This is a genomic window from Methylobacterium sp. 092160098-2 (assembly GCF_028920805.1).
GTDB classification, from domain to species: Bacteria; Pseudomonadota; Alphaproteobacteria; order Rhizobiales; family Beijerinckiaceae; genus Methylobacterium; species Methylobacterium fujisawaense.
The window spans coordinates 2,791,101-2,846,724 of the sequence record NZ_JAQPZJ010000001.1; the positions used below are offsets into that span (position 1 = coordinate 2,791,101).

General features: G+C 70.6%; 52 protein-coding genes and 3 pseudogenes (2 of these 55 only partly in view). 29 read left to right on the forward strand and 26 right to left on the reverse strand.

The annotated features are described in order from the left end of the window. Positions 1-36: the start of a 3-mercaptopyruvate sulfurtransferase gene (gene sseA, locus PQI07_RS13165; protein WP_111473628.1), read on the reverse strand. The gene continues 810 nt to the left of window position 1, outside the view; 36 of the gene's 846 nt are visible here — the first part of the coding sequence; its start codon is at positions 34-36; the stop codon falls past the left edge of the window. 403 nt (positions 37-439) lie between these two features. Between sseA and PQI07_RS13170 the strand changes: the two genes are divergently transcribed. Continuing rightward, a complete protein-coding gene (locus tag PQI07_RS13170; protein ID WP_020095642.1) occupies positions 440-673 on the forward strand; it encodes a GcrA family cell cycle regulator in 234 nt (77 codons plus the stop codon). Between the two features lie 25 nt (positions 674-698). Here the strand turns inward: PQI07_RS13170 and PQI07_RS13175 are convergent, their stop codons facing one another. The 7 genes from PQI07_RS13175 to cpaB form a co-directional block, all read right to left on the reverse strand. Further along, positions 699-1,676 (reverse strand): type II secretion system F family protein, encoded by a 978-nt coding sequence (locus PQI07_RS13175; RefSeq protein WP_274926760.1) that lies wholly within the window; start codon positions 1,674-1,676, stop codon positions 699-701. Between the two features lie 31 nt (positions 1,677-1,707). Further along, complete coding sequence (locus PQI07_RS13180) at positions 1,708-2,706, reverse strand: type II secretion system F family protein (protein ID WP_043385699.1); 999 nt, start codon at positions 2,704-2,706, stop codon at positions 1,708-1,710. A gap of 4 nt (positions 2,707-2,710) precedes the next feature. Beyond that, positions 2,711-4,153 (reverse strand): TadA family conjugal transfer-associated ATPase, encoded by a 1,443-nt coding sequence (locus PQI07_RS13185; RefSeq protein WP_274926761.1) that lies wholly within the window; start codon positions 4,151-4,153, stop codon positions 2,711-2,713. A gap of 57 nt (positions 4,154-4,210) precedes the next feature. Beyond that, positions 4,211-5,455 carry a CpaE/TadZ family protein gene (locus PQI07_RS13190; RefSeq protein ID WP_043349286.1) on the reverse strand — a complete coding sequence of 415 codons (1,245 nt, stop codon included), beginning with the start codon at positions 5,453-5,455 and terminating at the stop codon, positions 4,211-4,213. A 75-nt stretch (positions 5,456-5,530) separates the two neighbouring features. Beyond that, entirely contained in the window at positions 5,531-6,274 is a 744-nt protein-coding gene (locus tag PQI07_RS13195; protein ID WP_051044735.1) for a CpaD family pilus assembly protein, read from the reverse strand. A 36-nt stretch (positions 6,275-6,310) separates the two neighbouring features. Beyond that, complete coding sequence (locus tag PQI07_RS13200) at positions 6,311-7,873, reverse strand: type II and III secretion system protein family protein (protein ID WP_391526965.1); 1,563 nt, start codon at positions 7,871-7,873, stop codon at positions 6,311-6,313. A 5-nt stretch (positions 7,874-7,878) separates the two neighbouring features. Then, positions 7,879-8,694, reverse strand: coding sequence for a Flp pilus assembly protein CpaB (gene cpaB, locus PQI07_RS13205; protein WP_043349290.1), 816 nt, complete (start codon positions 8,692-8,694; stop codon positions 7,879-7,881). Positions 8,695-8,952: 258 nt separating this feature from the next. Here cpaB and PQI07_RS13210 point away from each other — a divergent pair, with 258 nt between their 5' ends. Beyond that, complete coding sequence (locus PQI07_RS13210) at positions 8,953-10,182, forward strand: ABC transporter substrate-binding protein (RefSeq protein ID WP_043385708.1); 1,230 nt, start codon at positions 8,953-8,955, stop codon at positions 10,180-10,182. A gap of 104 nt (positions 10,183-10,286) precedes the next feature. On the opposite strand, the gene PQI07_RS13215 is transcribed toward PQI07_RS13210, so the two are convergent. Both PQI07_RS13215 and PQI07_RS13220 read right to left on the reverse strand, forming a co-directional pair. Continuing rightward, positions 10,287-11,450 (reverse strand): iron-containing alcohol dehydrogenase, encoded by a 1,164-nt coding sequence (locus tag PQI07_RS13215; protein WP_179697174.1) that lies wholly within the window; start codon positions 11,448-11,450, stop codon positions 10,287-10,289. 88 nt (positions 11,451-11,538) lie between these two features. Then, positions 11,539-12,447, reverse strand: coding sequence for a LysR family transcriptional regulator (locus tag PQI07_RS13220; RefSeq protein WP_274926762.1), 909 nt, complete (start codon positions 12,445-12,447; stop codon positions 11,539-11,541). Between the two features lie 116 nt (positions 12,448-12,563). On the opposite strand from PQI07_RS13220, the gene PQI07_RS13225 reads away from it, so the two are divergent. The 7 genes from PQI07_RS13225 (at position 12,564) to PQI07_RS13255 (ending at position 21,064) form a co-directional block, all read left to right on the forward strand. Further along, positions 12,564-14,060: a CoA-acylating methylmalonate-semialdehyde dehydrogenase gene (locus PQI07_RS13225; protein WP_274926763.1), complete on the forward strand. Its 1,497-nt coding sequence runs from the start codon at positions 12,564-12,566 to the stop codon at positions 14,058-14,060. Between the two features lie 196 nt (positions 14,061-14,256). Further along, a complete protein-coding gene (locus PQI07_RS13230; RefSeq protein WP_274926764.1) occupies positions 14,257-15,402 on the forward strand; it encodes an isobutyryl-CoA dehydrogenase in 1,146 nt (381 codons plus the stop codon). After that, complete coding sequence (locus PQI07_RS13235; protein WP_053609918.1) at positions 15,399-16,460, forward strand: enoyl-CoA hydratase/isomerase family protein; 1,062 nt, start codon at positions 15,399-15,401, stop codon at positions 16,458-16,460. Before PQI07_RS13230 ends, PQI07_RS13235 begins: the two co-directional genes overlap by 4 nt. Before the next feature lie 182 nt (positions 16,461-16,642). Then, positions 16,643-17,536, forward strand: coding sequence for a 3-hydroxyisobutyrate dehydrogenase (gene mmsB, locus PQI07_RS13240; RefSeq protein ID WP_043347509.1), 894 nt, complete (start codon positions 16,643-16,645; stop codon positions 17,534-17,536). Continuing rightward, positions 17,533-18,312, forward strand: a complete 780-nt coding sequence (locus tag PQI07_RS13245) for an enoyl-CoA hydratase (protein ID WP_043385729.1) — start codon at positions 17,533-17,535, stop codon at positions 18,310-18,312. The genes mmsB and PQI07_RS13245 overlap by 4 nt, the downstream gene beginning before the upstream one ends. A gap of 64 nt (positions 18,313-18,376) precedes the next feature. Continuing rightward, positions 18,377-20,110: an AMP-binding protein gene (locus PQI07_RS13250; protein WP_182592807.1), complete on the forward strand. Its 1,734-nt coding sequence runs from the start codon at positions 18,377-18,379 to the stop codon at positions 20,108-20,110. 321 nt (positions 20,111-20,431) lie between these two features. After that, positions 20,432-21,064, forward strand: coding sequence for a transglutaminase-like cysteine peptidase (locus PQI07_RS13255; protein WP_274926765.1), 633 nt, complete (start codon positions 20,432-20,434; stop codon positions 21,062-21,064). A 6-nt stretch (positions 21,065-21,070) separates the two neighbouring features. On the opposite strand, the gene PQI07_RS13260 is transcribed toward PQI07_RS13255, so the two are convergent. Then, positions 21,071-21,328 carry a hypothetical protein gene (locus PQI07_RS13260; RefSeq protein WP_043358027.1) on the reverse strand — a complete coding sequence of 86 codons (258 nt, stop codon included), beginning with the start codon at positions 21,326-21,328 and terminating at the stop codon, positions 21,071-21,073. A gap of 319 nt (positions 21,329-21,647) precedes the next feature. On the opposite strand from PQI07_RS13260, the gene PQI07_RS13265 reads away from it, so the two are divergent. Beyond that, positions 21,648-22,355, forward strand: coding sequence for a transglutaminase-like cysteine peptidase (locus PQI07_RS13265; protein ID WP_051976324.1), 708 nt, complete (start codon positions 21,648-21,650; stop codon positions 22,353-22,355). 6 nt (positions 22,356-22,361) lie between these two features. Here the strand turns inward: PQI07_RS13265 and PQI07_RS13270 are convergent, their stop codons facing one another. The 7 genes from PQI07_RS13270 to PQI07_RS13300 form a co-directional block, all read right to left on the reverse strand. Then, positions 22,362-22,691: a DUF6949 family protein gene (locus PQI07_RS13270; RefSeq protein ID WP_043358025.1), complete on the reverse strand. Its 330-nt coding sequence runs from the start codon at positions 22,689-22,691 to the stop codon at positions 22,362-22,364. 144 nt (positions 22,692-22,835) lie between these two features. After that, positions 22,836-23,051, reverse strand: coding sequence for a DUF3126 family protein (locus PQI07_RS13275; protein WP_007565940.1), 216 nt, complete (start codon positions 23,049-23,051; stop codon positions 22,836-22,838). Between the two features lie 93 nt (positions 23,052-23,144). Further along, positions 23,145-23,996 carry a serine O-acetyltransferase gene (gene cysE / locus PQI07_RS13280; protein WP_043388169.1) on the reverse strand — a complete coding sequence of 284 codons (852 nt, stop codon included), beginning with the start codon at positions 23,994-23,996 and terminating at the stop codon, positions 23,145-23,147. 227 nt (positions 23,997-24,223) lie between these two features. Next, entirely contained in the window at positions 24,224-25,210 is a 987-nt protein-coding gene (locus PQI07_RS13285) for a helix-turn-helix transcriptional regulator (RefSeq protein ID WP_391526971.1), read from the reverse strand. Between the two features lie 232 nt (positions 25,211-25,442). Next, a complete protein-coding gene (locus PQI07_RS13290; RefSeq protein WP_274926766.1) occupies positions 25,443-26,438 on the reverse strand; it encodes a lytic transglycosylase domain-containing protein in 996 nt (331 codons plus the stop codon). A gap of 188 nt (positions 26,439-26,626) precedes the next feature. Continuing rightward, on the reverse strand, positions 26,627-27,448 hold the full coding sequence (locus PQI07_RS13295; RefSeq protein WP_274926767.1) for a Cof-type HAD-IIB family hydrolase: 822 nt from the start codon (positions 27,446-27,448) through the stop codon (positions 26,627-26,629). A gap of 4 nt (positions 27,449-27,452) precedes the next feature. Next, the gene (locus PQI07_RS13300; protein WP_051044788.1) at positions 27,453-28,025 is read right to left on the reverse strand and encodes a gluconokinase; all 573 of its coding nucleotides are present in this window, start codon (positions 28,023-28,025) and stop codon (positions 27,453-27,455) included. A gap of 175 nt (positions 28,026-28,200) precedes the next feature. Here PQI07_RS13300 and PQI07_RS13305 point away from each other — a divergent pair, with 175 nt between their 5' ends. From PQI07_RS13305 to PQI07_RS13320, 4 genes are all read left to right on the forward strand, one after another. Further along, positions 28,201-28,485 carry a DUF3072 domain-containing protein gene (locus tag PQI07_RS13305; protein WP_043351124.1) on the forward strand — a complete coding sequence of 95 codons (285 nt, stop codon included), beginning with the start codon at positions 28,201-28,203 and terminating at the stop codon, positions 28,483-28,485. A 328-nt stretch (positions 28,486-28,813) separates the two neighbouring features. Further along, entirely contained in the window at positions 28,814-28,936 is a 123-nt protein-coding gene (locus PQI07_RS13310; RefSeq protein ID WP_274926768.1) for a hypothetical protein, read from the forward strand. 261 nt (positions 28,937-29,197) lie between these two features. Further along, on the forward strand, positions 29,198-30,367 hold the full coding sequence (locus PQI07_RS13315; RefSeq protein WP_043761414.1) for a polysaccharide biosynthesis/export family protein: 1,170 nt from the start codon (positions 29,198-29,200) through the stop codon (positions 30,365-30,367). A gap of 150 nt (positions 30,368-30,517) precedes the next feature. After that, on the forward strand, positions 30,518-31,654 hold the full coding sequence (locus tag PQI07_RS13320; protein ID WP_043387790.1) for a branched-chain amino acid ABC transporter substrate-binding protein: 1,137 nt from the start codon (positions 30,518-30,520) through the stop codon (positions 31,652-31,654). Between the two features lie 12 nt (positions 31,655-31,666). Here the strand turns inward: PQI07_RS13320 and PQI07_RS13325 are convergent, their stop codons facing one another. Next, positions 31,667-32,236: a tyrosine phosphatase family protein gene (locus tag PQI07_RS13325; RefSeq protein ID WP_043387791.1), complete on the reverse strand. Its 570-nt coding sequence runs from the start codon at positions 32,234-32,236 to the stop codon at positions 31,667-31,669. 147 nt (positions 32,237-32,383) lie between these two features. Between PQI07_RS13325 and PQI07_RS13330 the strand changes: the two genes are divergently transcribed. Together PQI07_RS13330 and PQI07_RS13335 are read left to right on the forward strand one after the other, a co-directional pair. Next, on the forward strand, positions 32,384-33,517 hold the full coding sequence (locus tag PQI07_RS13330; RefSeq protein ID WP_236952723.1) for a TRAP transporter substrate-binding protein: 1,134 nt from the start codon (positions 32,384-32,386) through the stop codon (positions 33,515-33,517). Between the two features lie 138 nt (positions 33,518-33,655). Then, complete coding sequence (locus PQI07_RS13335) at positions 33,656-35,068, forward strand: phosphatase PAP2 family protein (protein WP_274926769.1); 1,413 nt, start codon at positions 33,656-33,658, stop codon at positions 35,066-35,068. A 114-nt stretch (positions 35,069-35,182) separates the two neighbouring features. On the opposite strand, the pseudogene PQI07_RS13340 reads toward PQI07_RS13335, so the two are convergent. Beyond that, positions 35,183-36,295, reverse strand: a pseudogene (locus PQI07_RS13340) (NHL repeat-containing protein). A gap of 541 nt (positions 36,296-36,836) precedes the next feature. On the opposite strand from PQI07_RS13340, the gene PQI07_RS13345 reads away from it, so the two are divergent. From PQI07_RS13345 to PQI07_RS13370, 6 genes and pseudogenes are all read left to right on the forward strand, one after another. Continuing rightward, a complete protein-coding gene (locus PQI07_RS13345; protein ID WP_043387797.1) occupies positions 36,837-38,225 on the forward strand; it encodes a deoxyribodipyrimidine photo-lyase in 1,389 nt (462 codons plus the stop codon). A 284-nt stretch (positions 38,226-38,509) separates the two neighbouring features. Further along, on the forward strand, positions 38,510-38,797 hold the full coding sequence (locus PQI07_RS13350) for a GCG_CRPN prefix-to-repeats domain-containing protein (protein ID WP_342462396.1): 288 nt from the start codon (positions 38,510-38,512) through the stop codon (positions 38,795-38,797). 103 nt (positions 38,798-38,900) lie between these two features. Continuing rightward, positions 38,901-40,280, forward strand: coding sequence for a chloride channel protein (locus PQI07_RS13355; protein WP_446720952.1), 1,380 nt, complete (start codon positions 38,901-38,903; stop codon positions 40,278-40,280). A gap of 112 nt (positions 40,281-40,392) precedes the next feature. Next, positions 40,393-40,572 carry a DUF1328 domain-containing protein gene (locus PQI07_RS13360; protein WP_043351142.1) on the forward strand — a complete coding sequence of 60 codons (180 nt, stop codon included), beginning with the start codon at positions 40,393-40,395 and terminating at the stop codon, positions 40,570-40,572. 10 nt (positions 40,573-40,582) lie between these two features. Then, a complete protein-coding gene (locus PQI07_RS13365) occupies positions 40,583-41,437 on the forward strand; it encodes an SDR family oxidoreductase (RefSeq protein ID WP_274926770.1) in 855 nt (284 codons plus the stop codon). After that, a pseudogene (locus PQI07_RS13370) lies at positions 41,437-41,538 on the forward strand (IS1595 family transposase); the annotation flags it as partial. The gene PQI07_RS13365 and the pseudogene PQI07_RS13370, both read left to right, overlap by 1 nt. 68 nt (positions 41,539-41,606) lie before the next feature. Here PQI07_RS13370 and PQI07_RS13375 read toward each other — a convergent pair. Together PQI07_RS13375 and PQI07_RS13380 are read right to left on the reverse strand one after the other, a co-directional pair. After that, a complete protein-coding gene (locus tag PQI07_RS13375; RefSeq protein WP_236952722.1) occupies positions 41,607-41,867 on the reverse strand; it encodes a PepSY domain-containing protein in 261 nt (86 codons plus the stop codon). 548 nt (positions 41,868-42,415) lie between these two features. Then, a complete protein-coding gene (locus PQI07_RS13380) occupies positions 42,416-43,375 on the reverse strand; it encodes a cation diffusion facilitator family transporter (RefSeq protein WP_043351145.1) in 960 nt (319 codons plus the stop codon). 193 nt (positions 43,376-43,568) lie between these two features. Here PQI07_RS13380 and PQI07_RS13385 point away from each other — a divergent pair, with 193 nt between their 5' ends. Beyond that, entirely contained in the window at positions 43,569-44,006 is a 438-nt protein-coding gene (locus tag PQI07_RS13385; protein WP_274926771.1) for an HIT family protein, read from the forward strand. A gap of 3 nt (positions 44,007-44,009) precedes the next feature. On the opposite strand, the gene PQI07_RS13390 is transcribed toward PQI07_RS13385, so the two are convergent. The 3 genes from PQI07_RS13390 to PQI07_RS13400 form a co-directional block, all read right to left on the reverse strand. Next, a complete protein-coding gene (locus PQI07_RS13390) occupies positions 44,010-44,414 on the reverse strand; it encodes a PilZ domain-containing protein (protein ID WP_043351152.1) in 405 nt (134 codons plus the stop codon). Positions 44,415-44,707: 293 nt separating this feature from the next. Continuing rightward, positions 44,708-44,938 carry a hypothetical protein gene (locus PQI07_RS13395; RefSeq protein WP_043351157.1) on the reverse strand — a complete coding sequence of 77 codons (231 nt, stop codon included), beginning with the start codon at positions 44,936-44,938 and terminating at the stop codon, positions 44,708-44,710. Positions 44,939-45,054: 116 nt separating this feature from the next. Then, positions 45,055-47,118 (reverse strand): NAD(+) synthase, encoded by a 2,064-nt coding sequence (locus tag PQI07_RS13400; RefSeq protein WP_274926772.1) that lies wholly within the window; start codon positions 47,116-47,118, stop codon positions 45,055-45,057. 238 nt (positions 47,119-47,356) lie between these two features. On the opposite strand from PQI07_RS13400, the gene PQI07_RS13405 reads away from it, so the two are divergent. The 3 genes and pseudogenes from PQI07_RS13405 to PQI07_RS13415 all read left to right on the forward strand — a co-directional run bounded on the left by PQI07_RS13405 (position 47,357) and on the right by PQI07_RS13415 (position 51,910). After that, positions 47,357-47,896 (forward strand): hypothetical protein, encoded by a 540-nt coding sequence (locus PQI07_RS13405; protein ID WP_274926773.1) that lies wholly within the window; start codon positions 47,357-47,359, stop codon positions 47,894-47,896. A gap of 1,020 nt (positions 47,897-48,916) precedes the next feature. After that, a pseudogene (locus PQI07_RS13410) lies at positions 48,917-50,718 on the forward strand (DNA translocase FtsK); the annotation flags it as partial. Between the two features lie 283 nt (positions 50,719-51,001). Then, the gene (locus tag PQI07_RS13415) at positions 51,002-51,910 is read left to right on the forward strand and encodes a LolA family protein (RefSeq protein ID WP_043759056.1); all 909 of its coding nucleotides are present in this window, start codon (positions 51,002-51,004) and stop codon (positions 51,908-51,910) included. A gap of 9 nt (positions 51,911-51,919) precedes the next feature. On the opposite strand, the gene PQI07_RS13420 is transcribed toward PQI07_RS13415, so the two are convergent. Then, positions 51,920-52,660, reverse strand: coding sequence for a lysophospholipid acyltransferase family protein (locus PQI07_RS13420; RefSeq protein WP_043354521.1), 741 nt, complete (start codon positions 52,658-52,660; stop codon positions 51,920-51,922). A gap of 160 nt (positions 52,661-52,820) precedes the next feature. On the opposite strand from PQI07_RS13420, the gene xth reads away from it, so the two are divergent. The 3 genes from xth to PQI07_RS13435 all read left to right on the forward strand — a co-directional run. Then, the gene (xth, locus tag PQI07_RS13425; RefSeq protein WP_043354519.1) at positions 52,821-53,630 is read left to right on the forward strand and encodes an exodeoxyribonuclease III; all 810 of its coding nucleotides are present in this window, start codon (positions 52,821-52,823) and stop codon (positions 53,628-53,630) included. A 276-nt stretch (positions 53,631-53,906) separates the two neighbouring features. Further along, on the forward strand, positions 53,907-54,785 hold the full coding sequence (locus PQI07_RS13430) for an SDR family oxidoreductase (RefSeq protein ID WP_043759051.1): 879 nt from the start codon (positions 53,907-53,909) through the stop codon (positions 54,783-54,785). Positions 54,786-55,062: 277 nt separating this feature from the next. Continuing rightward, a protein-coding gene (locus PQI07_RS13435; RefSeq protein ID WP_043385070.1) for an SDR family NAD(P)-dependent oxidoreductase crosses the window boundary here: on the forward strand, positions 55,063-55,624 show its 5' portion. Its footprint extends 221 nt past the window's final position; only the first 562 of its 783 coding nucleotides appear in the window; it begins with the start codon at positions 55,063-55,065; its stop codon lies off the right edge, out of view.

Genomic DNA, 55,624 nt, shown 5'->3' on the forward strand with positions numbered 1-55,624 from the left:
CAGCCATTCGGGTGACACGAGGGGCGCGTGGGCCATGGTCAGCGGATCCGGCTCTGTTCGCGTTGCAGGCTCACAGAACCACAGGTCGCACCGCGTTGCACGCCCGGGACAGGCTCGGAGGCGAGCGTCCGGCGGATTCGTCAGGCCCGGCCAATGCCAATCGAAGCGATGCGCGAATGCGCCGAGCTACGCATCCCGCACCGTGGTCCGATGCACCCGACGCAGGCTGGTCTTGTTTTAAAGAGCCGTAACCCCAGTTACGACAACATAATGACGCCAATCGCGTCGGTCGTCCGGCCGGCATCGTGTTGGCCGACCCGGGCGCCCCGCTTGCGGATGCGCGCCGGGTCCGTCGCCTGAACGAGACGCGTTCAAACTTCCCTTGTCTGCCGGGGTGCATGATCCACCGAGCAGGATACTTATTGAGCCGATCAACGCCATGAATCAACTCGTCCGTATGTCCCAGATTGGCGACGCCGAGACCGTCGAGGAGCCGTCGGCCGACCTGCGCGTGCCCTTCGCGCAGTCCGGAGCCTTCGTGTGCAAGTACATTATCGGTGAGCCGAACGACCGAGCCGTCTGTTGCGGGGCACCCGTGTCCGACGGCAAGAGCTGGTGCGCCTATCACCGCCGCATCGTGTTCGAGCCGACCCGGCCCGGCCGCATCCGCTGAGCGAAGCGTCTCTTCGTCCCGGCCGTCACTGTGTCCGCATGACCTGGATGACGGCGGGGGTGATGATGACCACGAACAGCACGGGCAGGAAGAACAAGATCATCGGCACGGTGAGTTTGGGCGGCAAGGCGGCCGCCTTTTTCTCGGCCTCGTTCATGCGCAGGTCGCGACTCTCCTGGCTCAGCACCCGCAGCGCCTGTCCCACCGGCGTGCCGTAGCGCTCCGCCTGGATCAGCGCGGTGGCGACGGATTTCACCGGCTCGAGGCCGGTGCGCAGCACGAGATTCTCGTAGGCCTGCCGCCGGTCGGGCAGAAACGACATCTCGGCGGTCATCAGGGCGAGTTCCTCGGCCAGCACGACCGAGGAGGTGGCGATCTCGGTGCTGACCTTCCGGAAGGCGTTCTCGATCGCCATGCCGGATTCCACGCAGATCAGCGTGAGATCGAGGGCGTCCGGCCACGCCTTTCGGATCTCGGTCTGGCGCTTCTTGGCGGCGTTGACCAGGAACAGCTCCGGCGCCTTGATGCCGGCATAGGCCGCGCCGACCACCAGCCCGAACCGCACGAGGTAGGACGAATCCAGAACCTCGAGCACGAACAGGTAGAACAGGGCCGCGATCACCGAGGCGAGCGGCACGACGAACCGGAAGAACAGGAACGCCGTCTCCGACCCCGGGCCGCGATAGCCTGCCTGCATCAGCATGCGCTTGGCCGTGTCGGTGCCGAGCCAGCGGCGCAGCCGGTACCGCTCGACGATGGACTTCATGTAGGCCTTCGGCTCCACGCGCAGCGTGGCCCGGGTCGCCGGCCCGTCCGCCTTCACCCGCTCGCGCCGCCGGATCTGCTCGCGCTCGTCGCTGACGAGCTTCATCCGCTTGCTGAGCTTGTCGGTTTCCAGGAAGGGCTGCGCCACCGCGTAGGCGGTCGCCGCCGCCGCGACCGCGGTCAGGAGCGTGCCCATGAAGCGGGGATCGAACAGCTTCTCGGCAATGTCTTCGATCATCGGGCGGTATCCGGCAGAGGGCGCACCGCGCCTAGAACTCGAACGCGATCATCTTCTTGATCGTGAAGATGCCGATGGACATCCAGATCGCCGCGCCGACCAGGGCGACCTTACCGGTATCGGTCGTCCAGAGCAGCGAGATGTAGTCGGGGCTCGTCAGGGCGGTGATGCCCGCCACCGCGAAGGGCAGGCAGGCGATGATCGAGGCGGAGGCCTTGGCCTCCATGCTCATCGCCTGGACCTTGCCGCGCATCTTGGCGCGGTCGCGCAGCACCGTGGACAGGTTGTTCAGCGCCTCCGACAGGTTGCCGCCCGACTGCTGCTGGATGTTGATCACGATGGCGAAGAAGTTCACCTCGGCGGTGGGCACCCGCTCGAACAGCCGCGTGCACGCCTCGCCGAGCGACAGGCCCATGGCCTGGGTCTCCACGACGGTCCGGAACTCGCTGCGCACCGGCTCCTCGGCCTCGCGCGAGACCATGCGGAAGCAGTCGCCCACCGGGATGCCGGTTCGGATGCCGCGGACCACCACGTCCACGGCGTTGGGCAGCTCCTTGTTGAACTTCGCGATGCGCTTGAGCCGCAGGTGGCGCAGCAGCCACGCCGGCAGGCCGAAGCCCCCCGCGAAAGCGGCCCCGAGCGCCGCGAGGGCATTGTCGGTGATGACGAAGATCAGCAACCCGAGGACGCCGCCGCTGGCGGCCGAGATCGTATAGAAGGTCCGCTTCGTCCATCCGAGGCCGGCGCGGGCGAGCTTCAGCTCCACGCTGGCCTTCGAGGCGCCCTTGGCCTTCGCCTCGATCTCGCTCAGCGTCTTGGCGACCTGCTCGCGCCGGTTGACCGCGACGCCCCGGGTCGCCGCGCCGGAGGCGGAGACGCTGATCGACTTCAGACGCTTGTTCGCCCGGCGCTCGCCGCCGAGCAGGGGCAGGACAGCCACGTAGGCGACCGCCGCGACCGCGATGCCGATGAGGCCCGCGGCGAGCGGCAGGTTGGAGGCGCCGGCGGCCGCGGCGGGCAGGTCCGGCATGCGCTCAGCTCCTGTCGATGATCTCGGCGGCGTCGAGCGCCTCGCCGAGCCGCTGTTCCAGGCCGTAGTAGCGGGCCCGCTCCCAGAATTTCGGCCGGCCGACGCCGGTGGAGCGGTGGCGCCCGATCAGCTTGCCGTTCGCGTCCTCCCCGACGATGTCGTAGAGGAAGACGTCCTGCGTGGTGATGACGTCGCCCTCCATCCCGAGCACCTCGGTGATGTGGGTGATGCGCCGCGAGCCGTCGCGCAGGCGCATGGCCTGGATCACCACGTCGATCGAGCCGCAGATCATCTCGCGCAGGGTCCGCGACGGCAGGGTGAACCCGCCCATCGAGATCATCGACTCGATACGCGACAGGCATTCGCGCGGGCTGTTGGCGTGGAGCGTGCCCATCGAGCCGTCGTGACCGGTGTTCATCGCCTGGAGCAGGTCGAAGGCTTCCGGTCCGCGCACCTCGCCGACGATGATCCGCTCCGGCCGCATGCGCAGGCAGTTCTTGACGAGATCGCGCATGGTGACCTGGCCCTGGCCCTCCATGTTGGGCGGCCGCGTCTCCAGGCGGACCACATGGGGCTGCTGGAGCTGCAGCTCGGCCGCGTCCTCGCAGGTGATCACCCGCTCGTCGTGCTCGATGAAGGCGGTCAGGCAGTTCAGCAGCGTGGTCTTGCCCGAGCCCGTGCCGCCCGAGATGACCACGTTGCAGCGCGACTGGCCGATGATCTTGAGAACTTCGGCGCCCTCGGGCGAGATCGCCCCGAAGCGGACGAGCTGCTCCAGGGTCAGCTTGTCCTTCTTGAACTTGCGGATGGTGAGCGCCGGGCCGTCGATGGCCAGCGGCGGCGCGATGACGTTGACGCGGGACCCGTCCGGCAGGCGCGCGTCGCAGATCGGCGAGGCGTCGTCGACGCGCCGGCCCACCTGGCTGACGATCCGCTGGCAGATGTTCATCAACTGCTGGTTGTCGCGGAACCGGACGCTGGTCAGCTGGATCTTGCCGCCGACCTCGATGAAGGTCCGGTGGGCGCCGTTGACCATGATGTCGGCGATGTCGTCGCGGGCGAGCAGCGGTTCCAGCGGGCCGTAGCCGAGGACGTCGTTGCAGATGTCGTCGAGCAGCTCCTCCTGCTCGGAGATCGACAGGACGATGTTCTTGAGCCCGATGATCTCCGTGACGATGTCGCGGATCTCCTCGCGCGCCGTCTCGGCATCGAGGCGCGAGAGCTGCGTCAGGTCGATCGCCTCGATCAGGGCGCCGAAGATCAGACTCTTCGTGCGGTAATAATCCTCGGACCGCGCGGTCTCGACGACGACCGGCGCCACCGGTGCCGGACGCGCGACCGGAGCCGCCGCATCGCGCAGGACCGGCGTGGCCGGCGCCGGGGTCCGGGCCTGCGGTATCGGCGGGGGGGCCACCGACGTGCCGCCGGCGTGTCGCCTACCGAACATGGGTCAGCCCTCCGACGCTGACCTGCGGAGCCCGTGGGACGAAGGATCGTATCCGCATCAGGATGCCTTGCGGCCGGCGAGCTTGGCGAGCAGCGGCTCGAGCAGGCTCGGACGTCCCCGCCGGCTCTCCGGACGCCCGAGGGTCATGGCGGCCAGATCGTTGAACAGCTCCGCCACCTTCGATCCGGCCTGGATCTCGGCGATCATCTGGCCGTTATTGGCGGCGGTGCCGAACAGCGTCGGCTCGAACGGGATCGACAGGGCGACCGGGGTCTCCAGGGCCTTGGCGAACTCGGCTGTGCCGATCTCGGGCCGCTTCGGTACGCCGACGCCGTTCAGCAGGACGCGGGGCGGCTGGTCGTTCGGGCGCCCGTGCTTCAGCGCGCCGAGAAGGTTCTTGGCGTTGCGCAGGCAGGCGAGATCGGGACCGGCCACGATCAGGATCTCGTCGGCCGCGGTCAGGATGCGCTTCGACCACGCGTTCCACTGATGCGGGATGTCCAGGACCACGCAGGGTACGCTCGCCCGCATGTGCTCGATCAGCGCGTCGAAGGCCGGCTCGGACAGGTCGATGGTCCGGTCGAGGCTCGCCGGCGCCGAGAGCAGGCTCAGGTTGTCGCTGCACTTGGACAGCAGCCGCTCCACCAGGGCGGAATCCAGCCGCTCGGGGGCGAAGACCGCTTCGGCGATGCCCTGCGGCGGATCTTGGTTGAAGTTCAGCGAGGCGGTGCCGAAGGCGATGTCGAGATCGGCGATCACCGTCTGGACGCCTTGGTTCCGGGCAACCGACCACGCGAAATTGTGCGCCACCGTGGAGGCGCCGATGCCGCCTTTCACGCCGTAGACCGCCACGGTCCGCCCCACCGGCTTGACGCCCGGAGCGGTGAACAGGTCGGAGATCGCCGCGATCAGCGTCAGGGGCTCGACCGGCACCATGAGGTAGTCGGACACCCCGCGCTGGATCAACTGCCGGTAGAGCATCACGTCGTTGAGGTGGCCGATCACCACGACGCGGGTGCCCTCGTCGCAGACCTCGGCGAGGGCATCGAGGCACTCGATCGGCTTGGAGCGCGCGCCTTGGATCTCGATGATGATGACGTTGGGCGTCGGCGCGTGCCGATAGGCCTCGATCGCGGCGGCGCCGCCGCCCATCCGGACCTTGACCTGCGCCTTCTGCATGCGCCGGTCGAGGGCTGCGCCCTCGATCATCGCGGCGGTCTCGCCGGTCTCGCAGAATGCCTGGATGGTGATCCGGGGCACCGGGGCGATCGTGCGCTCGCTCGTCTCGGACAGGTCTGCCATGACGGCGCTTTCGGGTTCGCGTTCGGGGCGCGGCGTCGGGGAGCGGCGGGGCTGCCCGTCCCAACGCCGGCTGTCTCAGTTGGTGACTTGGGACTTCACGGCGGTCTGCCCATCTTGCCGCCATGTGGTTGACGGATCCTTGCCGTCCCGCAATTGCCCGATGTCCCGGACGCGCTTGACCGTATCGATCCGACCCTCGGGGCGGCCGCGCACGAGGTCGACCGGATCTGCGACCTGGGCGGCGACGTTAGACTGCGTGGCGCAGCCCAGGTTCCAGCTCGGCTGGTTGCTGTAATCGTAGGCGAAGCTTCGGGTCCCGAGATCCTGAGGCCAGAGGCCGCAGGCGTCGGATACCTTGGCCTGCATGCGCTGGAAGCTCAGCCGGATCGGCGCGGCGAGGGTCGGGGCGGTGACCACGTAGCCGGTGACGGTGATCTCGCGGACGCCGATGCCGTTCTGCGTCCCGAACCGGCCGAGCACCGAGGCGGTCCGCTGGACGGCGGCCACTTGGTTGGGCGGGACGCCCTGCGGAACCTCCATCAGCAGGGCGCCGCGGCCGTACCGGCGGTATTCGAGCATGAAGGCATCGACATCGGCCGCCTGGCGCGGATCCAGATGCCCCACGCCGGTGGGGAACACGTCGAGGTTGCGGGCCCCGTCCGTCAGGACGATCGGGTGGCGTGCGCGGTAATCCGTCACGTCGATCCCGCCGGTGGTGGCGGGATCGCTCTTGCAGGCCGCCGCGAGGGCGCCCAGCGCGCAGGCGGCGAGCAGGCTCGCGGCGCGGCGCGGCAGGGTGGGCGGGGGACGTCCGGTCATGGTTCCGATCCTGGGGCGCGGCGGTGACGCGGGGCGCTACTCGACGATGAAGCCGACGCGGCCGCGATAGGTGCGTCCGAGCGGCGGCGCGGCGGCCGCCCCGGGGGAGGCGACCTTGCCGTAGAGCCGGTTGATCTGGCCGAGCAGCACCGCCTGGCCGTCGGTGGAATCGACGAAGTTGTCGTCCGGCCGGCTCACCTGCTTCGGTTCCATCGTCCGGGCGATGTAGGGGGTGCACATGATCATCAGCTCCGTCTCCTGGCGCTGGTAGTCGCGGGAGCGGAACAGCGCGCCGAGGATCGGAAGATTGATCAGGCCGGGCAGGCCGGAGATCGCCTGCTTGTTCACCTGCTGGATCAGGCCGGCGGTCATCATCACGCCGCCCGAGGGCAGCTCGACGGTGGTCTCGGAGCGCCGCACCCGGGTGCCCGGCACCGCGACCGAGTTGTTCCCGACGACGTAGGTGAAGTTCTGCTGTGGATCGATCTCGGTCACGTCCGTTGCGACGCGGATCGAGATGCGGTTGTCGGCGAGCACCACCGGCGTGAACGACAGGGCGACGCCGTAGGGCTTGTAGGTGATGCCGGGGGTGCACACGCCGCCCACCGTGCAGGCAGCCGAGGATGGCACCGGGAACTCGCCGCCGGCCAGAAACTTCGCGGCCTCCCCGGAGATGGCGGTGAGCGTCGGCTCGGCCAGGATCCGCGAGACGCCCGCCTGCTCGAAGGCCTTCAGGGTCGCCTGGAGCGAGAAACCGCCCGACTGGATCGAGGCCTGGATCTGGTTGCCGCTCGGAGCCGATGGGTTGATCGGGAACGGCAGGTTGTTGATCAGCGCCGGTGACGTCGCGGAACCGAGCGGGTTCAGCGCCGACCAGTTGCCGGTCATGTTGATCCCGAACTGCTTCAGGACGTTGCGCGACACCTCCACAACGGTGACGCGGAGCATCACCTGGTCCTTGTTGCGGATCGTGAGGTTGTTGATCACGGCGCCGCGCGCGCCCGCGGTGACACCGCCGCTCGGTGCCCCCGCGGCCCCCGCCGCGCCCCCGCCGCCCAGCCCCACGAACGCATTGGCGATGTCGATCGCCTGCTGCGCGTCCGCGGAGGAATTCACCGACCCCGAGAGCAGCACCGAGGCCCCCGAGGAGCGCACGTCGAAGCGCCCGCCCGGGATGCTCTGGCCGAGCAACTCGCGCAGGGTCCCGAGGTTGAGATCCCGCGCCACCGACACGTCGAGGGCGGCGATCTGGCGGCCCTCGGCATCCATGATGAAGATCGAGGTCGCGCCGTCGGCCATGCCGATCACGAAGACCTTGCGGGTCGAGCGAACCACGGCGTTGGCCACGGCGGGGTTGGCCACGAACACCTCCTTGGCGTCCCGCGGCAGGTCGACGATCACGGAGCGGCCGGCGGTCAGCTCGACACGCCGGGTCGAGGCGGATTCCGCGGCGCCGACCGTCAGGATCGGCGCGGGACCGAAGGTCTGGCGGTCCTGCGCGGGGGCCGGTCCGGACAGGACGGTCAGCAGGGCGAGGGCGCCAGCCGCGCGGCCGGCGGGGCGGCCCATCGGGCGCGGGTGGGGGGACGGAGCGGTCATGGCGATCACGGCGTCTGCTGCCGCGCGACGCCGAAGCGCACCACGGTCAAGGCGGGTTCGGGCATCTGCGCCACGGACGCATCGGCCAGCGGCGTGGCTTCGGGCGGCCGCCCGGCATCGGCGAGGCTGCGCAGCGAAAGGGTGAGGGCGCCGACCTTCTGGGCCAGCGCCAGGGTCTCGGCCTGCGCGGGCGTGACGGCCAGCGTCGCGGTCTCGCCGGTCACCACGTTGGTGCCGTTCTTCTCCTGGACCAGCTGCCCGATCGCGAGGACGCGGATGTCGGTCAGGATCGTCTGGGAGAGCTGCACGTCGCTGTTGTTGGCCCGCGAATTGGACTCGTCGCGGAACGTGCGGATCACGTCGACGCGGTCGTTCGGGAGGATGAAGCCGCCGGCCGAGTTGGTGCCGCGGCTGTCGGTGACGATGGCGACGGCGCGCATGCCGGCCGGCAGGATCGCCGCCATGAATCCGCTCTCCGGGCGCACGAGCTTCTGCGCGCGGATCGGCTCGCCCGCCAGGAAGCCTGCGCGCACCGAGGCGCCCACGGTCTCCTCGAGGGCCTTGGGGTTGATCTTGCGGGTCACGTAGCCTGCCGTCACGGCGCTGTCCGGCCAGGGTTGCCAGCGCAGATCCGCCGCCCGGAGAACCTGACCCATGGGCATGTCGATGGCGGCCACGAGCACGTCGGTCATCGGTTGCGGCGGCGCCTCGGCCTTCGGCGGCGGAGGCGGCGGTGGCGGATCGCCGCCGCTCATCAGGAAAGCCGCCCCGGTTCCCGCCGCGAGGGCGATACCGAGGACGGCGAAACGGGCTGGGTTCATCGCATCGCCACGCGCCGGAGACGGCCGAATTGCCGTCCATGACCCGAACCTGCGCGGGGATTCGTGTAATTATGGTTAAGGTATTATAACCTCTGGCGTTGTCGCCGGTCCGGAAACGGGGCGCCCGAGAAGCGCGTCACAATCCGCAGGATCCTTCAGCATCCGCCCGAACTCGGCCGTGGTGCATCACCGCTTCGTGACCTATCGTGCCACCGGAACCGCCTCAGAAGCGGGCGCTCGGGCGAACCGGGGGGAAACATGATCAGGACATTCGGCAGCGCGGTTTTGGCGGCTGCCCTCGCGGGGACCGCACTCGGCTCCGTACCGGCGGCCGCGCAGGGGACCTTCTCGGACAATGCGGTCCGGATCGGCATCCTCAACGATCAATCCGGCCTCTACGCCGAGTATGGCGGTCAGGGCTCGGTCGAGGCCGCCCGCATGGCGGTGGAGGACATGGGCGGCAAGATCGGCAGCGTGCCGATCGAGATCCTCTCGTCCGACCACCAGAACAAGCCCGACATCGCCTCGGCGATCGCCCGGCAATGGTACGACCGCGACAATGTCGACGCGATCATGGAGCTGACCACGTCCTCGGTGGCGCTGGCGGTCCAGGGCCTGTCCAGGGAAAAGAAGAAGATCACCATCACCACCGGAGCGGCCACCAGCGACCTCACCGGCAAGGCCTGCACGCCCTACGGCTATCACTGGGCCTTCGACACGCGGGCGCTGGCGGTGGGCACCGGCGGCGCGCTGACCCGGGCGGGCGGCGACACGTGGTTCTTCCTCACCGCCGACTACGCCTTCGGCTCGGCGCTGGAGGCCGACACCAGCAAGGTGGTGCTCGCCAACGGCGGCAAGGTGCTGGGCAGCGTCCGGCACCCGCTCTCGAACCAGGACTTCTCGTCCTTCCTGCTCCAGGCGCAGGGCTCGAAGGCCAAGGTGATCGGGCTCGCCAATGCGGGGCTCGACACCTCGAACGCGATCAAGCAGGCCGCGGAATACGGCATCGTCGAAGGCGGCCAGAAGCTCGCGGCCCTGCTGTTCACCCTCTCGGAGGTGCACGGGCTCGGCCTGAAGGTCGCGCAGGGCCTGACGCTCACCGAGGGCTGGTACTGGGACGCCAACGACGAGACCCGGGCCTTCGGCCAGCGCTACATGAAGCGCACCGGCCGGATGCCCAACATGATCCAGGCCGGCACCTACTCGGCGGTCCTGTCCTACCTGAAGGCCGTCAAGGCGGCCGGCACCGACGAGACGGATGCGGTCAACGCCAAGCTCAAGGCGCTGCCGGTGGACGACGTCTTCGCCCATGGCGGGATCGTCCAACCGAACGGCCGCATGGTGCACGACATGTACCTGTTCGAGGTCAAGAAGCCGGCCGAGTCGAAGGGCCCGTGGGATCTCTACCGGCAGCTCGCCACGATCCCCGGCAAGGAGGCCTTCGCGTCCCCGGCCGAGAGCGGCTGCCCGCTGACGGCGGCGAAGTAGGGTTTAGGACTCGTCGAACACCGCGCTGTGCGAGCCGATCCGAGCGCCAAGGCGGCGCTCGGATCACCGGCCTCGCGCCGCCTTGGCGCTCGCAACGAACCCTCTCACCCCGCCCAGACGCGCCGGTACAGCGCCACGATCTCGTCGGCGCTGGGCTCCAGCGGGTTGTTGGCCGGGGAGCCGGAGGCCAGCGCCTGGGCCGCCATGGTGGGAAGCAGCGCCTCCCAGCGGGCCGGGTCGATCCCGTATTCCTGCGGCCCCGGCACGTCGAGGTCGTCGTTGAGCGCCTCCAGTTCCGACACCAGGGCCGAGACCGCGGACCGGTCGTCGGTGTCCGGCCCGGCGATCTTCATGGCGCGGGCGCAGGCCGCGTAGCGGTCGATGGCGGCCGGGGCCGAGAAGGCCGTGACCGCCGGCAGCAGCATCGCGTTCGAGAGCCCGTGGGCCACGTGGAAATGTGCCCCGATCGGCCGGCTCATGCCGTGGACCAGCGCCACCGAGGCGTTCGAGAAGGCGATGCCCGCCTGGGTGGCCCCGAGCATCATCGCCTCCCGGGCCGCCCGATCGCCCGGATCGGTCCAGACCCGCCGCAGGTTCGGGGCGATCAGGCCCATCGCCTGAAGTGCCAGCCCGTCCGAGAACATGTTCGCCTTGCGCGAGACGTAGGCCTCGATGGCATGGGTCAGCGCGTCGATGCCGGTATCCGCCGTGAGCCGCTTGGGCTTGGTGAGCGTCAGCTCGTAATCCACCAGCGCCGCCACCGGCAGGTAGGCGAGTCCGATGCACAGCATCTTCTCGTCGGAGGCCTCGTCGGTCACGATGGTGAAGCGGGTGGCCTCCGAGCCGGTGCCCGCGGTGGTGGGGATCGCCACGATCGGCAGGCCGGGCTCGTCCTGCTGACGGGGCGCCTTGTAGTCGCGCATGTGGCCGCCGTGGCGGGCGAGCACCGCCACCGCCTTGGCGGTGTCCATCGGGCTGCCGCCGCCGAAGCCGACCACGCAGTCGAAGTCGCCCGCCTGCAGGGCGGCGAGCGCCGCCTCCACGGAGGCGACGGTCGGGTCCGGCACGGTCTCGGAGAAGATCGTCGCCTTGGCGCCCGCCCTGGTCAGCCGTTCCAGCAGCGTGTCGGTGCGTCCGCTGCCAGCGAGGTAGGGGTCGGTGACCACGAAGGGCCGCGACAGGCCGAGCTGGCCGAGCACCTCCGGCAGGAGCCGCGAGGCGCCGGCGCCGACGCGCATCAGCCGGGGCAGGGCGATCGAGGCGACCATCTCTTGATCCTTCCACCCGGCGCGTGACCTGACCTGCCGGAGCCGGCCGATCTTACGGCGCCGGCGGATTCCGCGAAACCGTCCCGGCTTACACCGCCGGCCCGGCGAACAGCGCCCCCGCGGCCTTCACCTCTCCGGCGATGAACCCCGCCACGGCGCGGATATGGGCCGCCTTCCGGTGGTCCTCGTGGATGTGCATGTGGAACGAGCGCGTCAGCGAGACCGCCTCCGGCAGCACCGGCACGAGGCCGGGATGCGCCGCCGCGATGAAGGCAGGCAGGATGCACAGGCCGGCTCCGCCGAGCGTCGCGTGGACCTGGGCCAGGAGGTTGGTCGAGCGCAGCCGCGCCGAGACCGCGGGGCCGAGCGCCCCGAGGTAGTTCAACTCGCGGGTGAACAGCATGTCTTCGATGTAGCCGACGAACGGATGGGCCGGCAGGTCCGCGAGTTCGGCGATCGGCGGCGCGGCCGCGCGGTAGGATTCGGCCGCGTAGACGAACAGCCGGTAATCGGTGAGCCGGCGTGCCACCACCCGGGCCTGCTGCGGGCCGGAGAGGCTGATCACGATGTCGGCCTCGCGCTTGGACAGGCTGAAGATCCGGGCGGTGGCCATGATCTCCACCTCCAGCCCCGGATGGCGGGCGGTGAGCCGGTGCATCCGGGGGGCGAGGAACACGCTGCCGAAGCCGTCCGGCGCGCCGATCCGCACCGTGCCGGAGACCGCCTGGGCCGCCCCCGTGGCGGCGCTCGCCGACAGGAACGCGCTCTCCATGGCCTCGGCGACGCCCAGCAGGTTCGCCCCGTCCTCGGTGAGCGCGTAGCCGAGATTGCTGCGATGGAACAGGCGGGCGCCGAGACCCTCCTCCAGGGCGCGGATCCGCCGGCCGACCGTGGTGTGCTCGGTGCCGGTGCGTGCTCCGGCGGCGCTCAGGGTCCCGGTCCGCGCCACCGCGAGGAAGAAGCGCAGGTCGTCCCAGTTGGGCCCCGTCCTGGCCATGGCCGCACTCCCGCTGTGCATCGATGCACGACGGCTGTAAGCGCATCCGGCTTTATCGCTCAAGGGATCCTGTTAGGGTGCATCAAAATCAAACGCATCATCACAGGGAGGCGCGCATGCGCACGATCGGGCACTTCATCGGCGGCCGGGCTGTCGACGGCGAGAGCGGGCGGTTCGCCGACGTGTTCCATCCCTCGACCGGCGAGGTCCAGGCCAAGGTGGCGCTGGCCAGCAAGGCCGAGATGCGCGCCGCCGTCGAGAACGCGGCGGCGGCCCAGCCGGCCTGGGCGGCCACCAACCCGCAGAAGCGCGCCCGGGTGATGATGCGCTTCCTGGAGCTGATCCGCGCCGAGAACGATTCCCTGGCTGAGCTTCTCGCCTCCGAGCACGGCAAGACCGTGCCGGACGCCAAGGGCGACATCCAGCGCGGCGTCGAGGTGGTGGAGTTCGCCTGCGGCATCCCGCACCTGCTCAAGGGCGAGTACACGGAGGGCGCCGGGCCCGGCATCGACGTCTACTCCCTGCGCCAGCCGCTGGGCGTCGTCGCCGGCATCACGCCGTTCAACTTCCCGGCCATGATCCCGCTGTGGAAATGCGCCCCGGCCATCGCCTGCGGCAACGCCTTCATCCTGAAGCCGTCCGAGCGCGACCCGAGCGTGCCGATCCGCATCGCCGAGATCTTCCTGGAGGCGGGCCTGCCGCCCGGCATCCTCAACGTCGTCAACGGCGACAAGGAAGCGGTCGACGCGATTTTGGATGATGAGGACATCAAGGCGGTGGGCTTCGTCGGCTCGTCGCACATCGCCGAGTACATCTACGTGCGCGCCGCCGAGACGGGGAAGCGTGCGCAGTGCTTCGGCGGCGCCAAGAACCACATGATCATCATGCCGGACGCCGACATGGGCCAGGCGGTCGACGCGCTGATCGGCGCCGGCTACGGCTCGGCCGGCGAGCGCTGCATGGCGATCTCGGTGGCGGTGCCGGTGGGCGAGAAGACTGCCGACCGGCTGATGGAGAAGCTGATCCCGCGGGTCGAGTCGCTCAAGATCGGCCCGTCGCATGACGGCTCGGCCGATTACGGCCCGCTGGTCACCGCCGAGGCGGTCCGGAAGGTCGCGGGCTACATCGACCAGGGCGTCTCCGAGGGCGCCGAGCTCGTGGTCGACGGCCGCGGCTTCAAGCTCCAGGGCTACGAGAACGGCTTCTACATGGGCGGCTCGCTGTTCGACCGCGTGACCCCCGACATGACCATCTACAAGGAAGAGATCTTCGGCCCGGTGCTCTCGGTGGTTCGGGCGAAGGATTACGAGGAGGCGCTGGCGCTGCCCTCGACCCACCAGTACGGCAACGGCGTCGCGATCTTCACCCAGGACGGCGACGCGGCCCGGGACTTCACCGCCCGGGTCAATGTCGGCATGGTCGGCGTCAACGTGCCGATCCCGGTCCCGATCGCCTACCACACCTTCGGCGGCTGGAAGCGCTCGGGCTTCGGCGACCTGAACCAGCACGGGCCGGACTCGATCCGCTTCTATACGAAGACCAAGACCGTGACGCAGCGCTGGCCGAGCGGCATCAAGAGCGGGGCGGAATTCTCGATCCCGACGATGCGGTAGGCCGCGACGGTCCAAGGATGGGGCGCGGGTCCCTCTCCCGTGCGGGAGAGGGACAGGGTGAGGGGCGGGGACTCTCCGGAAAGACCTGATCCCTCACTCCAACCCTCTCCCGCACGGGAGAGGGGGCACGTCGCGCATCGTGGCAGCGGATGTGCGAGCCCCGTGCAGTTGGGTGGCGAACGAGAGGAAGTGCCCAATGAGTTTCGGGCTCGACGAGGACCGGATCGCGATCCGCGAGATGGCGCAGGGCTTCGCAGCCGAGCACATCGCCCCCCACGCCCTCGACTGGGACCGCGACAAGACCTTCCCGGTCGAGACGCTGCGGGCGGCCGCCGCCCTCGGCATGGCGGGAATCTACGTCAGCGAGGATCTCGGCGGCTCCGGCCTCTCCCGCTTCGACGCGACCCTGATCTTCGAGGCGCTCAGCACCGGCTGCCCGACCGTGGCGGCGTTCCTGTCGATCCACAACATGTGCGCCTGGATGATCGACGCCTACGGCGACGACGACCAGCGCCGGCGCTGGATCCCATCCCTGATGGGGATGGAGCGGATCGCCAGCTACTGCCTCACCGAGCCGGGCTCGGGCTCCGACGCGGCGGCGCTCCGCACCCGCGCCGAGCGCGACGGCGACCATTACGTCCTCACCGGCGAGAAGCAGTTCATCTCGGGGGCCGGTGCCAGCGACCTCTACGTCTGCATGGTCCGCACCGGCGAGGCCGGCCCTTCGGGCATCTCGGCCATCGTGGTGGAGAAGGGGACGCCCGGCCTCTCCTTCGGCGCCGACGAGCGCAAGATGGGCTGGAACGCCCAGCCGACCCGCGCCGTACGCTTCGACTGCTGCCGCGTGCCGGTGGCCAACCGCCTGGGCGCCGAGGGCCAGGGGTTCCGCATCGCCATGAGCGGCCTCGACGGCGGGCGGCTCAACATCGCCGCCTGCTCCCTCGGGGGCGCCCAGGCGGCCCTCGACAAGGCGCTCGCCTATATGGGCGACCGGCGCGCCTTCGGGGCGAAGCTCACCGATTTCCAGGCCCTGCAGTTCCGGCTTGCCGACATGGCGACCAGCCTGGAGGTCTCGCGCACCTTCCTGCGCCATGCGGCCTCCGCCCTCGACGCCAAGGATCCCGCCGCCACCCAGCTCTGCGCCATGGCCAAGCGCCACGTCACCGACGCGGCCTTCGCGGTGGCGAACGACGCGCTCCAGCTCCACGGCGGCTACGGCTACCTCGCCGAGTACGGGGTGGAGAAGATCGTCCGGGATCTGCGCGTGCACCAGATCCTCGAAGGCACCAACGAGATCATGCGGGTGATCATCGCCCGCGCGCTGACCGGAGACCGCCGATGACCGACGTGATCGTCGAGCGGGTCGGCGCCCTGGGGCGCCTGCGCCTCGACCGCCCGAAGGCCCTGAACGCCCTGACCCACGGCATGGTCGGCACGATCGATCGGGCCCTCGATGAGTTCTCCGCCGATCCCGGCATCGCGGCGGTGCTGCTCACCGGGGAGGGGGAGCGGGGGCTGTGCGCCGGCGGCGACCTGCGCGGCCTCTACGAGAGCGACGGCACGCCCTTCGCCGAATCCTTCTGGCGGGACGAGTACCGCCTCGACGCCCGCATCGCCCAGTACGAGAAGCCCTTCGTGGCGGTGATGGACGGCATCACCATGGGCGGCGGGGTCGGCCTGTCGGGTCATGCCGCCCACCGGATCGTCACCGAGCGCTCGCGCATCGCCATGCCGGAGACCGGGATCGGCTATCTGCCGGATGTCGGCGGCACGTGGCTCCTGCCCCGCGCGCCCGGCGAGCTCGGCACCTATCTCGGCCTGACCGGCGAGCCGGTCGGTGCCGCCGACGCGATCCTGTGCGGGTTGGCCGACGCGATGGTGCCGTCCCGGGCCCTTCCCGATCTCCTCGACGCGCTCTCGGCCCTGGCGCCGGATGCCGGCGACGCGGGCGTGCGGGACCTGATCGGGCGTCTCGCCCGGGAACCGGATCCGGCGCCCCTGGCCGCACACCGGAGCATGATCGACCGCTGCTTCGCCTTCGACATGGTCGACGAGATCCTGGCGGCGCTGGCGGCCGACGGCTCGGATTTCGCGGCGGCGACCCGCGACATCCTGCTGACGAAGTCGCCGTCGAGCCTCGTCCTGACGCTCTGCCTGCTGCGCCTCGGGCGCGGCGCGCCGAGCCTGGAGGCCTGCCTGGAACGCGAGTTCCACGCGTCCCTGGCGGTGCTGGACGAGGGCGATTTCCGCGAGGGCATCCGCGCCGCCGTGATCGACAAGGACAAGACCCCGCGCTGGAACCCGCCGAGCCTCGACGCGGTCGATCCGGCCCGGATCGCCCGCTGGCTGGAGAAGCGGGCGGCGCCGGTCTTTCCAGAATCGCGCACTGGGGCGGTGTGATGAAGCTTCGTCTTCTCCCACTCATCCCCTCATCCTGAGGCGCCGGAGCGCAGCGGAGGCCTCGAAGAAGGGCTCCAGGGATTGCGGCGTGTTCTGGAGCCCTCCTTCGAGGCCCGCTGACGCGGGCACCTCAGGATGAGGGCGAGGGTGGGACAGGCGATAAACAACTCAGGGAGGACGGGATGGCACAGACCATCGGGTTCATCGGTCTCGGCAACATGGGCGGACCCATGGCGGCCAACCTCGTGAAGGCGGGCCATACGGTGCGCGGCTTCGATCTTGTCCCGGCCTCGCTCGAGGCCGCCCGCGCCGAGGGGATTACCGTTGCGGGCTCGGCCCTGGCGGCGGCCGAGGGCGCGGACGTGGTCATCACCATGCTGCCCGCCGGACGGCACGTGGTCGAGGTCTGGACGCAGCTCGCCGCAGCGCTGCCGGCCGGCACGCTGCTGATCGATTCCTCCACCGTCGACGTCGAGAGCGCCCGCAAGGCCCACGCCCTCGCGGAGGCGCAGGGCTGCCTGTCGGTGGACGCGCCGGTCTCCGGCGGGACCGGCGGCGCCAAGGCCGGGACGCTGACTTTCATGGCCGGCGGCGCCGAGGCCGCCTTCGCGAAGGCCGAGCCGCTGCTGAAGGCGATGGGCAAGAACGTGTTCCATTGCGGCGCGGCCGGCGCCGGGCAGGCGGCCAAGATCTGCAACAACATGATCCTCGGCATCTCGATGATCGGCGTCAGCGAGGCCTTCGCGCTCGGCGAGAAGCTCGGCCTGTCGCACCAGGCGCTCTACGACGTGGCCTCGGTTTCGTCGGGCCAGTGCTGGTCGCTGACCACCTACTGTCCGGTTCCGGGCCCGGTGCCGACCTCGCCGGCCAACAACGGCTACAAACCGGGCTTCGCGGCGGCGCTGATGCTCAAGGATCTCCGGCTCGCCCAGGCCGCCGCCCTGGCCTCGGGCGCCGCGACACCCCTCGGCGCAGAGGCCGCGCAGGTCTACGGATTGTTCGAGGGCGCCGGTCACGGGGGAGAGGACTTTTCCGCGATCATCAATATGCTCCGCGGGCAGGGAGGTGAGTCGTGAGCGACGCGTACGAGACGATCCTGACGGAGACGCGCGGGCGCGTCCTTCTGATCACCCTCAACCGGCCGAAGGCGCTGAACGCCATCAACGCACAGCTCACCGGCGAGGTGATCCGGGCGGCCACCGAGGCCGATGCGGATCCGAATATCGGCTGCATCGTCATCACCGGTTCGGCCAAGGCCTTCGCGGCCGGGGCCGACATCAAGGAGATGCAGCACGCCACCTACGCGGAGATGTACGCGGGCGACCGGTTCGCCGACTGGGACCGCTTCATCGCCGTGCGCACGCCGATCATCGCCGCGGTGGCGGGGTACGCGCTGGGCGGTGGCTGCGAGCTCGCCATGATGTGCGACATCATCCTGGCCGCCGACACCGCACAGTTCGGTCAGCCCGAGATCAAGCTCGGGGTGATGCCGGGAATCGGCGGCAGCCAGCGGCTCACCCGCTTCGTCGGCAAGGCCAAGGCCATGGAGATGTGCCTGACCGGCCGGATGATGGATGCCGCCGAGGCGGAGCGTTCGGGCCTCGTCTCGCGGGTGATCGCCGCCGACCGGCTCCTCGACGAGGCCATGACGGCGGCCGCGACCATCGCGGCGATGTCGCTGCCGATCGCCATGATGACCAAGGAGGCGGTCAACCGCGCCTACGAGACCACGCTGACCGAGGGCATCCGCTTCGAGCGGCGGGTCTTCCATGCCATGTTCGCCACCAAGGACCAGAAGGAGGGCATGGCCGCCTTCGTGGAGAAGCGGCCGCCTCGGTTCGAGAATACCTGAGCGCAGCCCGCCCCGGCCGATGGGGTCGGGGCGCCAAGACCACAAGACGGGGAGGGGAACGACCATGCCGAGCTTCCGGGAGGCCCGCGACCTTCTGCTGGCCCATCGCACCGATTATGGCGCTGCCGTCTCGGCTTTCGCGTGGCCGGATCCGGTGCCGTTCAACTGGGCGCTCGACTGGTTCGACGCCGTCCTCGCCGGTCCCGAGAGCCGCGACCGGGCCGCCCTGCGGATCGTCGAGGCCGGCAGCGGGGCCGAGCAGAGCCTCACCTTCGGGGAGATCGCCCGCCGCTCCAACCAGGTGGCCAACCACCTGCGGCAGCTCGGCCTGAAGCGCGGCGACCACCTGCTCCTGCTGCTGGGCAACGTGCCGGCCCTGTGGGAGACCATGCTGGCGGCGATGAAGCTCGGCGCCGTTGTCATCCCGGCGACCACGCTGCTCACCGCCGACGAACTGGCCGACCGCCTCGCCCGCGGGCGCCCGCGGGCGATCGTGGCCGGGCCGGAGCAGATCGCGCGGTTCGCCGGCCTCGACACGGGCGGCGCCATCCGCCTCGTCACCGGGGCTGCGACGGAGGGCTGGGCGGCCTACGACGACGCGTTCGGAGCCCCGGAGACCTTCGCGCCGGACGGGCCAACCGGGGCCGACGACCCGATGCTCCTCTACTTCACCTCCGGCACGACAGCGAAGCCGAAGCTGGTGCGTCACAGCCACCGTTCCTACCCGGTGGGAGCGCTCTCGACGATGTACTGGCTCGGGCTCCAGCCCGGCGACGTGCATTGCAACGTCTCCTCGCCGGGCTGGGCGAAGCACGCCTGGTCCTCGTTCTTCGCGCCCTGGAATGCCGGCGCGACGATCCTGGTGATCAATCAAGCGCCGTTCAACGCCGCCGCCCTGCTGGCGCAGCTGGAACGCACCGGTGCCACCACGCTGTGCGCGCCGCCGACCGTGTGGCGGATGATCATCCAGGAGGATCTGACCGGGAAGCGGCTCGCCCTGCGCGAGGTCTGCGCGGCGGGCGAGCCCCTGAATCCCGAAGTGATCGAGCGGGTGAAGAGCGCCTGGGGCCTCACGATCCGCGACGGCTACGGCCAGACCGAGACCACGGCGCTCATGGCCAACACCCCGGGACAGCCGGTGGTGCCGGGCGCCCTGGGTCGGCCCCTGCCGGGCTACCGGGTGCGCGTCCTCGACCTCGACGGACATCCGGCCTCAGAGGGCGAGGTCTGCCTGGAACTCGGCGCGTACCGGCCCGCGGGCCTGATGCAGGGTTACGACGACGGCCAGGGCCATCTGTCGGGAGCCGACGGCGATCTCTACCATACCGGCGATGTCGCCTTCGTGGACGATCAGGGCTGTTACACCTTCGTGGGACGTGCCGACGACGTGTTCAAGTCGTCGGGCTACCGGATCAGCCCCTTCGAACTCGAGAGCGTGCTGATCGAGCATCCGGCCGTGGCCGAGGCGGCGGTGGTGCCGGTGCCCGATCCGATGCGCCACACCATCCCGAAGGCCTACGTGTCCCTGGTGGCGGGGTCCACGCCTGGGCCGGAGACGGCGCTCGACATCTTCCGCTTCACCAATGCCCGGCTCGCGACGTTCAAGCGCCTGCGCGGCCTCGAATTCGTCACCGACCTGCCCAAGACGATCTCGGGCAAGATCCGGCGGGTGCAACTGCGCCGCCTGGAGCACGAGGGCATCACCGAGGATCCGCACCGGGGCCGGGCCTACACGCAGGCGGACTTCCCGGAACTGAAGGGTGAGGCGGAGCGCAAGCTCGACCAGACCGCGGGCTGACCGCGTCCACGCCGTCGTCGCACGCCAGCGAAGCGATCCGGGGCAGCGCGACGCCGGCCGATGGGGCGCCAGGGGATTGCCGGGCTCCGCTCGCACGACGATGGCGCCCCGCCAAGACTTCATGTTGGCGGGTGACAAACCCTCAAGGTTTCCGTTTCCCCAATCCGAAGCCCGCGATTTACAAGGCTTCTCAAGTCTCCCGTCGACGCTGCCGCATGTCAGCCGGCCCGCGCCGGCCGATCGATAAAATTGCGCGCATCCGCTTCAGCGGCGCGGAGGCTCTGCGGCGCAATCCTGTTCTCAACAACGGGGACGGGTTCGATGGGCGCGGGGCTTCTCAAGACGGTTCGGGGGATGCTGGTCGGAGCAGCGACGCTGCTCGGCCTCGCCGCCACGGCCCAGGCGCAGACGCTTGCGAGCCTGCCGACGGAAGACAATGCCCGGGTGCTGGGCGACGCCAAGCCGATCGCGGCCTGGGTGACCTTCTGCCAGACCTACGCGGCCGAATGCGCGCTCGACCGGGGCGAACCGGCCCGGATCAGCCTGACGCCCGCGACCTGGGCGACGATCGTGTCGGTGAACCGGCGGGTCAACAAGGCGGTCGAGCCGATGACCGATCAGGACCACCTGCACGTGGCCGACCGGTGGGATCTGGCCGAGGACGGCATCGGCGACTGCGAGGACTTCCAGCTGCTCAAGCGCCATCTGCTGGCCCAGGCCGGCCTGCCGCGGCGGGCGATGCGCATGACCGTGGTGATCGACGAGAAGGGCGAGGGCCACGCGGTGCTCACCCTGATCACCGACCGGGGCGACCTGGTGCTCGACAACAAGACCAACGCGATCCTGCCCTGGCACAAGACCGGCTACGTGTTCATCAAGCGCGAGAGCCAGGACGCCGTCGCCTGGGTCTCGCTCGGCGGCGTCACCTCCCCGGTCACCACCGCCAACCGCTGATCCGTCTCAGGCCGCCCGGCTCAGCGACGGCTGGGCAAGGCTCGCCACATAGGCCTCGACCCGGCCGATGAAGGCAGCGAGATGGGGGGCGACGCCGCGAAGGCTGGCGAGATCCCGCACCAGGATGTCCCGCGACAGCGCCCTGTCGCCCTCGCTCGGCGCATCGGCGAGATAGGAATCCACCGCGTGCTCCGCGATATTGATCGCGCCGGCCCGACCATCCTCGGCGAGCGCTCTGATCACCTGCTGGATGGCGGGCTGCATTGCGGGTCCTTTCCTGAGGCGCAGTCCCGTCCGCGACGGGCTGGCTGGCTTCTTGCAATTCGATCGGGCCCGCCGCGAATCCTGCGCGTGAGCAGCCCTGAGAAGCCGGCAAAACTGACCTGAATCAAGACCCTCGGAGGGGGCGCAGAGCGGCTATTCGCTCCGTGCATGTGTTTCGGGTCAGCTCTGCGGATGAAAACATCTCTTAAATCGGAACCGATAGGGCTCGACGCGCGTTATCCATCTCGCCCTGACCCATTGTGCGTCGCACGTGGTCGTGTCACCCTTCCGTCATCATCGGGCGGCGGGGGCTTGGGCCATGCGGCACGCGGATGGCGGAATCTCGTGTCAGGTGTTCGGCGCCCTGCAATGGCGGGGCTGGGCTCATGCGGTGCGCCGGGCGCGCCAAGCCGCGAGCTTCGCGCTGGTGGGCGCGATCCTCACGATGGGCGGCGCGACGACCCATGCCCATGCCCGGCTCGTTCTTCCGGATCAGGTGACCGCCGTCGAACAGGCTGGGTCGGTGCGCGCCATCGCGGGCTGGACGGATTTCTGCGCGCGGACGCCCCAGGAATGCGTGGTCGACATTGCCGAGCCCAACGCGATCCCGCTCACCATGGCGGTGTGGCGGACCCTGCAGAGCGTCAACCGTCGGGTGAACGCCCGCATCAAGCCCATCACCGATCAGGCCCATTGGGGCGTCGTGGATCGCTGGGATTTTCCCGATGACGGCTTCGGTGACTGCGAGGATTATCAGTTGCTGAAACGGCGGATGCTGGTGGAGCGCGGCCTGCCGCGGCGTGCCCTGCTGATGACCGTGGTCATCGATGAGACCAACGAAGGCCACGCGGTGCTCACGGTTCGCACCGATCGCGGCGACTTCATTCTCGACAACAAGACCGACGCGATCCGCTCCTGGCGGCGTACCGGCTACAGCTTCATCAAGCAGGCCGGACAGGACGGGCCGGCCTGGGTCTCCCTCGAGGGCAAGGACGGCACCGCACAGGTGGCCACCGCCGAGCCCTGAATCTGGTCAGACGCCGACCAGCATCGCGGCGAGGTCAAGGGCGACCCGGCCCGAGAGCAGGCTCCAGCCGCACGCGACGATGGTCGCCAGCATCACGAACGGCATCGGCCGGCCCTCGATCCGCCGGCCGCGCACCGTGTTGCGCAGGATGATGAACGGCGCCGAAAAGGCCAGCATCGGCAGGGCGGCCACTGCCGGGAGGCCGCCCCGCTCCAGCAGGCTGAAGCTCGCCCGCCGTGCTGCGAACAGCTCGAAGGCGCTGGCGATCAAGCCGGACAGTGCCAGTCCGATGCACAGGGTCCGGATCGACTCGATGGCGGCGGGCGTGAGGACCATTATTCGCGCTCCTGATACAGGTTGCGCGCACTGTACTCATGCCGTTTACCGCTTGTTAAGCACGAGTCTTGGGTAGCGTTAATCCGTGCACAGGTGTGGGCCGGCGCAGCCCCACCGGGGATGCGGGGTCAGCCGCGTCGTCGGCTAGGCCTCTTCCTCGAGATCGATGTCGAGGATTGCCATCCGGAAGACGAAGGAATCGTCGCCATCCTCCTTGTCGTCGGCGATCACGCCGATCGATTCCTCGCCGATGAATACCTCGGCGGAGTCGCCGGTCTTCATCGCCGTGAGGCGGATGTTGTTGTTCGCGAACTTGCGGCGCAGATAGTCCTGAAGCTTCGCGGTCTCGGCTTTGGTCACGCTGATCGATCTCCCCTGGCGGCGCTGGCGCCGCGGATGGGCCGAGGGCTTGCCACGCCTCGGGCGGAGCGGCAAGCGCGACGGCGTTGCGGTTCAGATCCCGTCGCCCAAGTGGATGAACTGGTCCAAGGCGACGAACTGGTCCATCGCCCGGGCGGGATCGTCGCAGCCTGCGGTGCCGACCACCCGCGCCGGCACGCCGACCACCGTGGTGTTGGGCGGTACCGGTCGCAGCACGACCGAGCCGGCCGCCACCCGGGCGCAGGCGCCGACCTCGATATTGCCCAGGATCTTGGCGCCGGCGCCGATCATCACGCCGCGGCGGATCTTGGGGTGGCGGTCGCCGCGCTGCTTGCCGGTGCCGCCCAGCGTCACGGCGTGGAGGATCGACACGTCGTCCTCGATCACCGCGGTCGAGCCGACCACAAGCCCCGTGGCGTGGTCGAGGAAGACGCCCCGCCCGATCCGCGCCGCCGGATGGATGTCGCACTGGAACACCTCCGAGACCCGGCTCTGGAGGTAGAGAGCGAGGTCGCGCCGGCCGCGGTTCCAGACATGATGGGCGAGGCGGTAAGCCTGGAGCGCGTGGAACCCCTTGAAGTAGAGGACCGGTTCCAGCGCCCGGAGTGTCGCCGGATCCCGGTCGATCACCGCGCCGATATCGGCGCGGAAGGCCTGCCCGATGTCCGGATCCACCGTGATCGCCTCATGGAAGGCGTGGGCGACGAGTTCCGCCGGCAGCGACGGATGCCCCAGCCGGGCGGCGACCCGGTGGGAGACCGCGCCCTCCAGCGTGGTGTGGTTCAGGATCGTCGCCACGATGAAGGAGGCGAGCTGCGGCTCGGTGCGCAGGACATCCTCCGCCTCGGCGCGCAGCCGCGACCAGACCGGGTCGAGGTGCGTGAGGTCGTGCGACTGGTGCGTGAAGGCAGGACTGGCGCTCATAGGCGGATGCTCATGTCCGGAACTTCGGATTCGCTGTCGGTCATGCCTGCGGCGGCGGACCCGTCGCCCGATCGAGCGGAAGGGGGCGCTGTCCGGGGCGGAAACGGGCCGGGCCATCGCTGGGCCGCGTGTTCGGACCTAGCGTGGTGCGCTGCACCGCCGCGATCAAGGGCCGGCGCGACCCGAAAGCCGCATTGGCCGCATGGCTGTCAGCGAACGAGCGACGGTCAGTCCGCCAGCGGCGCAGCTTGGCCGAACCGCGCCTCGATGGCTGCCGTCAGGCGGTCCAGCATCGTCTGGACCGGGATGTTGGAGGTGTCCACCGTGGCGGGTGCCCGGGCGTAGAGCGGCTCGCGGCTCGCCAGGACGGCCCGCAGCTCCTGCATCGCAGAGGCATGGTCGCCCGTCGTGGCGAGGTGCCCCTGTTCGCGGACCCGGCTCATGTGCTCCTCCGGCCGCGCGCGCAGCCAGATCGTGTAGAAGGCTTGCAGCAGAAGGTCGTAGGTCAACGGCTCCGCAACGATCCCGCCGCTCGTGGCCAGAATCAGAGGCCCGGGATGCTCGGTGAGGCGACGCAGGGCCGCCTGCTCCAGCCGGCGGTAGCCCTCCTGGCCGTAGATCGCGAAGATCTCCTGGACCGAGAGGGCGTTCTCCCGTTCGATCTCGGCATTGAGTTCCACGAAGGTCCAGCCCAGGCGCTCGGCCGCGAGCTTGCCAAGGGTCGATTTGCCGGCGCCGCGCAGGCCGATCAGCGCTACCCGCGGGCGGTTGCTCGATTCCGGTCGGCTACCGCCGGACAGGGCGTCCTTGGCGGCGGCGATCTGGGCCGGGCTGGCCTGGGCGAGCAGGTCGCGCACCACCGGCCAATCGGGCAGCCCGTCATTGCCGGTGATCAGGTCGTCCAGTCGCACGCCCATGGCGTTGGCCACCCGCCGGAGCAGGATGATGGAGACGTTGCCCTGGCCGCCTTCCAGCTGCGCGATGTAGCGCTCGGACAGGCCGGAGGTCTGTGACAGAACCTTGCGCGACAGGCCGCGCACGGTGCGCGCGTGCCTGACGCGTCGCCCGAGGTCTGTGAGAAAAAGTGATTCCTGTTCCACCACGCCGCTCATGGCGCCGTTCGCTTTCCTGCCAGCTTGAGAGCAGGGTCGGTGCCCTGCATGCCTGCCGCTTCGAGATCGATCGCGCCCTACCGTACCGTCGGGCGATAGAATGCCCGACCTCGCGCGCCTGAACCGGCGTTCCTGCCCTGAGATCCGTCGCGCGCCATGCGCGCACGGCCGCTGTTTTGCGGCTTCGGTCCGTGCCGATCCAACCACGTTGCTGGCGTGGCGCCTATGTGTTGCGGAACGGTGCGATGGTCAAGCCTTGGGCATGATCCTTGTGTGGGCAGAGGGCCGATCCGCACCGGGTTCCCCGACGCGCGGCCGCTCCGGAATGGCGGAGCTACTCGACCGGGAGAGCGGTGGCCTCGCGCACGGGAGCCGCGGCCGGGGCGCGGCGCGGCGCGGCGGCGGCGAGCATCTGCAGGGACGGGCGACGCGGCGGCAGCGGCACCTCGATCGCTTCGACCGCCGCCTCGTTGGCCGATGCCGAAGCGGCGGCCGGGGACATCGGAGCGGATGCCGCCGCGGCCTGTGGCGAGAGCCGGAGTTCCGCGATCTGCGCCGGCGCGGCCTGCGTCGCCGCCAGGGCGCTCCCGAGACCCGCGGGTCGACGCGGCGGCAGCGGCACCTCCACGGACGGAACCGCCGCCGCCTGCGCGGCGGCCGGGGTCGCCGCAGAATTCGTGGCTGAAGCCGCGGCGGGATCTAGGGACAGGCTGGCGAGCTCGATCGTGGTGCCGGCCAGGGCGGCCGGCCGACGCGGCGGCAGCGGCACCTCGACGGCCTCGGTCGGGACCTCCGCCACTGCGGCCGCGGTGGGCGCGTAGGCCAGGGCTGAGGCCGCCGCGGTGTTCCGGGTCTCGGCGGCGCCGCCGCTGAACAGGCTCGCCAGGGCGCTGGCCGAGGCCGCGACGGGCGCCACCACCGCGGCGACTTCCGTGGAAATGCCCTGGCGCTTGGCTGCGTAGTAGTAGCCGCGGTTATAGTATTGATACGCTTGGCCGAGATTGCCCTTGGCGGTCCGATAGGCGCCGGCAAGATAGGCTACGCCGTAGCGAAGGTTGGTTTCGGGATCGTACAGGCCGGCCGCATCGCCGGTGTAGCCGAGGCTGCGGGCAGTCGCGTGCTTGATCTGCATCAGGCCGAGGGCGCTGCCGCCCTTGGCCCGCGGATTGTAGTTGCTCTCGCGCTTGACGACGGCGTGAACGAAGCTTGCCGGCACGCCGTTCGCCTTGGCCTGCTGCTCGATCAACGCGTCGATATTGTCGTGCGCGCTCTGCCCGAAGGCGGCTGCGGGCACGACCGCGAGGACGGCGGCCAGGATGAGGCGATGCATTCCGAGACCCGGTGCTGCTTGTTCTGTGGTCAAGCTAGGTCACGGGGAAATGAGGCCGGAAAGCGGCCCCGGTTCGGCAGCCTGTGGGCGGCCGGGGTGTCGGGAGCGTTTGTGATCCGCGGGCCACAGCGACGCGTCACGCGGCGGCGCGGCGATCCAAAGGGATGCCCGGGGCGGCGGCCGGGCGGTCAGGGAAGGAGGAAGCGCTCGACCGCATGGGCGAAGCCGTCCGCGTCGTTGCTGTCGGTGACCGCGCGCGCAGCCGCCTTCACCGCCGCTTCGGCATTGCCCATCGCCACGGAGAATCCGCTGTGCGCGAACATCGGACGGTCGTTGCCGGCGTCGCCGAAGGTGGCGATCCGCTCCGGCGGGATGGCGAGATGCGCGCTCATCCAGGTGACGAATCGCCCCTTGTCGAGATGGGGTGGCGTCACGTCGAGGTAGTATTTCTGCGAACGGTGGATGGTGGCTTGACCGGCCAGGGCCGAACCGATCCGGGCTTCGCAGGCTGCCAGATGGGCGTGGTCGCGGCTGACGCCGACGATCTTGGCTGCGCTCCCCATGAGTGGGCCGAGATCGGCGACGACGCGGGGCTCCGCGCCGATCGTGCGGCGTTCGAGGTCGGTATAGGGACCCTCCGGGTCGTGCAGCCACCACGCCCCCTCGGCGAAGACCCAGACGTCCAGTCCCTCGGCCAACAGCCGGTCGAGGGCCGACCGGGCCGCCGCCTCGGGGATGGTTCGTTCCTCGATGGTCGAGAGGTCCGGCCGCACGACGCTCGCGCCGTTGAACGCCCCCATCGGCAGGTCGAGCTCGAGTTCGGCGACCAGATTCCGCAGCCCGATCGGCGGCCGGGCCGAGGCGATGCTGAAGCCGATGCCGGCCGCTCTCAGCCGCCGGACGGCCGTGACCGTCGCCTCGGTCAGGCGCTTGTCGCCGGTCACCAGGGTTCCATCGACGTCCGAGATCACCAGGGCGATGCCCGAAGCCTTGCCGGATCCTGCAATCATCCGCTCACTTCCCAACGGTATCCCGGCGCATTTCGGCCGCGAGTTCCGCGACCACCCGGTCGGCAATGGCCTCGGGCGATTCGCGGATGCCGACCGTGATCGGGTGTTCATCGGCCCCCGGAATCTCCAGGGCCGCGAACTGGCTGTCCAAGAGACGCGGCGGCATGAAATGGCCCTGCCGCTCGGCGAGGCGCTGCGCGATCAGGGTCCGGTCGCCGTCCAGATAGACGAGGCGAACCCGCTGGCTCCCGCGGGTGAGAACGTCCCGGTACGCGCGGCGGAGGGCCGAACAGGCCACCACGCCCGACTCGCCAGCGTCGAGGCGCTGCTGGATCCAAGTCGCAATCCGGGCCAGCCAGGGCGCGCGATCCGCATCGTCGAGGGCGAGGCCCGCATGCATCTTCGCCACGTGCTCCGGCGTGTGAAAGCTGTCGCCGTCCACGAAGATCCAGCCAAGCGTCTCGGCGATCAGCGCCGCCACGGTGCTCTTCCCGGAACCCGAGACGCCCATGACAACGAGCACCTGACCGGCGGCGGCCGTTCCGGCATCCGGCGCCGGCTCCGATTGGGACGTCATCCGGACCACCCTGGCTCCGAGGCGCGTCGGGGCGCTGCCCTTCACATCAATAGGAGCGGGTTTCCAGAAGGGAAGATCGCCGGGGATGCAAACGGGCTGCGGCGCCCGCAGGAACCGCGGCGCGGCCGGGCGCGTTCACCCCGCAGACGCCGAACATTTAGGGAACATGAGTCGCATGGCTAGCACAACCGCGAAGGCAACACCGAAGGCCGGCCGGGGTACCGGATCGCATCAGGACGCTACGGAGAACCCCAAGACCGACCCGAAGGACGTGTCGAACCAGATCAAGGATCCGGATCAGTGGACGACTGGCGGCGAGCCGATGACCGGCGCGCAGGCCTCCTATCTGAAGACGCTCTCGGAAGAGGCCAAGGAGCCGGCGGCGTTCGATCCTGACCTCGACAAGGCCGAAGCCTCGAAGCGGATCGACGATCTTCGCCACAAGGCCGGCCACGCCTGAGCCAAGCCGGGCGCGTTTCCCCCGGGCGCGCTTGCCCGGGGCGCGCCCGTCGCCGTGTACGTCCGGGCGGCGTATCCCGGCCGGAATGGACAAGGTGGCCTGTTTCGAACACCTCGTTAAGCCGGCGGCAATGGCGAGAGGTTATGCCCCATTCAGCGCGTGAGGCCGCGCGGGCAGCGGGACTAAGAAGGCACGTTCGACCATGGATGAGCCGGGCGGCGGCGAAGCAGGACGGCGTGCGGTGCGGATTCCGACGGCGTTCGGCTTGACGGATCGGATTCGTGCCGAGGCCGTACGGTTCGTCCGCGACGTCCACGGATCCACGGCAATGGAATACGCCCTGCTCGGCGGCATGATCTTCCTCGTCGCCGTCGGCAGCATCCGGTACTACGTGTCCCGCGTCAGCGTCGTCTACGGCGACATCACCGCGGCAGTCACGCAGGGAAATTGAGCCGATCGGTCGCGGGATTTTTGGCCATTGGGCTGGAGCGACCAATGTGCGGCCGCTGATGACGTCCCGATTTGTATCTCGATAGTGCGACCGCGGGCGAACGCCCGGCATTCGTCGTCTCTATGCCCCGAAAAAGCTGTGCTTAACGAGGATGACTTCGCAGTCTTGGCCGTGCCGGCCGGAGTGTGGCTCACCCGCTACGGACACCTGGGCCGCCATGGGCTAGGCACGGGCTCGGCAATACCGATGGGCAACATCTGGATGCGCAAACTTCCCCTTGTCCTGCTCGCCGTCACGGCGATGTCGGGCTGCACGTACCTGCCTGCGGCGGGTCCGACGGCGAGCGCGATCCAGGCGGGGGCGGAGGTGGCCACCGCCGACGGCGGCCTGATCGCCCGCTACGAGATCATCGACGTCACGCCCTCGGTGGTCGAGGCCCTGCGCGGCCGGCCGCTGGACAGTCTGCTCGCCTCCTTCGGCGACCATCGTCCCTCCTCGGAGCCGGTGATCGGCGTCGGCGACATGGTCTCGGTCTCGATCTGGGAAGCCGGGTCGGGCGGCCTGTTCTCCGGGCCGCTGGTGGCCGACCGCTTCTCGGCGGGCTCCAAGTCCGCCCTCATCCCCGAGCAGCCCGTCGGGCGCGACGGCGCCATCTCGGTCCCCTATGCCGGCCGCATCAAGGTCGCCGGCCGCCGCACCCAGGACGTCCAGGCGCTCATCGAGAACGAACTCGCCGGCAAGGCCATCCAGCCGCAGGTGCTGGTCTCGGTCACCCGGCCGATCAGCCAGGCGGTGACCGTCACCGGCGAGGGCGCCGCCGGCGCCCGCCTGCCGCTCTCGGGCCACGGCGACCGCATCCTCGACGTCATCGCCGCCGCCGGCGGCAACCGCGCGCCGGTCAACGAGACCTTCGTGCGGCTCTCGCGCGGCCCGGTGACCGCGACCGTGCCGCTGACCACGGTGGTGTCGAACCCCAAGGAGAACATCTACCTGCGGCCCAACGACGTGCTCACCCTGGTGCGCGACCCGCAGACCTTCATCGCGGTGGGCGCGCTGGGCAACAGCACCGAGCTACCGTTCCAGGCCGACGGCATCACCCTGGCCCAGGCGCTGGCCAAGGCGCGCGGCCTGTCGGACTTCGCCGCCGACCCGGCTGGGACGTTCATCTTCCGGTTCGAGCCGGCCAGCGTCGTGCGGCGCCTCAGCCCCAGCTCGCGGCTGCTTGGCACGCCGCTGGTGCCGGTGGTCTACCGGATCGACATGCGCGATCCCAACAGCCTGTTCGTCTCCCAGGCGTTCCGCATGCGCAACCGCGATCTGGTCTACGTGTCGAACGCGCCGTTCACCGAGGTCCAGAAGGTGCTCACCGTCTTCAGCGGCATCACCGGACCGGTCTCCTCCGCCGCCTTGGCCTACTCCTACGCCAAGTAGGAGGCGGTCCGCATACGGGACAGCGGCGGAAAAAAATCGCGTTTCTCCGCGTCCTCGCGTATGGGCACAGGGTGCGGGGCGGGATCGGGGCTACGGAGCCGCATCCGCCGTCGCGCTGACCCGCCGCGCAAGGATGCCCAGAAGAGCCCGATGAAGATCGGACGTTTCGTCCCCGCCCACGGGCCGCTCCGGCCCGCACTGATCGCCCTGAGCCTGTGTCTCGCGTTCCTGCCGGCCACTCCTGCGGCGGCCGACGTGGTGATCGGCGTGGCCGTCCCGCGGTCGGGGCCCTACGTGGCGGTCGGCGAGCAGGTGCTACGGGGGGTCGAGGCTGCGGCCCGGGACGCCAACGCCATGGGGGGGCTCGACGGCCAGCCCGTCACCCTCGACGTGCAGGACGATGCCTGCGATTCCAACACCGCCACGGCGGTGGCCAACCATTTCGTGCGCGGCAACGTCCGGCTCGTGGTCGGCCATGTCTGCTCCAACGCCTCGATCGCCGCCTCCGACATCTACGCCCAGAACGGCGTGGTGATGATCTCCGCGGCCTCGGTGGCGGCGCGGCTCACCGACAGGGGGCTGCCGACGATCTTCCGGGTGTGCGGGCGCGACGACGATCAGGCCCGCCTGTCCGCCGCCGTTCTGGCCGAGCGGTTCCGCGACCGGAAGATCGCTCTCATCCAGGACCAGACGCCCGCCGCCCGCAGCCTCGCCGCCGCCACGAAGGACAATCTCAACCGCATCGGCGTGAACGAGGCGCTGTTCCTGTCGTTCTCGCCCAGCGACGCCGACGATTCCGCCCTGGCCGACCGCCTCAAGGGCGCGGGGATCGAGGTCGTCTATTATGGCGGCGACGCCGCCGAGATGGGCCGCTTGGTGAAGATCGCCGCGGACCGGGGCTACCGGCCGCAATGGTTCGGCACCTCGGCCATCGCCACGCCGGATTTCGCCAAGACCGCCGGATCGGCGAGCAACGGCGTGCTGATGACCTTCTACCTCGACCCGAGCCGGCAGCCCGCCGCCGCGGCCGTCGTGAAGGCCTTCAAGGCCGAGGGCGTCGATCCCACCGGCTCGACGATCTACGGGTATGCGGCGATGCAGGCCCTGGTTGCGGCCGGCAACTTCGCCCATTCAACCGAGGCGCGCCCCATCGCGCAGGCGTTGCATACGGAGCGGTTCGATCTCGTGCTCGGCACGGTCGGCTTCGACGCCAAGGGCGACGTCACCGCGCAGGGCTACGTGCTCTATGTCTGGAAGGACGGAAGCTTCACGCCGGCCGGGAAGTGAGAGCCCCGCCGCTCACAGCGCCTGCGCGGCCTCGACCTCGGCGCCGCGGCCGAGACCGCGCAGCAGCTCGGCGAGATGCGGGCGGACCTGCAGTTGCAGAGCGTGCAGCCGCCGCACCGCCGCGCTGAGCTGTCCCTCCCGATTCAGCATCGTGTCGGCGAAGCCGATCATGCGCGCATTCGGCCAAGCGGGCTCGCGCAGGGCGTGGAGACGCTCGACCAGAGCGGCGGCGGGGGTGGCGGGCTCGGCCTGCGCGAACAACATCAGCAGCGCCGCGGTGGAGCGCGACAGGCCGTAATGGCAATGGACCAGGAGATGGCCGGCGCCGTCGAGGTGCCGCCCGAAATCGAGGATCGCCCCGACATGCTCGGGCTCCGGCGGGGTGAGGCCTTCGCCCGGGGCGAGGCAATCGTGGAACCGGAGGGTCGTGCGGGCATGGGCGCCGTAGGCGGTGAAGGCCTCGGGCTCCGGCGTTCCGGGATCGAGCAGCGACAGGACGTGGCTGACGCCGCGGGCGCCGTGGCCGGCCAGCTCCTCAAGGCCGCAGACGGTGTGCAGGGTGACGGCGGGCTCGGTTCGCATCCCCGGCGCCTAGCACGGGCGGAGGCCGGTTTCGAGGCGCGACGGAACCGCCCCGGCGCCCGCGGCTTTCGAGTACCGGCACGGACGTGCTACCTGCGACCTCCGATCCGGCCCCGGTCGGACCGGACCTGCTCGGACGAGATGCCGTTGGACGAACCTCACCTCGCGCGATCCCCCTCGGCCGGGACCCGGCGCCGGAGCGTGCTGACCGCCGGCCTCGGCGCGGCCGCGGCGCTCACCGGGCCGCTCGCCGCCCCGGCCCGGGCCCAGAGTGCCCCGGAATTGCGCTGGCGCCTGTCCTCCGCCTACGCCAAGACGCTCGACATCCTGTACGGCGCCCCCGAGGCGCTCAGCCGGATCGTCGCCGAGGCCACCGACGGGCGCTTCCAGATCCAGGTTCAGGGCCCCGGCGAGCCGGTGCCGGCCGACGGGCTGCTCGACGCCGTGGCCGCCGGCACCGTCGAGATGGGCCATGGGCCCGCGACTCTCGGCATGGCCAAGGATCCGACCTTCGCGCTGGCCACCGCGGTGCCGTTCGGCCTGAACGCCCGGGGCGCCGCCGCGTGGTGGCTGGCCGGGGGCGCGGCCGAGCTGTTCGGCGAGATCTTCGCCAAGGCCGGGCTGGTCTGCCTGCCGGGCGGCAATACCGGCGCGCAGATGGGCGGCTGGTTCCGCCGGGAGATCAAGAGTCTCGCGGACCTTCAGGGCCTCAAGTTCCGGATCAGCGGCATGGGCGGCCAGGTGCTGACCAAGTTCGGCGTCCAGCCGCAGGCGGTGCCGGGACCCGAGATCTACGCGGCGCTGGAGAGCAAGAAGCTCGACGCCGCCGAGTGGATCGGCCCCTACGACGACGAGCGGCTCGGCCTGCAGAAGGTCGCGCCGATCTACCACTATCCCGGCTTCTGGGAGGGCGGCGCCATGCTGCACTTCTGGTTCAACGCCGAGGCGTGGAAGGCGCTGCCGAAATCCTACCAGGCGATCCTCCGGGCCGCCGCCGCCGAGGTCGGCGCCGACGTGCAGGCCAAGTACGACGCCCGCAACCCGCAGGCCCTGCGCCGGCTGGTGGCCGGGGGTGCGCAGCTGAGGCCCTTCCCCCAGGACGTCATGGAAGCCGCCCTGAAGAACGCCAACGACGTCTACGCCGAGATCGCCGCCAAGAACGCCGATTTCCGTCGCGTCTACGAGGCGATGCGCACCTTCCGCAACGAGGAGTACCTCTGGTTCCAGGTGGCGGAATACACCTACGACAACTTCATGATCCGCGCCCGGGCGCGGGGCTGAAGCGCGCGCCGCCGCAGGGGATCCGGCTCCGGCCTCGGGGGCCCCGTCAAAGATGGGGATGCCGGGGCCGCGCGCGATTGCAACGCGAGGGCGGCCGGCTCTAGCGTCCGGCACGGCTTCGGCGAGGGAGACGGCTGCATGTTCGGGACGCTGCGGGTCGGATTGGCGCTGCTCGGGGCGGCCTTGCCCCTTCAGGCCGTCGCACAATCGGCCGCCAACCTGACGGCCCTGCGCGGGCTGGTCCCGGTGGCGCGGTTGCAGGCCTCGCCCGCGGGCAAGGCGGCGCTCGACGCGAACCTGCAGGTCACCGGCGACATCCAGACCGGCGACCTCAAGCAGCCGACGCTCCTGCCGTTCCCGGAGCAGCAGCAGCTCGCCCTGCGGGACTGCTTCATCACCGACGGCAACGCCGCCGGCCTCGCGGACGGTCTGGGCACGACCCTCGCGCAGGCCTACCAGGCCAAGGCGACCTACAGCGACTACAAGACCTTCACGAGCATCGCGCCGGCGGTGGCCAACCTGATCGGCTACACCAACAACGTCACCAAGTCGGATTCGAATTCCGGCAAATACTTCTTCGCCAACGCCACCACCAACGGCAAGACTCCGGTCTCCGACGCGGCTGCCGCGATCCTGGCGGACGGCGCCGTGACCGACGTGTTCGGCAAGGCCTATGACCGGCCCGCCGGCAGCCCCGGCGCCGACCGCTACGGCAATTCGCGCCCGTTCCAGACCCTGCCGCGCCTGCGGGCCTATCGCGGCCAGGATTACTTCGGCGCTCCGTCCCACAGCCTCGACTGGTTGCGCGGCCCCGCGCAGGATCTCGTCAACAGCCCGTCCTATCCGAGCGGCCACACCACCTACGGCTACACCGAGTCCATGGTGCTCGCGCTCCTCGTCCCCGAGCGCTACCAGCAGATGGTCGCCCGCGCCGCCGAGTACGGCAACGACCGGATCATCGTCGGGGCGCATTACGCCATGGACGTGCTGGGCGGCCGGGCGACCTCGCTGCACGCCCTGGCCCATCTGCTCGCCAACGATCCGGTCTATGTCGGCCAGATCCGGAAGAATCCGGCCGTCCTCGATCAGGCGACCGCCGAGGCCGACAGGACGGTGGGCGTGACCGATTACCGGGCGCTCCTGGCCGAGGCCCGCGCGGCGATGGCCGAGGCGCTGAAGGCCGGCTGCGGCGATACGGTGGCGGCCTGTGCCGCAAAGGATACGGGCCGCTTCAAGGACCCGGCCGCCAACGCGGCCTTCTACGCGGCGACCCAGACCTACGGCCTGCCGGTGGTGCACCCGGAGACCGCCGGCCGGCAGGAGGATGTCGCCAAGATTGCCCCGGAGGCCGGGCACCTGCTTACCGCGGCCTTCCCGGCGCTGACGCTGGACGAGGCCAACGCCATCCTCACCGAGACGCAGGGACCGGGCGGCGGCTTCCTCGACGACGGCTCGGAATTCGGCGTCTACGCCCGCCTCGACCTCTACACGGCGGCCGGCAAGGCCGCCGCGCTGGCGGCGCAACGGGCGGGGACCAGCGCGACGCGCTGAGGGGCCGGCGGTCTCGACCGCTCCCTCCACCCCGACCGGAACGACGGCACGCCGGCGCGGCCGGCGCCGTCGGGACAGGGCCGAGGGCGCCGCCGCGGATCCCGGCGCCGCCGCTTACGGCGTCCGCTTGCGCAGGACGAACTGTCCCAGGGCCAGGAACTTCTGCGCCCGCTTGCCCGTGTCGACCTCGGTGGTGAACACGTTGCCCTGCGAGTCGATCGCGAGGTTGTGGACCCAGTGGAACTGGCCCGCCATGCGCCCGTTCCGGCCGAAGGCGCCGACCACCTCACCCGTATCCCGCGCGAGCGTGCGCACCTCGTTGTTGGCCCCGTCGGCATTGAGCAGGTAGGTCTCGTCGGCGTCCGGCCAGAGGGCCAGTTCCCAGACCGAGCCGTTGGCCCGGGTATTCTTCTCGACAAGGATCTCCTTCACGAAGGTCCCGTCCTTTTTGAAGACCTGGATGCGGTCGTTGGTCCGGTCGCAGACATAGACCAGCCCGTCCCGGGCGATCCGCACGCAATGGACCGGGTTGGCGAATTGCCGGGACGGGGCCGCCGCCGGATCGTAGGGGCCGAGCTTGTCGTCGGTCGGCGGCTTGCCGTAGGCGCCCCACATCCGCTTGAACGCGCCCGTGTCCCGGTCGAAGACGATGATGCGGTGATTGAAGTAGCCGTCCGCGACGTAGACCTCGTTGGCCGCCATGTCGAAATCGACGTTGGCGGGCTTGCCCAGGCGGGTCGTGTCCTGGCTGTCGGTCTGCGGACCGGACTTGCCGATCTGCAGGACGAACTTGCCCTCGGGGGTGAATTTCAGGAGCTGGCCGTCCTGCTCGCCGTTGCCGGCGATCCAGACGAAGCCCTGGCCGTCGATCTAGATCCCGTGCTCGTTGGACGGCCAGTCGTAGCCGGTGCCGGGGCCGCCCCAGCTCCGCAGCAGCGTCCCGTCCTGGGCGAATTCCAGAACCGGCGGGGCGGGCCTGCAGCACTTCGTGCGCGGCGGATCGAGGCTGGCCGCCTTCTCGTCGTCGGTGAGCGTCCGCGGCCGCTGGACCACCCAGACATGATCCTGGGCGTCGACGGCGACGCCGGCCGCCTGACCCATGATCCAGTCGTTCGGCAGCGGCTTCGGCCAGGACGGGTCGACCTGGAACCGCGGCGGCTCCGCGGTCGCAGGGCCCGCGAGGGCGAGCAGGCAGGCGAGCGCCGGCAGGGCGGTGACGATTCTCATGGCGTGTCCTCCGGCGCCTGTCCCGGCGCTCACCGCCAGCATGGCGGCCGGGTCCGGCGGGATCCAGCGGGACGCACGCGCTTCGGTGACAGAGGCTGCCCGACCACCATCCGGACAGAAAAAAGGCCACTCCCGAAGGAGCGGCCCGAAGTCTAGGGAGGAAACGCCCAAGAAGGGCTGCGAGAGGGCGACGCCATCGCCTTCCCGCGCTGCACAATCTGCGCCCCTGGACGGAAAATTCAAGGGCATTCAGGACAGCAGGGCTGTCCTTTGTGTGCCCGCGCACGCATCGCCGCAGGCCTGTGTTGAAAATGTCGCAGATCGGCCGGCCCGGTCGAAACCTGCTTTGTGTCCACGGAATCCGATCGATCATTGCGCAAGCCGCTGATGAATCGCGATTTTGCAGGATCGAACCCGGGCCCGGCCCGAGGGTTCGACTGCGGCTTTTCATCCGCGCCGTCCGGACGGACGAATTGCCCGAACGCTCTACCTTCTCCAGCCAAGTTTCCGGCGCGGCGCGCCAAGCAAGGGGCAGGTCAGCATGGCGATCCAGGGTGAGCGGATCCGGATCCTCAACGATGTCGAGCCCCGCGGAGACGGCGCCTACGTCCTGTACCTGTTGCAGCAGGCCAACCGGGCGACGTTCAACCCGGCCCTCGAACTCGCCATCGAGGAGGCGAACCGCCTCGGCCTGCCGGTGGTCGCCTGCTTCGGCCTGCTCGACGGCGCCAGCGGCTTTCCCGAAGCCAATGCCCGGCACTACGCCTTCCTGCTGCAGGGTCTCGCGGATGCGAAGGCGGGCCTGGAGAAGCGCGGGATCGGCTTCGTCATGCGCAAGGTCTCGCCCGCGCAAATCGCCATCGACCTCGCCGCGGACGCGGCGCTCCTCGTCCTCGACCGCGGCTATCTCGCCATCCAGAAGGGCTGGTACCGGGAGATCGCCGAGGCGGTGACGACGCGGATCGTCCAGGTCGAGGGCGACGTCGTCGTGCCGGTCGAGACGGCCTCGGGAAAGCACGAATACGCCGCCCGGACGCTGCGGCCGAAGCTGAACCGGCTGTGGGACCCGTTCATCGCGGCGCTGAAGCCCCGCACGGTGAAGCACAAGGCCGATCGCCTGAAGCTGAAGAGCGCGGTCGACGTCTCCGATCCGGAGGCGGTGCTCGCCGGGATGAGCCTCGACCGGGCGGTCGGGCCGGTGAAGCGGTTCACCGGCGGCGAGACGCAGGCCCGCAAGCGCCTGAAGGCGTTCCTGAAGGACGGGTTTGCCGGCTACGGCGCGGGGCGCAACAGGCCGGAGGCGGCGGCCGCCTCGCACATGAGTCCGTACCTGCATTTCGGGCAGATCTCGCCGGTCGAGATCGCCCTGGCGGTCCGGGAGGCCGGGATCGGCGATTCCGACGACCGCGGTGCCTATCTGGAGGAGCTGATCGTCCGGCGCGAGCTCGCCATGAACCACGTCTTCTACACGGAGGGCTACGACGACTACGACAAGGCCGTCCCGGACTGGGCGCGCAAGACCCTGGCCGAGCACGCGACGGACGCGCGCCCGCACGCCTACTCGGAGAAGCAGCTCGCCGCCGGCGAGACCCACGACCGCTACTGGAACGCCGCGATGCGCGAGATGCGCGAGACCGGCTACATGCACAATCAGCTGCGGATGTACTGGGGCAAGAAGATCCTCGAATGGTCCCCGTCGCCGAAGGAAGGCTTCGCCCGGACGCTGCGGCTGAACAACCGCTACTTCCTCGACGGGCGCGATCCGAACTCCTTCACCAACGTCGCCTGGGTGTACGGCCTGCACGACCGGCCCTGGCAGAAGCGCAAGATCTTCGGCACCGTGCGGTATCAGAGCGAGAACTCGCTCAAGAAGTTCGACGCCAAGGCCTATGTGCGGGCCGTGGAGACGCTCTGCGCGGCCGAGGGGTGAGGGGGCGCGCCGCCCGTCCGGCGTTTTCCGGGCGCAGGAGCATCGTCGCAATCATCGCGCGACGGCGCGCCCGGTCCGTGCGGTCCCCCACCGTATTGCAACGCTTTCTCCGGCCGGATCCCGGGTCTCTGCAGCACACAGGTTTGTGAAGAAACGCTGCCCCGGCTCCGGGTGTTTCGAGCGCACTTCCGGCTCCTCGCAAACGGCCGGACATCATCCGGTGACATCTCGGTCCGACCGAGGCCGGATCATCGCTATAGCTTGCGACTGAAAGGAGGACGACGATGCGAATGAAGCTTGCAGGCGCAGCACTCCTCGCGCTCGGAACCTTGACCGCCACGGTCGCCACGGCGGACGCCGCCCAGGGCTGCGGCCCGGGCTTCCACCGGGGCTGGTCCGGCTGGTGCAAGCCGAACTGGCGGCCCTACGCCTACCGCCCGGTCTACTACGCCCGGCCGGTGGTCTACGGCTGGCACCGTCCCTGGGCTTGGCGCCGGGTCGGCTGGCACCGCCCCTGGGGCTGGCACCATTATGGGGGCTGGCGCCGGGCCGCGTGGCATTACCGCTGGTGAGCGGTGGGGCCGGCACGCGCGTGCCGGCCTCCCTTGAAACGGGTCTTTCCTCGACCGTTGCGCTATAGCGTCCGCTCCGGCTGCGCGGACGAGGTGCTCTTTCATGGTCGAGATGCGGGACGACGTTGGGGACACCAAGGATGCCCCGCCGCCGCAACGCTCGCGCTACCGCCGCTCGATCATGCGCCTGCGGTCGGCCTCGATGGAGGCCTTTCCCCTCTGGCGCGGTCGCCTGCTCTTCCTGGTCGGCGGCATCGGCGTGGGTCTCGCCGCCGTGCTGATGGCCAAGGGCGCCGACCTCGCGCAGGACGGGTTCCGGCGCCTCACCGCGCCCTCGCCGCTGATCGCCCTGGTGCTGACGCCGGCGGGCTTCGCCCTCGCGGCGCTCCTGGCCCGCACGGTCTTCCCGAATTCGCAAGGGTCGGGCATCCCGCAGGTGATCGCCGCCCGGCATGCCCGGGACGCGCGCTTCCGCTTCTCCCTGATCTCGCCGCGGGTGGCGGTGGGCAAGGTGCTGGTCCTGTTCCTGGGCCTGCTCTGCGGCGCCTCGGCGGGCCGCGAGGGGCCCACCGTGCAGGTGGGCGCGGCGATCATGGCGGCCTTCGGGCGCCTGACGCCAGAGCGCCTGCCCGGGCTGCTGCTCGCGGGCGGCGCGGCCGGCGTCGCGGCGGCCTTCAACACGCCGCTGGCCGGCATCGTGTTCGGCATCGAGGAACTGGGCCGCGCCTACGAGGCGCGCTCCTCGGGCCTGATCGTCGCCGGGATCGTCGCGGCGGGCCTGACCTCCCTCGGGCTTCTGGGCAATTACACCTATTTCGGGACGACCGATGCCGCCCTGCCGCTGGCGGCGGCCTGGATCGTGCCGCTCGTCGCCGTGGTCGGCGGCCTCGCGGGCGGGCTGTTCAGCCGCGTCGTGATCCTGTTCGCCCGCGGCCTGCCCGGGGCGGCCGGGCGGCTGATCCGGCGGCGGCCCGTCGTGTTCGCCGCGGGCTGCGGGCTGTGCGTCGCCCTCTGCGGCCTCGCCTCCGGGGGCGCGGCCTACGGGACCGGCTACGAGGAGGCCCGGGCCATCCTCCACGGGGATGCGGCGGCCGGCTGGACCTACGCGCCCCTGAAATTCGGCGCCACCGTGCTGAGCTCGATCAGCGGCATCCCCGGCGGCCTGTTCGCGCCGTCCCTGGCGGTCGGCGCCGGCCTCGGCGGCACGGTCCACGGCCTCCTGCCGGACATGCCCGTGGGCGCCGTGGTGCTGATCGGGATGGTGGCCTACCTGACCGGCGTGCTGCAGGCGCCGATCACCAGCTTCGTCATCGTCACCGAGATGACCCAGAACCACGCGATGGTGATCCCGCTGATGGTCGCGGCCCTCCTGGCCGACGCCGCCTCCAAGGCGGTCTGCCGGGGCGGGCTCTACCACACCCTGGCGGAGATCATGCTGGAGCGCGCCGACGTGCCGGCGCAGCCCGTGGCGAAGACCGGTTGACCTCACGTAAGACTATAAGCGGCGCGGGCCGGAATCCGCGGAACGGTCTCGCTTGGCGTCGGTTGAGGCAGAAGCGACAGGCCCCGCGCCGGGCCGCAGCCGGAGTGACGTCATGACCCTTCTGAAATGGGCCCTCATCTGCTTCGTGATCTCGCTGATCGCCGGCGGTCTCGGCTTCACCGGCATCGCATCGGGAGCCGGCTCGCTGGCCCGCATCCTGTTCGGGCTGTTCCTCGTCATCGCCATCGTGATCGTGGTCATCGCCTTCGCGGTCGGTCAGGCGGTCTTCTGAGGCCGGCGCCGTGCGCGGCACGGTCTGCCTCGTCACCGGGGCGACCGGCGGCATCGGCTACGAGACGGCCCTCGGGCTCGCGCGCCTCGGCGCGCGGGTCGCGATCGTCGGCCGGGACGCCGGGAAGCTGCAGGCCTGCGCCGACCGGATGCGCGCCGCGGTGCCCGGTGCCGCCGTGGAGCCGCACTGCGCGGACCTGTCCGCGCAGGCCGAGATCCGCCGGCTCGCCGAGACCCTGCGGGCCGCCTATCCGCGCCTCGACGTGCTGGTGAACAATGCCGGCGCGATCTTCGACCGGCGCACGCTGACCGCCGACGGCATCGAGCGCACCTGGGCGCTCGACCATCTGGGCTACGTGCTCCTGACCCTCGAACTCCTCGATCCCCTGAGGCAAGCGGTGGCGGCCGGCGGAAGGCCGCGGATCGTCAACGTCGCCTCGGCGGCCCATTACCGGGGGCATATCGACTTCGACGACATCGAGGGCGCCCGGCGCTACCGGGCGATGGGGGCGTATGCCCAGGCCAAGCTCGGCAACGTGCTGTTCACCTATGCCCTGGCCCGCCGGCTGCGCGACAGCGGAATCACGGTGAACGCCGTCCATCCGGGGGTGGTCAACACCGGCTTCGCCAAGAACACCGGCGGCCTGTTCGGCGCGGCCTGGGCCCTGATGCGGCCGTTCCTGATCACGCCCGAGAAGGGCGCCCGGACCTCCCTCCGCGTGGCCAGCGCCCCTGACCTCGACGGCGTCACCGGCCGCTACTTCTCGCACGGGCAGCCGAAGGTCTCCTCGGCCGAGAGCCGCGACGAGGCGGTGCAGGAACGGCTCTGGGCTCTCAGCCTCCAGCAGGTCGGCCGGAGCGACTGAACGGCGCGCCCGTCCCGATGGACGCGCCGGCTGGCAGCACTGGTCTCGTGGACGCGGACGAGACCTTCATCGGCGTTGAGCCCGGCAAGCCGAAAACGCGTCAGGTCGAAGCACGAGCGACCGACGATCCGGCGGCACACCCGCAACGCATGGTCCGCCCTCGGCCTCCCTAATGGGGGGCCTCGCCGAGGATTTCCCCCGTCTTGGGATCAAGCTCGAACTTCATTTTCTGTCCGTTTTTGATCCCTTCGCCGTCCCAATGCCCATCGTCGGCCTCGATTTTCGTGATCGACGTGTAGCCCGACGACAGAAGCTTGGCTTTGACCTGTTCCACCGGCATCCAGTCCGGCCCCGGCTGATCGGCCATGGCGGTGACGGGCGCGCTTGCGCCGAGGGCAAGGACGAGTGCGAGCATCGTTCGCTTGATCATTGTCCGTATCTCATGAGGTCACGCGGAGAATGATCTAGGGCGCCCCAGTCATCCGGGGGGTTATCGCATCGCCATTTTCTGCCGGCCGCTTCAGTCACCGGCCCTGGCGGACGGCCGAACGATAGAATTGCCGTTCCGAAAGACTGAGCCAATGTCGCGACGCCGCTCTCGTCGCGATGCAGGAGATGGCCGAACTCAGGTCTGTCTCGCAGACGCCGCGTCCCTCGAAGGGGGCAGCCGCGCAGACGTGGAACAGGCCGTCATCGGGACGAGCCGGGCGATACTGACCCTCGCCCGAGAGGGCACAAGGGACGCAGCGCCCCGCGGGCGATGACGTGGGTGCTCGCAAGCGCGGCGATCTCCGCCACGAGATCGGGGGCACCGCACGTTGTCATGGCCGTCCCGGCGAGGGGCCGACCCTCCTCGCCCGGTTGCTCGACCGGCCGCCGTCTGATGCGTCCCCGCGTGAGGACGCGGGATCGACGCCGCGATCCGGCTTCGCCGCTTCAGATGCGAGACCTGCGGGCCGGGGGCCCAGCGAGTCCCGTTCAGGCCGCCCGCCGCACCGTGTGGTCGCCGTGGTGCTGGATCTCGATGAACACCCGGGTCACGTCGGGGCTGCGCGCCTTCAGCGCCCGGTCGAGGCGGGTGACGAGGCTCTCGACATCCCCGGCGCTGAGGTCGTCGGCCATGTCGATGCTGAGATTGACCAGGATGTCGGAGGGGCCGAGGTGCTGGGTCAGCACCTCGTTGATGTGGAGCACGCCTGGCTCGGCCCGGGCCAGCTCCGTGATCGCCGCGACGATCTCGGGATCGGCCGCCTCGCCGATCAGAAGGCCGTGGGTCTCGACCATGAGGAACACCGCCATGCCGACGAGCACGAGGCCGATGCCCACCGATGCCCAGCCATCGAGGCTCGGCATCTCCAGGATATGCGACAGGGCCACGCCCGCGAGCGCGATGACGAGGCCGATCAGGGCGGCGGTGTCCTCGGCGAGCACCGTGAACAGGGTCGGATCCTTGCTGCGCCGGATCGCCCGCACGGCCGAATGCTGGCCCTTCTCGGCCCAGAACTGGCGCATCGCCACGAAGAAGGAGGTGCCCTCCGCCGCGATGGCGAAGCCGAGGATCCCGACATTCACCCAGAGGCCCGGCAGCCGATAACCGAACAGCTCGGCATCGACGTCCGGCTCGGGATGGCGGATCCGCTCGATCCCCTCGTAGATCGCGAAGAGGCCGCCGCCGAGGAAGATCATCAGCGCCACCACGAAGGCGTAGAAGTAGATCTCGCGCCCGTAGCCGAACGGGTGGCGGGCATCGGCCGGGCGCCCGGCCCGCTTCATGCCGACGAGCAGCAGCACCTGATTGGCCGTGTCGACCACCGAGTGCACGCCCTCGGCGAGCATCGCCGTCGAGCCGGTCAGCGCACCGCCCACGAACTTCGCCGCCGCGATGGCGAGATTGGCCCCCGCGGCCGCGTAGATCGCCCCCGTGCTCTCGTGCGCCATCCGGAACTCCTTGCGCGCGCCGCGTGCCGACCTGCGCGCCTCGTTGGAAGCCGGACCGACGAAGCCCGGCACGGCGCTGCGGCCGCGGCGAGGCAAGCGTTGCGGCAGGCCGCTTGTTCCCGTGTGGACGCGGGTGGGTGGCCCGTGCAACCTGCAACCGCTCGACGACCGCTCACGGAGACCCGGAGGCAGCATGGCCGACGCCCCCTACGATCCCGACAACATCTTCGCCAAGATCCTGCGGGGCGAGATCCCCTGCCACCGCGTCTACGAGGACGACCATACGCTGGCCTTCATGGACGTGATGCCCCAGGGGGAAGGCCACACCCTGGTGATCCCGAAGGCGCCGGCGCGGGGCCTGCTCGATGCCGATCCGGAGTCGCTCGGCGTCCTGATGGCGCGCGTCCAGAAGGTCGCCCGCGCCGTGAAGGCGGCGTTCCGGGCCGAGGGGTTGACCCTCTTCCAGTTCAACGAGCCGGCCGGGGGCCAGACCGTCTTCCACCTGCACGTCCACATCATCCCGCGGCGTGAGGGCGTGCCGCTCAAGCGCCACGAGGGCGGGATGGCCGACAACGCGGTCCTGGCCGAGCATGCCGCACGCATCCGCGCGGCCCTGGAGGGGCAGGGCTGAGAATCAGGCCGCGCTCGCCGGATCGGCCGACTGGGCCATGCTGGCGAGCAGGCGGCGCAGGGCGGCGTTCTCGGTCTCGAGTTCGCTGACGCGCTTCAGCAGCAGGGTCACGGAGGCGTCCGTCGCGGCCGCAACGGGCGCCGCGGGCGCGGCGCTGGCCGGCTGCTCGAAGGTCACGCCGATGCCGTCCTCCCGGCGCCAGCGCAGGATGGCCCGGTAGGTCCGATCCTTCTGCGGAATGTAGAGATCGAAGGCCTCCGGGAGCGTGGTGGCGTCGCTCATGACGAGCCGCGCACCGGCGGAGGACATGTCGCGCACGAGGCAATCGAAGCTCGACGAGCCGTTGTTGAAGACGATGCGACCCTTGAGGAAGACCCTCTGGCGCGCCTCTCTGCGATGCTCCGACATGCGGCCGGCTCCGAAGCTGACGATGCCGCCAGTCCTGCACGCCAGCCCTTAAGGAATCTTCGTTGCGATCGCAGAGTCGGGGCCCGCCGCGCGGCGGGATCCCTGCCGACGGGGGTCCCATCGCCGGGTCCCATCGCCAGGTCCCGGCTCGGCGCGCGGGGCGATCCGGTTTCAAGCCGGCGCGGCTGGCGCCGCCGGGCGGACGGCGTTCTTCGTGCTGCGTTGCGGAACGCCGGCCGGCGGCTCGGCCCGCGCGCCGCATGGGCGCGCTCAGTCCTTCCCGATGCCCCCGCTCACGCGATGAAGCGCCGGTCCACCGTCTGGAACAGGTAGAATCCGTTGAAGCGCACGGCGGTGTCGGCGGCTCGGTCGTCGAAGTCGAGGGGTTGCCGGCTGCCGTCGCAGAGCTTGCCGCCGAAGGTCCAGCGGCCGGCGCCGATGAAAGGCGGGACGGTGCTCGCCTCAGGCACCGCGCAGCAGAGACCCTCGACGCTCTTGAGCTGGAACAGGTTGTAGCTTCGCATCCGAAGTCCTCCGCCTGGCCGCCCTCAAAGCCAAATTTTCCCAATACGGTATTTTGCATTGCGAAGAATCGGCTTGACCGTGCTCATAATGGCACAATCGGTCGAGTTTGTGTCGGTCAAGTTTCGGGGACGTTTCGGTTCAACTCCGCGATCCAGATGCGCGCCGACCCGTCGGAGGGCGCGCGCCAGTCGCCCCGGGGCGAGAGGGAGCCGCCGGCCGAGACCTTCGGCCCGTTGGGGAGCGCCGAGCGCTTGAACTGGCTGAAGCCGAAAAAGCGGGTGAGGAACACGCCGAGCCAGCGGCGGATCTCGGGCAGGTCGTAGGCGACCCGCTTGGCCTCGGGGAAGTCCGGCGCCCAGAAGCCGCTGTCCCTGTCGCCCCAGGCGTGGAGCGCCAGGAAGGCGATCTTCGAGGGTCGGAACCCGTAGCGCAGCGTGTAGAACAGGTTGAAGTCCTGCAGCGCATAGGGGCCGATCGTGGCCTCCGTGCTCTGCGGGCTGTCATCCTGGTCCACCGGCACAAGCTCGGGGGAGATCTCGGTGTCGAGGACCGCCTGGAGGGTGCGCGCCTCGTCCGGCCCGACCTCGCCGTGGCCGATCACCCAGCGGATCAGGTGCTGGATCAGCGTCTTCGGCACGCCGGCATTGACCGCGTAGTGGCTCATCTGGTCGCCGACGCCATAGGTGCACCAGCCGAGCGCCAGCTCCGAGAGGTCGCCGGTGCCGACCACGATGCCGCCCGCCTGGTTGGCCAGCCGGAACAGGTAATCGGTGCGCAGGCCCGCCTGCACGTTTTCGAAGGTCACGTCGTAGACCGCCTCGCCCCTGGCGAAGGGGTGGTTCATGTCGGCGAGCATCTGCCGGGCGGCCGGGCGGATATCGATCTCGGCGGCCGTGCAGCCCAGGGCCTTCATGAGGGCGTGGGCATTGGTCTTGGTGGCGTTCGAGGTGGCGAAGCCCGGCAGCGTGTAGGCCAGGATGTCCGAGCGCGGATAACCGAGGCGGTCGAAGGCCTTGGCGATCACGATGAGCGCGTGGGTCGAATCGAGGCCGCCCGAGACGCCGATCACGGCCCGGCGGGTGCCGGTGGCCTCCAGGCGCTGGGCGAGGCCGGCGACCTGGATGTTGTAGGCCTCGTAGCAATCCTGGGCGAGGCGCGTCGGGTCGGCGGGCACGAAGGGAAAGCGCTCGATCCGCCGGATCAGCCCAAGATCGGCCTCCGGCGGGTCGAGCCGGAACGGGACCCGGCGATAGGGCAGGGTATGGCGCCGGGCGTCGTCGTCGAAGCTGCCGGCTTGGAGGCGCTCCTGGGCGATCAGGTCGAGGTCGATGTCGCCGAGCGTCGTCACCGGGCCTGCGGGGAAGCGCTCGCCCTCCGCCAGCCGCACGCCCAGCTCGTCGATGCTGGTCTGGCCGTCCCAGGACAGGTCGGTGGTCGATTCGCCCTGGCCGGCGGCGGCATAGACATACGCGCAGGCGCCGCGCATCGCGGCCGCCCGCGAGAGGAGCGCCCGCGACTCGGCCCGGCCGACGGTGATCGGGCTGCCCGAGAGGTTGGCCAGCACCGTGGCGCCGGCGAGGGCCGCGCGCATGCCCGGGGGCTCCGGAACCCACAGATCCTCGCAGATCTCCACCCCGACCACGAGGCCCGGCAGGTCCTCGGCCGGGAACAGCAGGTCGGTGCCGAACGGCGCCACGTGGCCGGCGACCCGGATGGTCTCGCCGGTGATCCCGGCGCCGGAGGCGAAGTGGCGCTTCTCGTAGAACTCCCGGTAGTTCGGCAGGAAGGTCTTCGGCACGACGCCGAGCAGGCGGCCGCCCTGGATGGCGAGCGCGGTATTGTAGACGCGGTGGCGCCAGCGGAGCGGCGCGCCGACCAGCAGCAGCGGCCGGAGATTGGCCGATTCGGCGATCACCCGGGCGGCGGCGGCCTCGACCGCGTCCAGCAGGGTCTGCTGGAGCAGCAGGTCCTCGATCGCGTACGCTGAGAGGCCGAGTTCGGTGAAGACCGCCAGCGCGGCCCCCGAATCGTGGCACCTCCGGGCGAGGTCGAGGATCGCGTCGGCGTTGCGCTCGGGCTCGGCCGGGTGGCTCCGGCCTGTGCAGGCCGCAACCCGGGCGAAGCCGTGGCGGTAGAGGGAGCGGAAGCGCGCCGGCGATTCGGAGGTGGCTGGAGACACGGGCACCTGTCCGGATGAGGAATGGCTGCGGGTATCATATGGCATGCGGCCCGGCACGGGCGATCGGACGCGGTCGGCGCCCGCGGCGGGTTGGCTGCACGGCGCACGAACCGCTCTGTTCCCGGCATGGTTTCCGCAGCGCGGCCCGTGGCAAGCCTCCATTAACGACGAATGGCCTAACTCAGGAACAGCCGCCGCGCGTCGGCGGATCCCTGTTTCGAGTATCGTCTGAGAACCCATGCGCGCATCGGGACGGCCTCCGTACTCCCACCGTGACCCCGCCCGCCCCGTCCGCGGCGGCGACCGCTCGGGCCTCTCCCTGGGAGCCCTGGCGCACCGGCTGATGGCGCTCCGCGCGAGCCTCACCCGCCGCCTGTCCGGCTCCCCGGCCGGACTCCCCGCCCGCCCGTCCTACGGTGCCCCCGGGCGCCGGGCGGAGCCGAGCTGGCTCACGCCGCCGGGCGCGATGGTCGGCCGCGAGGCCGCCGAGCGCGCCCCGCGCGCGGCCGCGCCCGAACCGCACTGGCCGGACCAGGTCTTCGACGACCGGGCGAGCCTCGACGCCCTGGATGCGCCGGCCTTCGAGAGCCGGATCGACCGCAGCGCGTCCTCGCCGGGCGTGCTGGTGCGCCAGCCGCGTCGCCCCGCCGCCATCGCCCCCGAGGGCGTGCCGGCCGGTGCGCCGGTCGCCGCGCCGGTCCAGGCCGCCGCCCTCGGCCGTGCGCTACACCCGCACCCCCGATTCGGTCCTGCAGGAGCGCCGCCAGCGCGCCCTTGAGGCCGAGCGCGTCGCCCTGGAGCGCGCCCGCGCCGAGGCGCAGGCGGCCGCCCTCGCCCTGGAGACCGAGCGGGCCGCCCGCGAGGAGGCCGAGCGGGAGCGCATCGCGCACGAGCAGACCGCCGCCGAGGCGGCGGAGCGCGTCGCCGTCATGCCGGTCCCGCCCGAAGCCGCCGCGCCGGACGCGGAGCCGGTGCCCCTGTGGCGCCAGCCCTTCGTCGCCCCGCCGGGCGTCCGCTTCTTCCGCACGCCGGATCGCCGCCCGGTCCGGCCCGCCGTCGAGCTGGCCGCGTCCACGGCGGTGATCGCCCCGTCGCGGCGGCGCCTTTCGTCGCCGAGAGCGTCGAAACCGTCGCTGAGGCCCCGGCCCGCGACTGGTCCGACCTGCCCGACTGGTCCGAGGTCCAGCCCTGGTTCGACGGCGGCGACTGGTCGTCCGTCGAGGCCTGGTCGGCCCTGGAGGCGCAGTCCGCCGAGGCGCCCCCGGCCCCGGAGGCCGTCGCCGCGCCGGCGGCGTCCGACGAGCGCTTCGTCTCGATGCCCCTCGACATCTCGCACCTGCGCTCGCTGCCGCCGCGGCCGGTCTACGTGCTCGACCGGCTCGTGCGGTTCGACCAGCCGCCGCGCCCCGCCGACGGGCAGGATAACGGCACGGATTCCGGCCCGCGGACCGAGGAGGCCGCCGCGATCCGGAGCGCCTTCCTGCCCCCCGCCGCGACCCCGGCCTCCGGCCTGTCGCTGGTCTTCGGTCCCGGCAGCGCCGCGGCCGAGCCTCCGACCGCGCCGGTCTCCGAGGCTCCGCGCCGGGTCCCGGCGCTCAGCGCCATGGCGGCCCGGGCGGCGATCCGCGCGGCCGGCCAGCCGAGCACCCTCCCGCCGGCGCCCCCGGCCCAGCCCGAAGCCGTCCCGGCCCAGGTTGTGGCCCCGGCTGCGGCCGCGCCGGCCGCGCGCGCCGAAGCCGAGCGCGTGGTGATCCCGATGACCCCGCGCCCGGTCCTGCTCCGGGGCAAGCTGGCGCCGCAGCCCGAGCCGGTCGAAGCCGAGGTGGAGAGCGAGGCCGAGCCCGTCGCGGACGAACCGTCCGAGCCGGTCGCCGCCCTGCCGGCCCCCGCGCCGGTTGCGGTCCCGCTCGTCGCGCCCCGCGCCCACCTGATCCCGGCCGGCCGCCATCTCGAGATCGCGCCGATCGAGAACGCCGATTACGAGCTGCCGTCCCTCGAACTGCTCGCCCTGCCGGCGCCGGGCGGCAGCGAGGAGGTCGATGCCGACGTGCTGGAGCAGAACGCCCTCAACCTGCAGCAGACGGTCCAGGATTTCGGCGTGCGCGGCGACATCCTGGCGGTGCGGCCGGGCCCGGTCGTCACCCTCTATGAGCTGGAGCCGGCACCGGGCACCAAGTCCAGCCGCGTGATCGGCCTGTCGGACGACATCGCCCGGTCGATGTCGGCGGTCTCGGCCCGCGTCGCGGTGGTGCCCGGCCGGAACGTCATCGGCATCGAGCTGCCGAACGAGACCCGCGAGACCGTCTACCTGCGGGAGCCCTCTCGTCGGCCGACTTCGCCGAGAGCAAGCACAAGCTGGCCCTGTGCCTGGGCAAGAACATCGGCGGCGAGCCGATCATCGCCGACCTCGCGCGCATGCCGCACCTGCTGGTGGCCGGCACCACCGGCTCGGGCAAGTCGGTGGCGATCAACACCATGATCCTCAGCCTGCTGTACCGGCTGAAGCCGGAGGAGTGCCGGCTGATCATGGTCGATCCGAAGATGCTGGAGCTGTCAGTCTACGACGGCATCCCGCACCTGCTCTCCCCCGTGGTCATCGACCCCAAGAAGGCGGTCATCGCCCTCAAGTGGGCCGTGCGCGAGATGGAGGAGCGCTACAAGAAGATGGCCAAGATCGCGGTGCGCAACATCGACGGCTACAACGCCCGCATGAAGGAGGCCCGCGACAAGGGCGAGACCATCACGCGCACGATCCAGACAGGCTTCGACCGCCACACCGGCGAGGCCGTGTTCGAAGAGGAGGCGATGGACCTGGCGCCGCTGCCGTACATCGTGATCGTGGTCGACGAGATGGCCGACCTGATGATGGTGGCCGGCAAGGACATCGAGGGGGCGATCCAGCGTCTGGCGCAGATGGCGCGGGCGGCGGGCATCCACCTGATCATGGCGACGCAGCGGCCTTCGGTGGACGTGATCACCGGGACGATCAAGGCGAACTTCCCGACCCGGATCAGCTTCCAGGTGACGAGCAAGATCGACTCGCGCACGATCCTGGGGGAGATGGGCGCGGAGCAGCTTCTGGGCCAGGGCGACATGCTGTTCATGGCCGGCGGCGGGCGCACGACCCGGGTGCACGGGCCGTTCTGCTCGGACAGCGAGGTCGAGACCGTCGTGGCGCACCTCAAGCGCCAGGGCCGTCCCAGCTACCTCGACGCCGTCACGGCCGACGATTCGCCCGAGGAGCCCGCCAAGGAGGGCGGCCGGTCGGGCCGGGGCAAGGCCGCCGCGGCCGACAAGGCCGAGCGCGGCGACGAGCCCGAGGAGGAGGCCCCCGTCTTCGACATCGGCGCTTTCGCGGCGGCGACCGGCGGCGAGTCCGACGACCTGTACAAGCAGGCGATCGAGGTGGTGCTGCGCGACCAGAAGGCGTCGACGAGCTACATCCAGCGCCGTCTGCAGATCGGCTACAACCGCGCCGCCTCGATCATGGAGCGGATGGAGATCGAGGGGATCGTCGGCCCGGCCAACCATGCCGGCAAGCGCGAGATCCTGGTCGCCGGCGCAGCCCACATGTCGAGCGGCGTGTACGACGACGAGTGAGACGCCGCGCCCCGGGCCGCTCCCCCATGGGGGCGGCCCGGACGTCGCATCTTCGCCACAGGGCGGGGTTCTAACGGGCCGCTGCGAAACCCGTCCCGTCCGTGAGAGCGGAGCGAAGCAGCCCAGGGCAGCGCGCCGTCCGGCACCGTGGAGCTCCTGGGTTGCCGCGCGCCGCTCGCGCAGACGACGGGGGGCGCGACGTCTTCACCCGCTCGCTGACGTCACGTTCCGCTTTCCCTTTGCCGCCGGAGCCCACGCCGTGGTTCCCCAGGAGACTCTGCCGATGATCGGCCGCCGCATCCGCACAGCCGGCTCCCTGATCGCCGCCGGGCTGTGGCTCGCGACCGCCAACCCGGCCGAGGCGCAGGTGGGCGCCTTCATCGACAGCCTGTTCGGCCACAAGGAGGAGCCCGCGCCGCAGCCCGAGGCTGCCCCGCCGGCCCCCGCGCCGGCCAAGAAGCCCGCGCCCAAGGCCAAGGAGGCGAGCAAGGATTCCGGCAAGGACTCGGGCAAGGACACGAAGGCGGCCAATGCCAAGTCCGGCAAGGCCGAGCACAAGGCCGCCGAGCCCAAGGTCGCGGCGGTGGGCGCGCCGACGGCGATCGCCCCCGGCGAGCCCGCGGATGCCGCGACGCTGCTCGCCCAGGCCAACGCCTACTTCAACGGGATCAACACCCTGACGGGCAACTTCATGCAGATCGGCGCCGATGGGCGCCGGATCGGCGGCAAGCTGACGCTGGCCAAGCCCGGCCGCCTGCGCTTCGACTACGACCAGCCCTCGCCGCTCGAGGTGATCGCCGACGGCACCTCGGTGGCGGTGCGCGACCGCAAGCTCAACACGCAGGACCTCTACTTTATCGCCCAGACGCCGCTGAAATTCCTGCTGCGCGAGAAGATCGACCTCGCCCGCGACCTCACCGTCACCGACGTGGCCAACGATCCGGGCGGCGTCCGCATCAGCCTGGAGGACCGCGCCACCCTCGGCGGCACCTCGAAGATCCAGCTGTTCTTCGATGCCGACGTGAAGACCCTCTCGCAGTGGCGGATCACCGATCCGCAGGGCTACATCACGACGGTGACGCTCTCGAACCTCCAGAAGGGCAAGAGCGTCGACGGCAACCTGTTCTTCATCAATTACGGGCGTGCCGAGGACAAGGCCGTGCAGCAGCAGATCCAGCAAGCGCAGCCCTAGGGGGCGCCCTCAGGCCGCCTTCGCGCCGAGGCCGTCGAGGCCGATGGGGCGCCAGCGGTCGAGCTCCCGGTCGATCGCCCCCTCGGTGCCGCGCAGGAACTCCGCGGCCGTCAGGCCCGGCGCGACGGCCGTGAGGTAGCTCACCACCACGGTCCCGGCCCGGGTCGCCATGCCCCCCGGCCAGAACAGCCCGGAATTCAGCGCCACCGGCACCACCGGCAGGCCGAGCCGTCCGTAGAGCAGCTCGACGCCGCGCTTGAAGCGCAGCGGCGCGTCGATGCCGCCGCGGGTGCCTTCCGGAAAGATCAGCACCGACCGGCCCGCCGCGACAGCGGCGCGGCCCTCGTCGATCATGGTGCGCAAGGCCTGCGTGCCGTTGCCGCGGTCGATGACGATCATCGGCGAGCGTCGCAGGAACCAGCCGACCACCGGGATCGCCAGCAGCTCCCGCTTGGCGACGATCGCCACGTCCGGCACCAGCACCAGGAAGGCGAGGGTCTCCCAGGTCGACTGGTGGTTGGCGACGATCAGGCAGGGCTTGGCCGGCAGGTGCTGGCGGCCCTCCTCCACGTAGCGCAGGCCGACGATGTGCCGGAGCCCGGCCAGGATGCCGCGTGCCCAGAGGCGCGTCGCCCGTCGGATCGGCCGCTCGGGGGACCCCGACAGGAGGAAGACCGCGAGCGGCGCGAGGAACAGGGTGGTCCAGGCGGCCCAGTAGGCGGCGAACAGGAGCGAGCGGGCATGTGCCATGGCGGCGCCTCGACGAGGGGCCCGGGACAGGGCAGGGCACGGGCATAGCGCCTGCCGGGCACCGACGCACGGCATTTCGCGCCGCCGGCGTCGAGCGGACTGTCGCGGCCCGCGAAATCGGCTATCGGAGCGCACCTCCGACCGAACCCCGGCGCCGCCCGTGCAGCTCACCGTCACCACCTGGAACATCAACTCGGTGCGCCTGCGCATCGACCTCGTGCTGCGCTTCCTGGCCGAGCACAAGCCGGACGTGCTCTGCCTCCAGGAGACCAAATGCCCGGACGACGCCTTCCCGCTGAAGGCCCTGCGCGGCTCGGGCTACGAGCACGTGATGTTCGCCGGGCAGAAGGGCTACAACGGCGTCGCGATCCTCTCCCGCTTCCCCCTGCACACCCGCGCCGTGATGGGGTTCTGCGAGCGCCAGGATGCCCGCCACATCTCGGCGGTGCTGGGGCCGGAAGCGGGGGCCGCCGCCGGCATCGTGCTGCACGATTTCTACGTCCCGGCCGGCGGCGACGTGCCGGACCGCGACCTCAACCCGAAATTCGCCCACAAGCTCGACTTCCTGTCCGAACTGCGCGCCTGGGGTGGCAAGCGCGTCTCCGGGCCGGCGATCCTCGTGGGCGACCTCAACGTCGCGCCCCTGGAGCACGACGTCTGGTCGCACAAGCAGCTCCTCGACGTGGTCAGCCACACGCCCGTCGAGACGGAGGCGCTGGAGGTCCTGCGCGGGGAGGCGGGCTGGATCGACGCGGCGCGCCACCTCACCCCGGAGCCCGAGAAGATCTACACGTGGTGGAGCTACCGCTCCCCCGACTGGTCGGCGGCCAACAAGGGGCGGCGCCTGGACCACGCCTGGGTGTCCCCGGACCTCGCCGGGACGGTCCGCAAGGTGGAGGTGCTGCGCGAGGCCCGCGCCTGGGAGCGTCCCTCCGACCACGCGCCGGTCACCCTGACCCTCGAACTCTGATCCGGCGCCCGCACGGAACCGGGGTGCGGTCCGAGCATTGCCCGCTCACGAACCCGTGACGTGAGCGAGCCCCGATGCGCAAGATCCTGATCGCCTTCCTCCTCCCCAAGGTCGTCTCCTTCCTGCGTCGCCGCTACGGCGGCCCGCATTCCGGGCGCACCCGCGCCTTCTGAGACGGTTCGGTACCCTCGCCCGGCCTGTGACGGCCGGGCGCAGGCGGCGGCCCTGGAGGCGGCCCTAGATCCCGTGGATCGCCCACGACCCGGAGCCTCCCCGATGACCGACGATCCGCGCCAGGCCGGGCCGCAGCCGCCCTTTCCCGGCGACCAGCAGCAGCCCCGGCCGGGCCTGACCTCCAAGATGACGCCGCGGCCCGACCACGGCGAGGACAGCTATGTCGGCAAGGGGCTCCTCACGGGCCACGCGGCGCTGATCACCGGCGGCGATTCCGGCATAGGCCGGGCTGTGGCCATCGCGTATGCCCGCGAAGGCGCCGACGTGGCGATCTCCTATCTCGACGTCGAGCAGGAGGATGCCGAGGACACGAAGGCCTGGGTCGAGAAGGCCGGCCGGCGCTGCCTGCTCCTTCCCGGCGACATCCGCGACGAGGACCATTGTCGCGACCTCGTGGCGAGGACCGTGGCGGCGTTCGGGCGCCTCGACGTCCTCGTGAACAACGCCGCCGCCCAGGTGGTGAACGACAGCCTCGACGACGTGAAGGCTCCCGACATCGAGGGCTCGTTCCGCGCCAACGTCTTCGCCATGTACCACCTCGCCCAGGCCGCGGTGCCGCACATGAAGCCCGGGGGGGCGATCGTGAACAGCACGAGCGTGCAGGCCAAGGTCGCCGATCCCAGCATGCTGATCTACGCCGCCACCAAGGGCGCGATCGCGAGTCTGACCATCGGCTTGTCGAACCTGCTGGCGCCGAAGGGGATCCGGGTGAACTGCGTCGCCCCGGGGCCGGTCTGGACGCCGATCCAGCCGATCGTGAAGAGTCCGGAGCAGATCGAGCAGCTCGGCGCGCAGACCCCGCTCGGCCGCGCCGGCCAGCCCGCGGAACTCGCTCCGGCCTACGTGCTGCTCGCCTCCCGCGAGGGCAGCTACATGTCCGGGGCGCTGGTGCCGGTCACCGGCGGCATCCCGATGCTCTGAGCGCCGGGTCCGCGCGGAGGCTCGAGCCTATCTTCGCATCCCGAGAGGGGGAAGCCGCCTCGGTCGTGTCGGCGCGCCTGTCGGCCGCCGCGGACCGGCCGGCGGCCGACAGGCGCGACGGCGCCCGCGCGATGCATCGGACATCGACGGCGGATCGGTTTTCAACGGCGGGAGGGACCTGTAGGTGTCCCGGGCTTGGCCTGCGGCGGTCGCACCGCTGCGGACCCGAACGCCGCGTCGCGCCATCCGGGTGCGGCCGCCCCCGACGGAGACGACGATGAGCGATGCCCAGACCCGGACCGCATTGGTGACGGGGGCTGCCCGCGGCATCGGGCTCGCCACCGCGACCCGCTTCCTCGCGGATGGCTGGAACGTCGCCCTGCTCGATATCGACGGTCCGGGCGTGGCCGCGGCGACGGAGCGGCTCGGCCGTCCGGAGGCCGCGCTGGCGGTGACGGCCGACGTCTCCGAGCCCGAGGCGGTCGCGGCGGCGATCCGGCAGGTCGGCGACCGGTTCGGGCGGCTCGACGCCCTGGTCAACAATGCCGGCATCGCGATCTTCAAGCCGCTGATGGAGACCACCTTTGCGGACTGGTCGCGGGTGCTCGCGGTCAACCTGTCCGGTCCGTTCCTGTGCACGCAGGCCGCCGTGCCGCTCCTGTCCGAGCGCGGCGGGGCGATCGTGAACGTCACCTCGATCTCGGGCCTGCGCGCCTCGACCCTGCGGACGGCCTACGGCACCAGCAAGGCGGCGCTGGCGCAGCTCACCCAGCAGCAGGCCGTCGAGTTGGCGCGCTGGGGCATCCGCGTGAACGCCGTCGCCCCCGGCCCGGTGGATA

Bases quoted from the DNA above. Each gene is read 5' to 3' on its own strand.
- PQI07_RS13170 (WP_020095642.1), top strand. From the start codon at position 440: ATGAATCAACTCGTCCGTATGTCCCAGATTGGCGACGCCGAGACCGTC.
- PQI07_RS13175 (WP_274926760.1), bottom strand. From the start codon at position 1,676: ATGATCGAAGACATTGCCGAGAAGCTGTTCGATCCCCGCTTCATGGGC.
- PQI07_RS13180 (WP_043385699.1), bottom strand. From the start codon at position 2,706: ATGCCGGACCTGCCCGCCGCGGCCGCCGGCGCCTCCAACCTGCCGCTC.
- PQI07_RS13185 (WP_274926761.1), bottom strand. From the start codon at position 4,153: ATGTTCGGTAGGCGACACGCCGGCGGCACGTCGGTGGCCCCCCCGCCG.
- PQI07_RS13190 (WP_043349286.1), bottom strand. From the start codon at position 5,455: ATGGCAGACCTGTCCGAGACGAGCGAGCGCACGATCGCCCCGGTGCCC.
- PQI07_RS13195 (WP_051044735.1), bottom strand. From the start codon at position 6,274: ATGACCGGACGTCCCCCGCCCACCCTGCCGCGCCGCGCCGCGAGCCTG.
- PQI07_RS13200 (WP_391526965.1), bottom strand. From the start codon at position 7,873: ATGACCGCTCCGTCCCCCCACCCGCGCCCGATGGGCCGCCCCGCCGGC.
- cpaB (WP_043349290.1), bottom strand. From the start codon at position 8,694: ATGAACCCAGCCCGTTTCGCCGTCCTCGGTATCGCCCTCGCGGCGGGA.
- PQI07_RS13210 (WP_043385708.1), top strand. From the start codon at position 8,953: ATGATCAGGACATTCGGCAGCGCGGTTTTGGCGGCTGCCCTCGCGGGG.
- PQI07_RS13215 (WP_179697174.1), bottom strand. From the start codon at position 11,450: ATGGTCGCCTCGATCGCCCTGCCCCGGCTGATGCGCGTCGGCGCCGGC.
- PQI07_RS13220 (WP_274926762.1), bottom strand. From the start codon at position 12,447: ATGGCCAGGACGGGGCCCAACTGGGACGACCTGCGCTTCTTCCTCGCG.
- PQI07_RS13225 (WP_274926763.1), top strand. From the start codon at position 12,564: ATGCGCACGATCGGGCACTTCATCGGCGGCCGGGCTGTCGACGGCGAG.
- PQI07_RS13230 (WP_274926764.1), top strand. From the start codon at position 14,257: ATGAGTTTCGGGCTCGACGAGGACCGGATCGCGATCCGCGAGATGGCG.
- PQI07_RS13235 (WP_053609918.1), top strand. From the start codon at position 15,399: ATGACCGACGTGATCGTCGAGCGGGTCGGCGCCCTGGGGCGCCTGCGC.
- mmsB (WP_043347509.1), top strand. From the start codon at position 16,643: ATGGCACAGACCATCGGGTTCATCGGTCTCGGCAACATGGGCGGACCC.
- PQI07_RS13250 (WP_182592807.1), top strand. From the start codon at position 18,377: ATGCCGAGCTTCCGGGAGGCCCGCGACCTTCTGCTGGCCCATCGCACC.
- PQI07_RS13255 (WP_274926765.1), top strand. From the start codon at position 20,432: ATGGGCGCGGGGCTTCTCAAGACGGTTCGGGGGATGCTGGTCGGAGCA.
- PQI07_RS13260 (WP_043358027.1), bottom strand. From the start codon at position 21,328: ATGCAGCCCGCCATCCAGCAGGTGATCAGAGCGCTCGCCGAGGATGGT.
- PQI07_RS13265 (WP_051976324.1), top strand. From the start codon at position 21,648: ATGCGGCACGCGGATGGCGGAATCTCGTGTCAGGTGTTCGGCGCCCTG.
- PQI07_RS13270 (WP_043358025.1), bottom strand. From the start codon at position 22,691: ATGGTCCTCACGCCCGCCGCCATCGAGTCGATCCGGACCCTGTGCATC.
- cysE (WP_043388169.1), bottom strand. From the start codon at position 23,996: ATGAGCGCCAGTCCTGCCTTCACGCACCAGTCGCACGACCTCACGCAC.
- PQI07_RS13290 (WP_274926766.1), bottom strand. From the start codon at position 26,438: ATGCATCGCCTCATCCTGGCCGCCGTCCTCGCGGTCGTGCCCGCAGCC.
- PQI07_RS13295 (WP_274926767.1), bottom strand. From the start codon at position 27,448: ATGATTGCAGGATCCGGCAAGGCTTCGGGCATCGCCCTGGTGATCTCG.
- PQI07_RS13300 (WP_051044788.1), bottom strand. From the start codon at position 28,025: ATGACGTCCCAATCGGAGCCGGCGCCGGATGCCGGAACGGCCGCCGCC.
- PQI07_RS13305 (WP_043351124.1), top strand. From the start codon at position 28,201: ATGGCTAGCACAACCGCGAAGGCAACACCGAAGGCCGGCCGGGGTACC.
- PQI07_RS13310 (WP_274926768.1), top strand. From the start codon at position 28,814: ATGGAATACGCCCTGCTCGGCGGCATGATCTTCCTCGTCGCCGTCGGC.
- PQI07_RS13315 (WP_043761414.1), top strand. From the start codon at position 29,198: ATGCGCAAACTTCCCCTTGTCCTGCTCGCCGTCACGGCGATGTCGGGC.
- PQI07_RS13320 (WP_043387790.1), top strand. From the start codon at position 30,518: ATGAAGATCGGACGTTTCGTCCCCGCCCACGGGCCGCTCCGGCCCGCA.
- PQI07_RS13325 (WP_043387791.1), bottom strand. From the start codon at position 32,236: ATGCGAACCGAGCCCGCCGTCACCCTGCACACCGTCTGCGGCCTTGAG.
- PQI07_RS13335 (WP_274926769.1), top strand. From the start codon at position 33,656: ATGTTCGGGACGCTGCGGGTCGGATTGGCGCTGCTCGGGGCGGCCTTG.
- PQI07_RS13345 (WP_043387797.1), top strand. From the start codon at position 36,837: ATGGCGATCCAGGGTGAGCGGATCCGGATCCTCAACGATGTCGAGCCC.
- PQI07_RS13350 (WP_342462396.1), top strand. From the start codon at position 38,510: ATGCGAATGAAGCTTGCAGGCGCAGCACTCCTCGCGCTCGGAACCTTG.
- PQI07_RS13355 (WP_446720952.1), top strand. From the start codon at position 38,901: ATGGTCGAGATGCGGGACGACGTTGGGGACACCAAGGATGCCCCGCCG.
- PQI07_RS13360 (WP_043351142.1), top strand. From the start codon at position 40,393: ATGACCCTTCTGAAATGGGCCCTCATCTGCTTCGTGATCTCGCTGATC.
- PQI07_RS13375 (WP_236952722.1), bottom strand. From the start codon at position 41,867: ATGATCAAGCGAACGATGCTCGCACTCGTCCTTGCCCTCGGCGCAAGC.
- PQI07_RS13380 (WP_043351145.1), bottom strand. From the start codon at position 43,375: ATGGCGCACGAGAGCACGGGGGCGATCTACGCGGCCGCGGGGGCCAAT.
- PQI07_RS13385 (WP_274926771.1), top strand. From the start codon at position 43,569: ATGGCCGACGCCCCCTACGATCCCGACAACATCTTCGCCAAGATCCTG.
- PQI07_RS13390 (WP_043351152.1), bottom strand. From the start codon at position 44,414: ATGTCGGAGCATCGCAGAGAGGCGCGCCAGAGGGTCTTCCTCAAGGGT.
- PQI07_RS13395 (WP_043351157.1), bottom strand. From the start codon at position 44,938: ATGCGAAGCTACAACCTGTTCCAGCTCAAGAGCGTCGAGGGTCTCTGC.
- PQI07_RS13405 (WP_274926773.1), top strand. From the start codon at position 47,357: ATGCGCGCATCGGGACGGCCTCCGTACTCCCACCGTGACCCCGCCCGC.
- PQI07_RS13415 (WP_043759056.1), top strand. From the start codon at position 51,002: ATGATCGGCCGCCGCATCCGCACAGCCGGCTCCCTGATCGCCGCCGGG.
- PQI07_RS13420 (WP_043354521.1), bottom strand. From the start codon at position 52,660: ATGGCACATGCCCGCTCGCTCCTGTTCGCCGCCTACTGGGCCGCCTGG.
- PQI07_RS13430 (WP_043759051.1), top strand. From the start codon at position 53,907: ATGACCGACGATCCGCGCCAGGCCGGGCCGCAGCCGCCCTTTCCCGGC.